The sequence below is a fragment of the Paenibacillus sp. SJS-P3 genome, from assembly GCF_056711585.1.
Genome location: NZ_CM160043.1, coordinates 1260538 through 1318208 on the forward strand (window position 1 = coordinate 1260538; position 57671 = coordinate 1318208).

The following is a 57671-nucleotide window of genomic DNA, read 5'->3' on the forward strand; positions in this document are numbered from 1 at the left end:
GGAGAATCGGCCCGCAAGGCGATGCCTTTCGTCCGCCAGGTGTTCATCGCGCGCAGCGCGGAGCTCTCGGAAGAGCTGGCATTCGAGCGCAAGCTCTATGTGATCCGCAAGCGCGCCGAGCTGGCGATCCGTTATGCCGGCGAAGAAGGCGGAGACATGTTCTATTTCCCGTCCCTCTCCAGCAAGAAGATCGTGTACAAAGGCATGCTGACGACGGAGCAGGTCCGCTCCTTCTATGTGGAGCTCAATGACGAAGCGATGGAGACGGCGCTTGCGCTCGTCCATTCCCGTTTCAGCACGAACACGTTCCCGAGCTGGGAGCGCGCCCACCCGTACCGCTATCTGATCCACAACGGCGAGATCAACACGCTGCGCGGCAACGTCAACTGGATGCATGCCCGCCAGTCGCTGTTCGCCTCCGAGCTGTTCGGAGAGGATCTGGACAAGATCAAGCCGATCATCAATCCGGACGGCTCCGATACGGCCATGTTCGACAATACGCTGGAGTTCCTGTACCTGGCCGGCAGATCCCTGCCGCATGCGGCGATGATGATGGTGCCGGAGCCTTGGTCCAACCACGAGGACATGAGCGACGACAAAAAAGCGTTCTACGAATACCACAGCTGCCTGATGGAGCCGTGGGACGGCCCTGCCGCGATGGGGTTCACGGACGGCACGCAGATCGGAGCGATCCTCGACCGCAACGGCCTTCGCCCGGCACGCTACTATGTGACCAAGGACGATGTCATCATCCTCGGCTCCGAAGCGGGCACCGTGCACGTCGAGCCGGAGAATATCCTTTACAAGGACCGCCTTCGTCCAGGCCGCATGCTGCTCGTCGACACCAAGGAAGGCCGGATCATATCCGACGAAGAGGTCAAGGCGGGCATTATTGCGGAGAACCCGTACCGCGAATGGCTCGACGAGAATCTCATCAGCCTCGCCGATCTGCCGGATGCCCCGGAGCTGCCGGAGCTCGAGCATGCGACGGTGCAGCAGCGCCAGCAATCGTTCGGCTATACGTTCGAGGATCTGCGCAAGGTTCTGGAGCCGATGGCTTCGAGCGGCGTGGAGCCGATCGGCTCGATGGGCTACGACGCACCGCTGGCCGTCCTGTCCGAACGTCCGCAGCGTCTCTACAATTACTTCAAGCAATTGTTCGCCCAGGTCACCAATCCGCCGATCGACGCCATCCGCGAGGAGATCATCACCGCGACCGGCACCTCGCTCGGTCCGGAGCGCAACCTGCTGAAGCCGGAGCCGGAGAGCGCTCGCCAGATTCGTCTGGATTCGCCTATCCTCTCCAACGAGGACTTCGCCAAGCTGCGCCATGTGCGCCGCCCGGGCTTCAAGTCGATCACGCTGCCGATCTTCTTCCCTGCCGACGGCGGAGAGGAAGGGCTGCGCAAGGCGCTGGACACGATGTGCGAGGCGGCTGACCGCGTCATCGCCAAGGGCCACAACGTCCTCATTTTGTCCGACTTCGGCTCGGATCAGGGCAACTGCCCGATTCCGGCGCTGCTCGCGGTGTCTTGCCTGCATCACCATCTCATCCGCAACGAAACGCGGACCCGCGTCAGCCTCCTGCTGGAATCCGGCGAGCCGCGCGAGGTGCATCACTTCGCGCTGCTGCTCGGCTACGGCGTGAGCGCGATCAATCCGTACCTGGCGTTCGAGACGCTCGACGACATGATCCGCCAGGGCATGCTGCGCGGCGTCACGCATGAGAAGGCCGTGAAGAACTTCATCAAGGCCGCCACCAAGGGCGTTCTGAAGATTTTGTCCAAGATGGGCATTTCCACGATCCAATCCTACCGCGGAGCCCAGATCTTCGAGGCGGTCGGCCTGAAGGAAGACCTCGTCGACAAGTACTTCACCTGGACGCCGTCGCGCATCGGCGGCATCGGCCTGGACATCATCGCCGAGGAGACGCTGAAGCACCACAACCGCGCCTACGCCGAGCAGGAAGGCGCCGAGAAGGAGCTCGATTCCGGCGGCGAGTACCAGTGGCGCAAGGACGGGGAGGACCATCTGTTCAGCCCGCAGACGATCCATACGCTGCAGATGGCTTCCCGCTCGAACGACTACAAGCTGTACAAGAAGTTCTCGGAGCTCGTGCAGGGCGAGGACCGCAAGTTCCTGACGCTGCGCTCGCTGCTCGACTTCAAGAAGGACCGCACCCCGGTGCCGATCGAGGAAGTCGATTCCGTGGAGAAGATCATGAGCCGCTTCAAATCCGGCGCGATGTCCTTCGGCTCCATCAGCAAGGAAGCGCATGAGAGCCTGGCCATCGCGATGAACCGCATCGGCGGCAAGTCCAATACGGGCGAGGGCGGCGAGGATCCGGCGCGCTTCATTCCGGATGCCAACGGCGATTCCCGGCGGAGCGCGATCAAGCAGGTCGCTTCGGGCCGCTTCGGCGTCACGAGCAACTACCTGGTCAACGCCGACGAGATCCAGATCAAGATGGCGCAGGGCGCCAAGCCGGGCGAGGGCGGACAGCTTCCGGGACGCAAGGTCTATCCTTGGGTCGCCGAAGTTCGCGGCTCCACTCCAGGCGTCGGCCTCATCTCGCCGCCGCCGCATCATGACATCTACTCCATCGAGGATCTTGCGGAGCTGATCCATGACCTGAAGAACGCCAACCCGCGCGCCCGCATCAACGTCAAGCTCGTATCCGAGGTCGGCGTCGGCACGATCGCGGCCGGCGTCGCCAAGGGCCGCGCGGACGTCATTCTCGTCAGCGGTTATGACGGAGGCACGGGAGCTTCTCCGATGAACTCCATGCGCCACGCGGGCCTGCCATGGGAGCTCGGACTTGCCGAGACGCATCAGACGCTCATGCTCAACAACCTGCGCGACCGCGTCGTCGTGGAGACCGACGGCAAGATCATGAACGGTCGCGACCTCGCGATCGCCGCTCTGCTGGGCGCCGAGGAGTTCGGCTTCTCGACCGCTCCGCTCGTCGTGCTCGGCTGCGTCATGATGCGCGTCTGCCAGCTGGATACATGTCCGGTCGGCGTCGCGACGCAGAATCCGGAGCTGCGCAGCAAGTTCATGGGCGATCCGTCCCATGTCGTGAACTACATGACGTTCGTCGCCCAGGAAATGCGCGAGTACATGGCGGAGCTCGGCTTCCGGACGGTCAATGAAATGGTTGGCCGCGTGGATCTGCTGGAATCCAAGGAGCTGATCCATCATTACAAGCTGCGCGGCATCGATCTGACGCCGCTCCTGCATATCCCGGAAGTGCCTCATGGCGCATCCCGCCACAACGTTCAGCAGCAGAACCACGGGCTCGAAGAGACGCTCGACATGCAGAGCCTGCTGCCGGCTGCGGCGCCGGCGCTTGAGCGCGGCGAGCGGGTGCAAGCCTCGTTCCAGGTCGGCAACACGAACCGCGTCATCGGCACGATACTGGGCAGCGAGGTCACCCGCCGCTACGGAGCCAAGGGGCTGCCGGATGACACGATCAGCCTTCGCTTCACCGGCTCTGCCGGCCAGAGCTTCGGCGCGTTCGTGCCCAAGGGCATTACGCTTACGCTCGAAGGGGATTCCAACGACTACGTCGGCAAAGGCCTCTCGGGCGGCAAGATCATCGTCGCTCCATCGCCGAAGGCGACCTTCAAGGCGGAGGACAACGTCATCATCGGCAACACCGCCTTCTACGGCGCTACCGGAGGCGAGGCTTATATCCGCGGCATCGCCGGAGAGCGCTTCGCGGTACGGAACAGCGGCGTGAAGGTCGTTGTCGAGGGTACAGGCGACCACGGATGCGAATACATGACAGGCGGACGCGTCGTCGTGCTGGGGGGCACGGGACGGAACTTCGCGGCCGGCATGTCAGGCGGCGTGGCGTATGTGCTCGATGAGCAGCGCACCTTCTACAAGCAAGTGAACCTGGAGATGGTCCTGCTGGAGAGAGTCGAGGCCGAGGAAGACATCGCGGAGCTCCGCTCCCTGATCGAAGCCCATGTCTCGTACACCGGCAGCGCCGTAGGCGAGCGCCTGCTCGCGGATTGGGAGCAGTCTCTGAACAGCTTCGTCCGCGTTATTCCTAAGGACTACAAGCGCATGCTGGAGCAGATCCGCATAGCGGAAGAGGAAGGCGGCCTGGAGGGCGAGCATGCTCTTCTGGCAGCTTTTGAAGCCAATATGCGCGAGCTTGCGCGTGTAGGCGGCAACTGACCGAGCGAAGCTTGGATACAAAATGAAAACACCGGCATCTTCCCGAAAGGGGAGATGCCGGTGTTTTTGCTTTACCCGATACTCATTGTATCTATACAGAGTGTAACGAAATTATGTATTCGGCGTTTTCATCAAGCGATGAGAGGCTTCGGCAGGCGAAATCCACTATTGAACTGAAAGCGCATCCGCAGCCGCCGGGAAGGAGGGGGAATTACTTGTTATGTTCCGTAGAGGTCAGGGTAGATCCGCTTTCCAGGATCTGCTGAAGAGCGGTCTTGCTGTCCAGACCCAGCTGATTCAGCACATGACGGATATCCAGTTCAATGACAGGCGGTTTCTCATGGCTTTCCTGATTCTTTACCATATCCAACTTCCACTCCCATTTCTCTTATGATTTTACTTGGGAACATAGGAATAGTATAAAGGGCTCAAAGCGCAAAGACTGTCGGAATGTAAGACCGATTCGGATAGAATTTTAGGGGAATTCATGTCGAATCGGAGCCGGATGTTGGAAAACATGTCACATGCGCAAGGAGATGCGGTTGATAATCCCTTGCATAAAAAAGAAAAAACCTGCCTCGGAAGGCAGGTCGGCATAAGGCCATGGCCTCAATAAATCTACTGCATCGATCTCTCCGCCCGAATGAAGGCGATGAAGCGCTTCGCTTCCTCTGCAGTCAGCTTGCGTCCGTCAATGGAAAAGGCGAATTTCTCCAGCATTTCCTGATCGGACAGCTCCAGGCTGGAGACGAATTCTCCTACCCCTGCATCGAGAACCGCTGCGGGATTGTCGGTTCTTCCGACCAGATAGTCGATGGACACATGGTATAAATCGGCAAATTTCGCCAGCGTATCGCTATCCGGCTCCCGCCGGTTTTTTTCATAATGAGACAAGGCCGCGCGGGAAATTCCGAGCGTTACAGAGGTCTGTTCCTGAGTCCAGCCTCGTTCTTCTCTTAGTCTCGCGATCCGAGTTCCAATGTCCATTAAGTACCTCCTAGATCTCTATATAACCCAGTTTAATACGGAAACGAGTGTTATGGATGATTTGCTACGAATAGTCGCATTTTTGAAATTCGGGATGTAAAACCGCTTGACATGTTACGTATTGTATCGTAAAGTTGGAGATGTTGAAGATACAATTTGTATCATATATATGTTATGATTCCCGATTCATGACTCCTTTATTCTTGCTGGCCAGCAGCATTTTGTCGGAGGTGAAGAATGGTCGTCCGTCGTAATTTGGAGCCCGGATCTGACATAATAGGCCAAACCAAGCAAGAACAAAAGTTACTGGGCGATGTTCGGATCTCAGAAGTGCAAGGGAAACCGGTCGCATCGCGTTCCCGCAAAGTCCTTCTACATACGATGAATACAGACGAGCTGAATTTTTCGACGACGCTCCGCTTCCCCGTGGTTGATGGATACCGGCTCGCCATAACCCTTTATCTCAACCGCAAGGCATTCTGCCTGATCGGGACCATTGGATCACGAACCGTCTCCGGCAATCTTTACAAGTACGGTTTTATCGTCAAGGAACTCTCCGTCAGCCGCAGCGAATGGATCAAGGAATTGAACGACTGGCTGCTGCGGCATGCCCCGGCCAGCTCGCGATACAAAGCCCACTATTTATACCGGAGTTGAACGATCTCCACAGACCGCGGAAGCAGCAAATTCAACGGAAGAAGCATGAAAAGGAATTGTGTTTTCCATGAAAACGCATTTCGTTTTTTTGGAATTCTTCATACCAGCTTATCAGTCCCAGATAGAGAAAACAAAAAGGATAGGTGAAAGAGCATGGAAAAAGTCCGAAAGGCCATTATTCCTGCCGCGGGGCTTGGAACGAGGTTCCTCCCTGCGACCAAGGCAATGCCAAAGGAAATGCTGCCCATCGTTGATAAACCGACCATTCAGTATATCGTCGAGGAAGCCGTTCAGTCTGGAATTGAAGACATTATCATTGTTACAGGCAAAGGCAAACGCGCCATCGAAGATCATTTCGATATCGCGTTCGAGCTGGAGCACAGCTTGATGGAGAAAGGGAAGCTCGGCTTGCTGAGCGAAGTGCAGAAATCCTCCAACGTGGAAATTCACTACATACGCCAGAAGGAAGCCAAGGGACTCGGGCATGCGGTCTGGTGCGCAAGGAAATTTATTGGCGACGAGCCTTTCGCCGTATTGCTTGGAGACGATATTGTACAAGGCGAAGTGCCTTGCACACGTCAGTTGATGGAGCAGTATCAAAAGACTGGCCGTTCCGTTATCGGGGTTCAGGCTGTCGGGATCGAGCAGACGGACCGTTATGGGATCGTGGACCCGCTTGAAACAGAGGGACGTCTGGTTAAGGTGAGCCGATTCGTGGAAAAACCGCCTAAAGGGCAAGCACCATCGAACCTTGCCATTATGGGGAGATATATTTTCACACCTGAGATATTCAATTTTCTGGAGGAGCATACCATTGGCGCCGGCGGAGAGATCCAACTGACCGATGCCATCCAGCGATTGAACGAAACGCAGGGCGTTTTTGCCTACAATTTCGAGGGCAAACGTTACGATGTAGGAGAAAAACTCGGCTTTATTTTGACTACCCTGGATTTTGCCCTTCGCAACGATGAGTTGAAGCATCCTCTGCTTGCCGCCCTTGAAGAACTGGTCGCGGAATATTCGAATAAGGTCCATTCTATCAAGCTGGGGTGATAAGCCATGAGCCTGAACTCGAACCATGACGAAGCCAATGTTGTTTTTGAATCGAATCCTTATTATTCCACGCTGTCCCTGGATTCGACCAGGAACATCAAAACCTATCTAAAGCTCAAGCGGGCCGTCGATATCATCCTGGCAGGGAGCGGGCTTATCATGATTTCTCCCATCTTGCTGCTGCTGGCAGTCATGATCAAGCTGGAGGATCCCAAAGGGCCTGTATTCTTTTCCCAGATCAGACTCGGCAAAGGGGAAAAGCCGTTTCGGATGTTTAAATTCCGCTCGATGGTTTCCAATGCCGAGGATCTGCTGTCCGGCTTGCTGGAACAGAACGATATTCAAGGTGCCATGTTCAAGATGAAGGAAGACCCGAGGATAACGAAGGTCGGCAAGTGGATCCGCCGAACCAGCCTCGACGAGCTCCCTCAGCTGTGGAACGTGCTCCGAGGTGAGATGTCCCTTGTAGGACCTCGCCCTCCGCTGCCCAGAGAGTTGGAGGACTACAGCTCCTACGACAAGCAGCGGCTGCGCGTCACTCCTGGCTGCACGGGACTGTGGCAGATCAGCGGCCGCAACGACCTCGACTTCGACCAGATGGTGGAGCTTGATCTGAGATACATTCAGGAGCGTTCTATATCCATGGATATAGGCATTATCATGAAAACCATCAAGATGTTGACAGGTTCAAAAGGAGCTTATTGAACGCGGAGGAGAGATAGAGAGATGAAAACCGTTCTGTTGTCGGGTGGCTCCGGGAAACGTCTGTGGCCGCTATCGAACGACCTGCGCTCCAAGCAGTTTTTGCCGCTTCTCAAAAGTCCGGAAGGCGATGCGGAATCCATGGTCCAGAGGGTATGGAGGCAGTTGCAAAAGGCCGGGCTGAGCTCGGGCAGCTATATTGCTACCGGAAGAGCCCAGGTCGAAGTGCTGCAGAGCCAGCTTGGATTGGATGTGCCGATTATCGTCGAGCCGGAGAGAAGGGATACGTTCCCGGCGATCGCGCTTGCTGCTGCTTATCTGTATTCAGTTGAGGGCGTATCCCTCAACGAAGTGATTGCGATCATGCCGGTAGATCCCTATGTGGATGACTCGTTCTATGAATCCATTCATAGACTGGAGCAAGCTCTTGACCATTCCGATGCTGAGCTGGCGCTGATCGGGGTCGTCCCGGATCATCCTTCCGAAAACTACGGCTACATCGTTCCTCAGGATTGGAGTGGCTTGGAACCGGTCCGCCAAGTAAGCTGCTTCAAGGAAAAGCCCCGCAGGGAAGAAGGCGCCTCTTTGATCCAGCAGGGAGCCCTCTGGAATTGCGGGGTGTTCGCATTCAGGCTGGGACGGATGATCGATATGCTGATCTCCCTCAATCTTCCTATCCAATACGACGAAATGGTCAAGCAGTACGGCAAGCTTCCCAAAAAGAGCTTCGATTATGAAGTGGTGGAAAAATGGAGCCGTCTCGTCGTAACCCCATACTTGGGATCGTGGAAGGACCTCGGCACTTGGAATACCCTATCGGATGAAATGGAGGAGAACATCCTCGGTAGAGGCATAATTGACCAGGATTGCCGCAATACGCATTTGGTCAATGAGCTTGATATTCCTATTACGGTACTGGGACTGTCGGATGTCATCGTCGCGGCAAGCCCGGATGGAATTCTGGTGTCGTCCAAGTCGGCCAGCTCGAAAATCAAGGACATCAACGCCAATCAAGAGCAGCGGCCGATGTTCGAGGAGCGGCGCTGGGGCACCTATAAAGTGATCGATTACGTCCGCTATGATACGGGTCGTGAAGTCCTGACGAAACGGATTCGGATCACAGCAGGAAAAAACCTCAGCTATCAATACCACAACCACCGCAATGAGGTTTGGACCGTGATCTCCGGAACCGGCGAACTGATCCTCGATGGGGGGCGGCGCGAGCTGCTGAGCGGGGATGTCGTCCTGGTTCCGGCAGGCGTCCGGCACAGCGTACGGGCTGCGACGGACTTGGAAATCATCGAGGTGCAGAGCGGAGAGCATCTGGTTGAGGAGGACATCGTGCGATTGTCGATGTCGTGGGATGAAATTTTGATGCTTGTTGAACAGACGGGATAAGGGGCGTTGAGAGATGAAGCTGGCTGTTATCGGGACGGGTTACGTCGGTCTTGTTTCGGGAGTGTGTTTTTCTGATCTTGGCAACGATGTGGTGTGCGTAGACAAGGTAGAGGACAAGATTGAACGCCTTCAGCGAGGCGAGGTTCCGATCTACGAGCCGGGTCTTAAGGAATTGATCGAGCGAAGCAGCGGGGCAGGAAGACTTTCCTTCACTACGGATCTGGAAGCAGCCGTACGGACTGCCGAGATCATCATTCTTGCAGTTGGAACGCCCTCCATGCCAGACGGGCAAGCGAATCTTAGTTATATCAATCAGGCGGCCAAAGAAATAGGGATCGCGATGAATGGTTACAAGATCGTCATGACCAAGAGCACGGTGCCGGTAGGAACGAACGAAAAGATCCGCCAACTTATCGCCGAGCATGCCGCCCATCCGTTCGATATCGTATCGGTACCGGAATTTCTGAGAGAAGGATCCGCCATTCGGGACACTTTGAATCCTGACCGGATTGTAATCGGTGCAGACAGTCCCGAGGCAGGAGAAACTGTCAAGGCACTGCATCGAGAGCTGACGGACTGCATTCTCCTTACCGACATCCGGAGCGCGGAAATGATCAAATATGCCTCCAATGCTTTTTTGGCGACGAAAATTTCGTTCATCAACGAAATCGCCAACATCTGCGAGAAAGTCGGTGCGGATGTCACCCTCGTGGCGGAAGGCATGGGATATGACAAGCGGATCGGCTCTTCCTTTCTCAAGGCCGGGATCGGCTATGGGGGATCATGCTTCCCCAAGGACACAGAAGCACTGATCCAAATAGCTGGTCATGTAAATTATGAGTTCAAACTGCTGAAATCGGTTGTTGAAGTGAACAGGGATCAACGGTTCAATGTCATTCGTAAGCTGGAGTCCCATCTCGGGCCGCTCTCAGGAAAAACAATCGCGGTATGGGGACTCGCCTTCAAGCCGGAGACGGATGATGTAAGGGACGCGCCGGCTTTTGAAATCATTCAAGCGCTTTTGGAAAAAGGAGCTGCAGTCAAAGCTTATGATCCTGTCGCTCAGAAAAATTTCAGCGGACTGCTGCAGCATCCGTCCGTCCATTACTGCGCAAGCGCCGAGGAAGCGGCGATCCATTCGGATGCGCTGTGTCTGCTGACGGAGTGGAGGGAGTTCCGGGAATATCCGTTGTCCAAGCTTGAAACCCTGCTCAAGCGACCCGTTCTGATCGACGGCCGCAATCAATTCACGGAAGAGCAGCTGGCAGATACATCGTTCATCTACTACTCCGTCGGACGGCCGAATCTGAACAAGGGCGTGAAGGAAAAAAGCCCGGCGATATTGTTCTAGCGAAGAGGAGCTTCAGCCATGAACAGAACGCAGAAGCGTGTATTGATAATCCTGTAATCCTGTCCTCCTTCCTCGTGTTGGCATTTGCAGCGGTTCTGACCTTCGGATTCTACCTGTACAGTTCCCTTAAGGGTACCGCTCACAAGGTTTACGAGCCCGTTGCAAGGCCTAAGTATCGTAGAGTGTCTGTCCTGGATTATGCGACGATATGAAGGAAATCGGCTACAGGAATCAACCGGTCAAGCGTTGGGTGGTATGGGCTGCTCTTATGGCTGGGATCTGGAAGCAAGCTTGACGATAATTACTATCAGATTAAAAGGGTAACTGAGGAAACCTTGAAGGTCTACTATGAAGTGGTAGGTCGATAATATATAGGGCGATCAAACGGAGCTGGAAATCGAGGGATGATCACATGGACAACGAATTGAATTGGCTGCTCTCCAAGCTCAAGGAACGCGGAACTTCGAACGGAATCGATAGCGAAGGAAACGACCTGGATTGGGAGCGGGTACTGGAGCTTAGTCTGCATCACCGTGTATACCCTTTGCTGTATGAGAGGCTAAAAACGGAACCGGGTGCCGGCATTCCGGAATTTGTGATGAGTAGGCTTAAAGTTCTTTACCGTACCAACGCCCTTGATATGCTTCAACTCGCGGGTGAATCGGTGCGTATTTCCAGGGAGCTGTCGAATCGCGGAGTAAGGGCTTTATTCCTGAAAGGACCGACTTTGTCTTATGAACTCTATGGGAATTTGAACCAGAGAACATCGCGGGATTTGGATATACGCATCGATCTGGAATCCCTTCAAGGGAACTTGGCATCGATCGACCGCCTTATGGAGGAAATCGGTTATGTACCCCATGATGCGATTCCAACTGTGCTCAATGAGTGGAGATGGCGGCAGCATCATAAAGCTTATCGGCATCCTGTGCTCAAAATATTCGTTGAAATCCACTGGCGCTTAAACCCAGGTCCTTTGAAAGAACCTGATTTTGAGGAGCTATGGAAGGAAAGTCGAGTCAGCGGCCTTGCAACCTGTCCTGTACGGTATTTAGGCAGCACTCATCTGTTTTATTATCTGTGCATGCATGGATCCAGGCATGGCTGGTTTCGACTTCGCTGGCTGATGGATATAGATGTGCTTCTTCGCAGATCGGATAACTGGACAGCTATCGGGAAGAAGCTCCGACAATATGAAGCCGAAAGCATAGCGGGTCAGGCCGTGTTGCTGGCATCACGAATTTTGGGTACGTCGATACCAGAAGGAATGGAGATGCCACATGATGCAAGGGTTGAGAGGTTGTTCGAACTAGCGGAAGAGTACATTCTTCAAACGATAGATTTCCAGAATTCGAATGAGAAGAAGTATTTGAGAAAGCATGCATGGCATTTGTTTGCGCTCAAGTCCAGTCGCCATCAGCTCTTGTATCTGTTAAGCCTGCTGCATCCGTATCCGGTTGATAGAGCAACGCTGCCTCTGCCTCAAGCCATGCATGTTCTCTACTTTCCTTTACGGCCTTTCTTATGGGCTTGGAGGAAGACGACAGGCAGAGCCGTATTATAAGGGAGGAACGGTGAATGGGAACTTGGACGAGACGAGCAGCTCGATTCCGCAGGCTGACTTGGAAGATGAAGCTATGTTTTTTTGCTTCATACTTTTTAACGGGAATGGTCCGATTCGGCATTTTGGTGCTCCCATTCAAATATATCGCCCCGCTGTTAGGTGTGAAAAATAGAAGCACCTCTGAAGAAGTAGATCCTAGCATCCTCATGAGAGCAGCGAAAGTCGGTGTTGCTGTGGAAACGATGAGCCGATTTACGCTTTGGGAAAGCAAGTGCCTAGTAAGGGCCATAACCGCGCAGCTTATGCTAAGTATGTGGAGGACGCCTAGCACGTTGTATCTAGGTATGTCGAAGGATGAATCGGGCAAATTGATCGCTCACGCCTGGTTGAAATGCGGACCCCTAATTTTAACCGGGGAGAGAGAGAGCAAGCACTTTACGAGCGTTGCGCATTTTGGCAGTTTAGTTGGAAAGTGAACCGAAATAATTTACGGCAACTTATAGGGCGGGGGGATTGAAGCGATAAAATGGGAGCTATATGCGGCATTATCGTACCAGGGAATCCTGAAAAAGCAGCCAAGCTTGGTCCTCGCATATTCGAAAGGCTTCAAGTTTATGACTATGATTGTATAGGGAGTGCGGTAAGCGAGGAAGTCTATCTGGCTGGAGGATTAATCTATAACACGCCAGAGTCCCGCTTGGAAAAGCTGCCGAGAGAGGATGTTAATAACCGGTTTCTTCTTGTTGCAGACGCCATTATCGATAACAGAAACGAGTTGTTGGAAGCGCTTGGTATGAATTTGAATAAGGATGAAATATCCCGTATTACCGACAGTGACTTCATTATAATGGCATACGAAAAGTGGGGTTATGATTGTCCCAAATACTTAATCGGCGATTATGCCTTCGCCATATGGGATAAGGAACGCAGAGAGCTATACCTTGCCCGTGACCCGATGGGTCCCAGATCGCTTTACTTTACAACCGTACCGGGGATGTTCGCCTTCTGCACAATCGAGAAGCCTCTGCTTGGAATCGCAGGCACGAAGCCAACATTAAATGAAAGGTGGATTGCTGATTTTCTGGCCATTGATGGGATCCAGCATGAGATGGACTGCAGAGATACGGTATATAGCGGTATTCAACAGCTGCCTCCGGCCAACTACGCAATCGTGAGCGCTGAAGGAATGAAGCAGGTGCAATATTGGAGCGTATTGAAGGATGTCGCACCGATCCGTTATAAAACGGACGAGGAGTACATAAAGGCGTTTAACCAAATCTTCTCGGAAGCTGTAGAGTGCAGACTTCGAAGCGTGGGTGAGACAGCCATTATGCTAAGCGGCGGGTTGGATTCGGGATCAATCGCTTGTGTTGCAGCCAGGAAGCTTGAAAGGACCGGAGAGGTCCTGCATGCCTTTTCTTCGATTCCAGTAAGAGATTTTGACGAGGTGCCAGACAAGAAGACTGTCTATAACGAATCCAATGAGATTGAGCTTATCACCCAATTGCATTCCAATATTCATGTCACCTATTGCAGCTTTGAGGAGTCTAGTTCGTTGGATGATATCGATGAGTTAATTGCAATTTTGGAACAGCCTTATAAAATTTTCCAGAACATGACATGGTATCGTCCAATGCTTGAACAAGCGGCAGCAAATAACTGCACAATCATGCTCAATGGCCAAACCGGCAACGGTACTATATCCTATGGGAATTTTGTTGTCCATTTGTTGACTCTGTATAGATCTGGAAAGCTCATTGCAATGGCAAAGGAAATTCACGGACTGAGCGAATTATTGAATGTCCCGTTGAAAAAAGTTTATAAACTTGCTGCGCATGTTATTGTTCCATATAGAATTCGAAAATGGCTAGACCGCTATCGCTTTGGTAAATATGACCGATTTAAAAATGTTGTCGTAAATCGCTCTTTGATTAAAAAGTGGAATGTTGAAAAAAGATTGGACCAGATAGGAGCCAACGTACTGACGGTAAAACACCGGGACTATGATCAAGAAATGAAGCTGCGTACCAATCAGTTGGCGCTATCCCATATCGCAGCAGTGGAAACCAAGCTGTCTTTGGCTAATCGCATTACGATCCGTGATCCATCCAGAGATAGAAGAGTGGTAGAGTTCTGTTTGTCGATACCCTCGGCTCAGTTCGTCAAAAACGGCCAGGAGCGCAACTTGCTGCGCAGGGCGATGGAAGGGGTACTGCCGGAATCGATACGCACCAATCTAAAGACACGGGGCTTGCAAAGCGCTGATTGGCTGCACCGACTTAAGCCGGTCTGGCACAAGGCTGCAAATGAAATGGACAAGCTGCTCACGAATGAGGATATTAAACCTTATATAGACAGCGAGAAGCTTCAGGAACTTAGAGCACAAATGGATAATTGCCTTGAAAACAAAAATGAGGAAATCGCCTGGCAAACGCTGATCGTTCTTATTTTCGCAAGATTTATAAGGGACTTCAAGAGAGTTGCCGCAAGGAGGTATTCTTATGACCAATAAGAAGAAATATACATACAGGGCATTTGGATTAGATATGGAGTCGGATTTTGTTCTGGATGGTCTGCTTCACTCTGATGGTCCGACCCAAGTGCGCATAATACGGGGCGTGGTAGCAGTCGATTTTCCTGGACCGGATGGAGAAAATTCTTACTGGCATGAAGGAAGGGAAAAGTTCGCGTTTCGTATGCAAGATGTCGGTATTTTTTTTATTGCTTATGGGACAGAGATAATCGTTCAGAAGGATGAGAAAGCATCTGATGCTGTCGTTTCATTATTTATTTTGGGCACTTGCATGGGTGCTTTGCTTATTCAAAGGGGGCTTGTTCCCATGCACGGAAGCTCCATATCGATTCATGGTAAGCAGATTATCATATCGGGGATGTCGGGTGCGGGGAAATCAACCTTGACGGCTTCATTGAACCAGCTTGGCCATGCCTACCTCGCGGACGATATCTCCGCATTGCAAGTCGAGGAGGAAGGCAACGCCTGGATTATGCCCGCCTTTCCCAAGCAAAAATTGTGCCGAGATACGGCTGTTCAAATACTAGGAGGAATAGAGGGCTTGGAACGGATTCCCGGAATACGGGATAAATATCATGCTCCCAGGCTTGGGCCGTTCCTGGCGGAAAGCCGAAGACTCGATGCGCTATTTGAAATCTCTGTTCATTCAGGGATGCAAGTTGAAATAGAAGCGGTTAAGGGTGCAGAGAAGCTAGCGGTTCTTCTAAGAAATACGTTTCGATTCGAGCTTGTAGAATTGAAGGGGATTGGAGCGGAGCATTTCCGGCAATGTTCCAGACTCGCTTCAAAAATCGGGATTTACAAGATCAAACGTCCTCAGAACGGCTTTACGGTGGATGAGCAAATTGCCAAGATAATAGCAGTCTTGGGCTCAAATGTAATACTTTTACCCAATTAAAATGAGGGACTGTGCACAGTGGCACGGTCCCTCTTCATTATACGAGTTGTTTCATCTTCATTTCGACCAACTTACCTTCTTTAAGCTCATAAATCCGATCGCAGATATCTACAACGGACAATCGATGCGTTATGGCTATACAAATCTTATGAGGAGACAATCGTTTCATGCTCTCAATGACGCTGCGTTCCGTATTCAGGTCCAACGCGGATGTTGCCTCATCGAGCAAGAGGATAGGAGCCGGTCGCAAGAGTGCACGGGCAATCGCAATTCGCTGAGACTGCCCCTCCGATAGTCCGTGTCCGCCTTCGCCGACATAGGTGTGCAGCCCGTTAGGCAGCATCTGAATGAACTCCCACGCGCAAGCTTGCTTGGCTGCGGAGATAACTTCGTCTTCAGTAGCCGACATTTGTCCGACGCGAATGTTGTCCATGATGGTGCCGGAGAATAAGGTATTCCCCTGTGGTACATAGGAGAAGTACGGTCTTGTCGCTGAAGACAGCTCGTGCTTCTGCTTGGTGCCATCTTGGATGTAGAGCTCCCCTTCCTGAGGACGGAGCAGCGAGAGAAGAATTCGCATTAGAGTGGTTTTGCCTTCGCCCGACGTGCCTACAATGGCAATGATTTCACCTGGCTGAACTGATAAGGATACCTGATTGAGAATAAGCCTGCTCTCATCATATGCGAAGCTAATCCGGTCTATCTTCAGTGCCTGGACAACTAGGTCGCCTTGGCTACTGGAGAGCTTTTCTGTCTCTAATTCCAATGTTTCAAATTCCTTTAGGCGTTCTGCTGATGCGATGGCCGCTGCTACTTGGGGCAAGGAGCGTGTCAAGCCTTCCATCGGCCCTTGGATCTGTCCTACTAGCTGCAAAAAGGCTGTGAACGTCCCGAAGCTCGTCGTACCAGCTGATAGTTTATATGCTCCAAGACCGAAAGCGAGGAAGAACCCTATTCGGTAACCGATTCCCATAGTGACTCCGGTTGTGACCGTAAAAAACTGACGTTTCAGCACCCAAAAATACTTGTTCTGCTGAAGTTGCTCGACTCTCTTCATGCTTTCGGCTTCATGTTCGAAAGTTTTTACGATGAGGGTGTGATGAACGCTTTCCATAAGGTAGGATCGATATTGGCTTTCTGCGGCTTGTATTTGATGTTGCATTTTCTTCAGCTTTCGTCCGATAAACCAGCTAATTACGATAGAGACAGGTGCAAGCAAGAAAGCAAATAAAGCTATGATTCTATCGAAATGCCAAAGCGTGACAAAAGCCGTCACTAGTTGAACGAAAAGCGAGATCATATTCGGAATGGTATTGGAAGAGAGATCGACAACGCTTGTCACATCGCTAATCAATCGGGTTTGAATATCCCCGTTATGGTATTTATTGAGGGTACCCCACTCTGTCCTGTATAAGCGTTCCAGAAAACGATTTTGCAGGCTGTAAGTTAACGGCTCCCTGAATTTGGTTACCCGTATCGTCAGATAGGCACTCAGAAATGTCTGCATGAGTAGGATGAGGGCAAATAAAGCGATATAAAGTGCGGCTTCGCCAAATCCTTTTGCGATGGATTTATCAATCATCTTCATGGCGACAACAGCGGTAGCGACCGAACTAAGTGAAATCATGATGTTAAGGGCTATAATTACAGTGAATGACCACCAATGGCCGCTGACTTGACAGATCAGCCAACGATAAGTGTTCCAATCGGTTAATTTCTTGAATTGGTTAATTTCGTTTCTCTCCCCTGATGGTTATAGGAGGTATGTATATTTGTTGTTGTCTCTACCAGATGAACTAAGTTCAAGTCTCGAAGGCTGCTCAAAAACGCTAGGGTCTGTTCCGAGCATATGGATTCATCTACCTCGTACTCTTCCATTAGCTTGTATATGATGTCTTTCACACTAATAGGAGATTCCAAAAAACTCCAAATTCTAGAGCTGGCTTGTTCAAAAAAATAGTATTTTCCGGTTTCAATATGGATCAAGCCGATCTCCCCATCAAGATCTGTGGTGAGAACATTAACATCTCGAACGAAAAGGTCATTTAAATGAATGTGAATTTTCATGACTGCAACTCCCTTTCATATCTGCATAAGAAAAAACCGCTAACAGATGGTTTGAGTCGGTTAGCGGTTTTTGGATGCTTAGGAGAAGGAATAGAAAGTGTGTGTTCCATCGGTATAAGTTGCATCGACTTTCGTCTTGATTTCGGTTCCGTACTCCGTCTCTTTGACGCTCAACTCTTTGATTTCGGGTTGCGACCACGTTTTTTTGCTCATTTCAATCACCTCCTTTATATGATTCAGCTGCTCAGATCATTGCTTTCTTGCAGGCCGGGAATGCCAGCAATTGAATGAACCGAACGGAGCACGAATCGGTATAAACATCGAATAGTTACATTATGTATCATAAACTAAAAATAAATAAGACGCAATATGTATTGAAATTATATTGATATGGATCAAGCCGATCTCCCCATCAAGATCTGTGGTGAGAACATTAACATCTCGAACGAAAAGGTCATTTAAATGAATGAATGAAACTCCCTTTCATATCTGCATAAGAAAACCGCCAACAGATGGTTTGAGTCAGTTAGCGGTTTTTGGATGCTTAGGAGAAGGAATAAAAAGTGTGTGTTCCATCGGAATAAGTTGCATCGACTTTCGTCTTGATTTCGGTTCCGTACTCCCGTCTCTTTGACGCTTTCTTGCCGTCCGGGAATGCTAGTAATTGAATCGATTTTGCATTGACAGGTTACAATATGTATCATAAACTAAAATAAATGATGATACAGTATGTATCAAAATTTTAATTTTGATCGGGAGTGATTGAGTATGAATTAGAAATAAAAAAATATGGTTCGGCACTGAAGAGGCGGCTTTGGATCATCGTTCTTGTCGTTTTCGCGGCTTCCGTTTCAGCCTATTTCTATTCCAAGGAAATGAACCCCAGCTATTACTTCGCTAGCTCGAAGGTCATTGTCAACAATACGATTTAAGGTTCTGGAGGGGAAACAATCGACTCAGCCGTCATGGACAAAGTCGTCGACCAGTTCCCGAACCTGCGGCTGACCGCTCCCCAGCTGATCAGCATGATCATGGTGAGCTCCCTCAACGACACGCAGGTAATGACGCTGACAGTGAAGGATACGAACCATATGCGCGCGGTGCAGGTCGTCAATGCCGTCGCCCAGGTATTTCAGTCCGAAATCCCCAAAATGATGAAGGTCAATGGTGAACAGGGATCAACGGTTCAACGTCATATGCAAGCTGGAAGCCCATCTCGGAACGCTTTCGGGAAAAACGATTGCGGTATGGGGGCTCGCCTTTAAGCCGGAGACGGATGATGGACGGGATGCGCCGGCTTTCGAGATCATTCAGGCTCTATTGGACAGAGGGGCCGGAGTAAAAGCTTCTGTAGCTCAGGAAAATTTCAGCCGGCTGCTGCAGCATCCTTCTGTCCATTACTGCTCTAGTGCGGAGGAAGCGGCGATCCATTCGGATGCGCTGTGTCTGCTGACGGAGTGGAGGGAGTTCCGGGAATATCCGTTGTCCAAGCTTGAAACCCTACTCAAGAAGGCCCGTTCTGATCGACGGCCGCAATCAATTCACGGAAGAGCAGCTGGCAGATACATCGTTCATCTACTACTCCGTCGGACGGCCGAATATGAACAAGGGCGTGAAGGAAAAAAGTTCGGCGATATTGTTCTAGCGTAGAGGAGCTGCAGCCATGAGCAGAACGCAGAAGCGTGTATTGATAATCCTGTCCTCCTTCCTCGTGTTGGCATTTGCAGCGGTTCTGGCCTTCGGCTTCTACCTGTACAATTCCGTTAAGGGTACCGCTCATAAGATTTACGAGCCCGTTGCAAGGCCCAAATATGTCAGTAAGGAAAGTAAGACTGCTCAGGCTGATTTGGCGGTATCGAATGAACTGCCATTTACTGTACTCGTCATGGGCGTTGACCAAAGACCGGGCGATGCAGGCAGATCGGATACGTTGCTACTGTTAGGCGTCAATCCTCTAAAGAATGATGTGCTTATGCTCAGCATTCCGCGGGATACCCGTACGACCATTGCCGGGCTTGATAAGGAGGACAAGATCAACCACGCTTATGCTTTTGGCGGTGTGGACATGGCGATGAGAACCGTAGAGGATTTATTGGATTACCCCGTGGATTATTACGTGAAAGCCGACATGGAGGGCTTCGTCAAAATCATTGATTTACTTGGAGGGGTAGAGGTCGACAATCCGTTTGCTTTTACATACGGTGAGCATTTGTTTCCCAAAGGACAGCAAAAGCTGAATGGGGATCAGGCGCTTCTCTATTCCCGGATGCGATACGACGATCCGCGCGGAGACTTTGGACGGAGCACGAGGCAAAGGCAGATCCTTCGTGAAATCATGAAGAATACGCTAACGGTAAACAGTCTGACCAAAGTGAACAGCATGCTTGAGGAAGTCGGAGACAATGTCAAGACGAATCTTTCCTTTAACGATATGAAGGAAATTCTAATTAGCTACAAACCGAAAATCGAAGGAATCAATCAGAATGAAATTGCCGGACAAGGCAAAACGATTGACGGTATCTGGTATTATCTGGTCAGTGAAGAAGAGAAAAGCCGCATTCATGAGCTTCTGAAAAACCATCAGCAGACGAAAACGGAATCGCCTTGACGACAAGCGTTGACACAGGCAATAAGGTTATTGACGACACATATTGTTCGAAACAATATGTATTTTTTCTGCCATGACATTAGTTTATTGCTCTCCTGTTCTTTTGTTAGGGATATTAACTTATTAGTAGCAGGAGGAAGAACATGAGAATTCTACATATCGCAAATCATATTGGAGAAAAGGGTAACGGCATCGTCAATGTCCTGATTGATTTGGCCTGCAAGCAATCCGAAATGGGCCATGAAGTCCATGTTGCCTCCAAGGGAGGCGAATACGAGAGTTTACTAAATCGATTCAACGTGAGGCATCATCTGCTTGATCAATCCAGAAAGCCTAAAAATCTAATTCTCGGATTATTCACTTTTCAAAGACTGATGAAAGAAATCAAGCCGGATATTGTTCATGCCCATATGATGACAGGCGCATTACTCGCGAAGTTCTGCAGAGCGCTGAATGATTATAAAATCGTTACTCACGTCCATAATGAATTTCAAAAAAGCGCAAATATCATGGGGGTCGGGGATCGGGTCATCGCTGTCAGCAAGGCTGTGGCTGAATCCATGGAAGGAAGAGGCATAAAAAAAGAAAAACTTCGCGTCGTATTAAATGGGACAATTGGCAGTCCACGAACGTACTCGGCTCAAGATGTAAATCTAGAGGGAAATCCTAAGATCGTAACTGTTGCCGGACTGTACGAAAGAAAGGGTATCCATGATGTTATAGACGCCTTTGAAGTTGTTGTAAGAAACTTTCCCAATGCTATGCTTTATATTGTGGGCGACGGTCCTGACCGGCAAAAATTTGAGGAGAAAGCTCGGAATAAAGCATACCGTGATCTAATTCAGTTTAAAGGATTTCAATCCAACTCATCTACATATATGAGAAAGGCAGACATTTTTGTGTTGGCATCGCATAAAGATCCATGTCCTTTAGTTCTTATCGAAGCTAAAGAAGCGGGATGTGCAATTGTCGCTACAAATGTAGATGGAATCCCAGAAACATTGAATTATGGAACTACTGGTATATTAGTCCCTCCAAGGGATCCAAAAGCTTTGGGGAATGCCATAGTGGATCTTCTCTTAGACGAAGGAAAAAGGAATGATCTTAAATATAGATCAACTCAAGGGCTTGAATATTATCAAACTCAACGGGTTACGGAGGAAACGATGAAAATTTATCAAGAGATTTTCGCTCATTAATAGCCCTTTTTAAACGACCTTGCTTACTTGATTCATGACCCATATTGGAGGCTGCTAAGCGGTGAACTAATGCTTATATTGTAAAACTTTTTCATTAGTAGAATACATTAATTTCAAATTGAAGTTTATTAGCTTCCTTCAATATGTTGAGTTTTTTATCGACGCTACAAAATAATTCTGTTTTCATTTCCATATGTAAATTGAGTCTATGAATGCATTAATTATTTTTAAATTCTTTAAAACATGGAGGTGTATTAAAAATGAAAATTGTATTTACAGGTGATTCTATAGCTTTCGGCTTAGGAGTTAGGGGATCAAGTTATTGTGATATTCTTGCCTCGAACCTCTCAATGGAAAAAAAAAATTTTGCCCAAAGTGCAATGAAAATAGATGAAACTGCCAAAATAATTAATGAAATCATTGAAATTTCTCCTAAATATATTATTATTTCAACAGGAATAACAGAGGCAATAATACGCCCGAAAGAGTCTAGCTTGAAGTATTTACCAAGAAGATGGAGGAAGAGTGGATGGATGGATCCTCGTCCATATTATTCAAGCCGTTGGTACAAAAGAATTCTGGAAAGGATTGAATCTGGGCTTAGATGGCGCGTTAAAAACAGGTTGATAACTTTGTTTGGAGGAATAACACAACGTTCAGAGAGCGAATATGAATCATCTTTAACTTTTGTTTTAAATAAACTAGTAGCATCTACGGATGCCGTTATAATAGTTTCCTCACATTTTGGAATTGACGATAGATATTTTCCCGGATCAAATAAAATGCTCGGGATATTTGCGGATATAGCTCAACGTACTGTAGAGAATGTTAACAATAGTCGTGTTTTATGGATTGATATGACAAACCTGCTGAATAAATGGGATGATTTCTTTTTGGATCGCTTTCACCCTAATCATGCAGGTCATTTAAAAATTGCGAATAGATTATTAGGGGAAATAAACAACATAGAGAAACACAATAAAATAACCTATTCTCAAGGAATTGCAAAATGAAAATTTAATCCTATTATTCCGAGCCAACACGATGGCCATGCAGGAATGCTCTAATGCCCATGCCTATGCGAGGAACAATCAGGCAGCCTGGCAGCAGGTCAAGAAAAAGACGGGAATCAAGCTGGGTCGTTTTGGCAGCGCTGATGGAGGCTGTGAGAAAGTAAACATTGAGTCGCAGGAAGGAGGAGGACAATGAGATTATGTATAGTGACTCATAAGGTTGTAAAAACAGACGGACAAGGCCGGGTAAATTATGAGGTGGTGAGAGAAGCTCTTAGGCATGAAGCCGATGTCATTGTATTATCAACAGAACTGGATGCGGGACTGAAGGAAGCAGCCAATCTGACATGGCACGAGATTGCAACTCCGAGCGGATTGCCGGCAATAATCCGATATCAATTTTTTGCATGGAAGAGCTATGTCATTTTGAAAAAGTTGAAAAAGGAAGATCAGAAGCTGATTGTTGTCGTGAATGGATTCATTACGTGGGCAAAAAGTGATATTAATGCGGTTCATTTTGTCCATAACAGCTGGTTGCGATCAAAGGTACATAGCTTTCATACCTCAAGAGGACGAAAGCGTTGGTTTGCTCTTATTTACACGTTAGTAAACTCTTTGCTCGAGAAAGTAGCATTTAGTCGTACAGATACATTAATCGCTGTTTCCTCGAACATCGAGAACGAGATCAAGCAACTAGGAATTACAGCTGAAAAGATTGTTAAAATCAACAACGGCGTTGACAATTCTGAGTTCCGACCTGCTGCGACAAAAGTCCGCATGTTTGAATTTGCCGAGCCCGTTTTGACCGGATTGTTTGTCGGAGATATTCAATCTACTCGCAAGAACCTTGATCTTGTCCTGGATTCAATGCTGCACACAAATTACAATCTGGTCGTAGTAGGAGGCGTAGGGAATAGTATCTACCCAGATAAAGTCAAGGAGATGAAGCTTGAGGATCGCGTTATTTTTGCCGGATATCGAACCGATGTCGCTGAAATCATGAAATCAGTAGACTTCTTCGTCTTTCCATCCTTATATGAACCTTTTGGGCTTGTCATTTTGGAGGCACTTTCTGCAGGTTTACCAGTGATTACGACCCGGGTGTCTGGAGCTTCGGACATCTTATTAAACAGTGTGGAGCTTAGAGCAGGATACGTTATGGATGAAACGGATGACTTGAGAGGAATCGTTGAAGCAATAAATGAGTTGGCATCTAAGCCGGATTTACGCGAGCTAATGAGCAAAAATGCTAGGATTCTGGCAATAGAAAACAATTGGGAGAAAAGCGCTTCAAAGTATGTTGCTCTCTTTAAGCAATTTCATGCCGGAATTTTAGTGCGAAAATAAAGAGGCTGTCGTGAGCAGATAGTTTCCTGCTAAGACAACCTCTCTAGAGATAGTAGTTATTGGATCAGGTTTTTGTTATTTCCACCATACCCCTTTCACATCGTAATCCCACTGAGGAAACCGAGTAATAAGAGACTGATCTTCAGATTTGAGGGTCACTTTTACACCGTCATTGGGAAGAAACCCGGGAAGTTCAATCACATTTGCGGCTCCAGCTCGAACATCGATGGTTTTCTTGTTTTTTCCCTTCGAGTCGGCGGCAACAAGTGTTTTTGGCATATGATCGCTGGACCAGTACAGGACGATGCCAGGAGAGGTATTGCCGCTTTCCACCATGAGCTCCAGATCATAACTGTGTCCGGCTATAAGCTCCATATCGGCCATTTTCCGAAGTGTTTGACAACCATCGATTAAAGTATTTCCATCAATTTTCAACCCGGTCTTGCAGGTGCCGTCAATGAGAAATGTGTACTTTTCGCTGTATTCGGGCGTTATCGTTCCTTTCCATTTCCAGATTCCTTCCGTCATATTGGGCATCCGATCCGAATCTATCACGGGAGAAGTCAAGGTTTCGACAGGAACGGTATCGGTTTTGGAGCGGTACTTTTCGCCTGTGAACGTTCCTCCCGAGCGGATTGGATAAGGCCCCCAGGAAAGATCAGCTTTGCCTGCGGAGTTGGACTTAAAGGAAAAATACGTCGTTCCATTTTTTTGCTCCAGCTTCGTGTCGGTTAACAGAATATTCTTGGAAGGCGACTTTTCCGCAACGATCAAATACCGGGGGTAGTCGACGCTTTCAACTTCAACAGTGAGGGTCGAAGCGGTGCTCGCTACTTTTTTTGTGCTCACTTTCTTTTGGGTAATCGGGTCGTAAGCATAGACCTCGGAGACGTCGCTCCCCTTAATATTCGATAAAGTCACCATGAACTTTTGCGGTTCCATGTTGTAACGGACAGGATCCAACAAGCTTTTGGAAGCATTCTGTGTCTTCGTGAGGTCCCTAGTCACCACATAGTAGGCAATCGCAAATTTATTGTCGCTGAGTTGATAAGGGAGGATCGCAAAATCGTCCCGATTGTAAAGATCATAGGTGGTGTTGGTCCCGTTGCCCTTCCAGATCAGTCTTTCCTGAGGCTCTACAACCTCTTCGACCCTAATTGGCCTTGGGTTGTTGATTTTTATGCCGGATCGCATCAATTTGGCCACAAACCCGAGTGCCTCGAGCTGAGGCCCTGCTGCGGCGCGAGCTTTGTTCGTCAGTTGATAATTCTCTAATGCCAAAGTCTTGAAGAAGGCATCAGGAATGACTCCGTAGTTTAGATCGCCGCCCTTGGCAGAGAAAATATCGACGGTGTGAACGCCCTTATGGCTCGCGAAGTTGAGGAGTCGAAGCGATGCTTTTGTCCCGATTTGGTGCATGAGCGATATCAATTTTGCATTGCCTTCGTTCACGTTAGCTTTTTGCATAAGCTCCTTGGCAAAAAAACCTCTCCACCAGTTAGTCTCGGTCATCCATACTTGAGCCGGTTGTCCATTGCCATTATTAGCATAACGAGAATGGAGTTTCCATGGTCCGGGAATAGGTTGCAAATCCCTCACGATATATTCGGTTTGATATCCGTAAAACCAATATTCAGGGAAAGCTACAATATGATCTGGCAATTGTGTATCCTTGCCATCGTATATTGCCCCGGCATAATTCATATATTTATTTTTTTTCGCAAGATCGCTTTGAGCTACGCGAGATGTGTCGGTGTATCCGGTGTAATAATGCCGACTGAAACCGTTTTGACCCGTAATCAGCTCAGTTCCATTTTCCCAAGGTCTCTGATTGGAGAAACCATCGATAATAGTAACTCCGGGAAGTTTATTAGCCGGATTCCGGACATATTGTATAGTGAGAGGAAGTAAAGATTTGATACCCTCAAATTTACGATTATCGATTGTGACAGAGGGATAGCTTTCAAAAGACCGCTTTTCCTCAAAATAGTTGTTGATGTCCAAAAATTGGCTTCCAAAGCTTAGCTCGTTCCATACTTCGAGGTCGAAGCCTGCATCAGCGGCACTTTGGGTTCCCAGTATTCTTTTAACCTCGGTCGTCACTGTTTTTACGTAGGATTGCCAACCATTATAAGTCGCTTGTGCGTCGGGGTTGGCCTTTCCACCTTCATATACGCTGCCGGAGAAGGGACGATATTTCAGGATTGTAAGATCGATCGGTCCGCTTTTCAGATCCTTCGTTAACGGAGCCGATAAGGTCAGACGCCCCGTAGCGGCATCGACATTGGTAATGACGGGATACATGGTTTGGTAAGCCTGTCCGCTTAAGCCGGTGTAATTTGGGATAATCCCTGTTGCTTCAGTGACGTATATCTCACGACTGCCTTTCTTCGCGTCGTCCTTGAGCCGGATTTGGATTTTCTTGTTCGGCACAGGAAGACCCGCATTGGCATTCAGGAGAATAATAGGGCGCAGTCCGTGTTTGCGCATCGCTTGGAGAATCTTTTGGATTCGCGTTTTAGATGTTTCCGTGAATTTGCTTTCATCCTCATATGAAATGTTGTTCCAGCTTATTTCATACCGAGCCGAGCGGAAACCGGCCTCAGCCAGCAGTTGAGCTGTTGCGTCCGCTTCCTGTGCATTGACGTTGAATCCAATGCCGGCCGTTTCGAGATAGCGGCTGGTGTCCCACGTATCCATGTATGACCGCCAGGGGGCCAGGTCCAGCGAAGACGTCCCGAAGGGAATCTCCTGTTGCCTCCAGTCCTCGTAAGGACGATTCAAGGAGTTGTTGCTTTCGGCCGCAGAGGCTGTTGGCAGTAAGGATGAGGTGTTGTTGGCAGATCGATCCGAGGCCATAAAAATTCCCGCGACAGCAATGATTGTCGTCAATATTACGATGATCTCTGTAAAACGTTTTTTTCCTCGACTAGGCACGTACGGATCCTCCTTCTCAAATTAATCTCCAAATTGTATCAGAAACAATATAGATTTACCAACATAAGGATAAAAGGTGTTGGATTGGAAGGTTGCGAGCAATTAAATTAATCGCACGCTGTAATGTTATCTCGACCGGAGGCCACTCAACCGAGTGGCCTATTTCCACTAACCTCAATCAAATAAGCCCGAAGGGTTCGTTTTTGAAGCAAGTACAGCAAGCCATCCGTTCATGCTTTTCATTTGACAAGTTACAGATTGTATCATAAACTAAACCTAAAATAGATACGTATTGTATCAATATAAATATGATCTTAGGAGTGATAGAGCATGGAAATCGAACTGAGCAAGTATACCTCTGCCCTGAAAAAAAGACTATGGATCATTCTTCTTCTAGTCGGGGTGGCATCTGTCTCAGCTTATATGTATACGAAGCAGATGATGCCCAACTATTATGCAGCCAGCAACAAGATCATCATCAACACGACGGTAGAGGGCAATACAGGGGAAACAATGGACTTCTCGTCGATCGGCTCCAATATAAAGTTGATCGATACCTACAAGGAAATCTTGAAAACCCCTGTCATCATGGATAAAGTTGCCCAACTGAATCCCGAGCTCAATCTCACTCCAAAACAGCTTGCCTCTATGATCCAAGCAAGTTCATCGAATGAATCCCAGGTCATGACACTTACCGCTACGGACACCAACTATACCCGCGCAGTTAAAGCGGTCAATGCCGTTTCTAAGGTTTTCAAGGACGAAATCCCCAAAATCATGAAAACAAACAATGTCACCGTGCTGACTACCGCGAATGAAAACGACCCCGCCAGGCCATTCGGTCAAAATACCCGTTCCAATGTCATGATCGCTTTTTTCGCAGCTCTGCTGCTCTCATCGGGCATCATCATCCTATTTGAATACCTGGATCAGTCAATTAAGTCTGAAGATGACATCCTGCTGACGATAGGGGCAGAGACGCTGGCCATCGTACCTAAGTTCAAGAAAAAGGATTTGAATCTTTCGCTAGAAAAAGCATCACATGGTCAAGCAGCAATAAATGCAAGGGGGCAAGCTTTATGAAGGCATCATTGATCACAGGCCAAGAAACGGGAGAGATGATAACCTCGCCAGGTTCCGCCATATCCGACTATTATCATTCTCTCCGAGCTAATTTGGAGTTCGCCGTAGCCAGAAACGAAGCCCGGATAATAACTTTAGTCTCCGGCTCTCCCAACGAAGGCAAGACGACGACTGCCTTTAATCTCTCTCTGTCCTACGCAAGATCTGGCAAGAAAATCCTGTTAATTGATGGCAATCTCAGGAGCCCAACTCTTTATGAGAAGCTGGGACTGTCTCGACGAGACGGTCTCAGCGAGTATTTGCAGCGTACGTTGGATTCCAGCGAAATCCTTAAGAAAACAGCTTACTCCAATTTGGACTTTATCTCTTCAGGGATCATTCCCTCTAATCCAGCGGATTTGCTGTCATCGAAGCGGCTTTCAGAGCTGTTCTCGCAATTGAGAGAAAGTTATGAGCGAATCATCGTGGATACGCCTTCCCTATTCACTACGGCAGATGCGCAAATTATTACGGCGCAGGCTGATGGAGTCATCATGGTCGTAGAGCATGCTCGCACCAAGCGACCTGTAATTCAGAAGGCAGCAAAACTATTCAAACAGCTTAATAAGCCCTTGCTGGGAACCGTTCTTAACAAATATTGACAGAGCGTCCGTCTTAAAACAGGTAATGCCTACTGCACCTTTACAACTGTAGGCACTCGGCCATGCTGTGGGTTTTAGGACCTTAGACGATTTCGTCGATGGTATGGCGTGAGGCGGGGTTGGATGCCCTAGTTTAACTTGTTTTGGCTTTCTTAAGGAGGAGGACAATTATCTTTACTCTGAGCCGCTTTAATTTACCCTCGTGGTTTCGCCGTTCTTTAATAGGTTCAGTTGCACTATTAGCAGCATATTTTTTAGGTGTATATGCAAGTGAACGTCCTGAACTTGTCATTCAGATCATCATTATTTTTTCTATTTTGGTTCCTGGCTTTGTTCTTGCTATTAGTAACTCGATTCGATTGGTGCCATACATTGTCTTTATTTGGTTAGTCGGACCTGAGATTCGCCGCATTAATGATTGGATACTTGGGTATTATTCCTCGATTACTTTGCTGAGTCTGACCCCGCTTATTACAACCATTATATTGCTTATTCCATTAAGCCAGCGACGTTTTAGAATTTCGAAGACCAATACAAGGGTTATCACAGCTTATTTACTTCCCTTTATCTACGCGGCAGTTATTGGAGCATTGCTAAATAAAGTTGCGGGTATTTATAGCCTCGGAAACTATCTTATACCCTTTCTCATTCTAATATATATGATCGCTATCCCTCCAACAGAGAAAGTCAAGGTAATTTGGATACGATCCTATGTCACAATGGCAGTCTTAATATCCATCTATGCTTGGATCCAATATCTTATTTTGCCACCATGGGACCTCTTATGGATGGAAGGTGCTCAGATGGTTTCTTTAGGAATACCTGAACCAATGGAATTCAGAGCTTTTTCTACACTCAATGCAACAGGAACATTGGCCGTATTCCTTGTAACATCCATTACACCTGCAATTGTTTCAAAGTGTTATCGTGGATTTTTCGGATGGTTTGGAGTGCTGTTGATGACTTCAGCGCTTGCCATAACACTAGTTCGCGCTTCATGGGTAACTCTGTTTTTCTGTCTAATCACATTTGTGATTCTTTCATCTGGTGTCAATAGATTCAAGTCACTTCTAACATTGGGATCTATAGGTCTTCTAGTTTACTTTATGCTTCCATATTTGCCTGGAGCAGAGTCAGTTACTACAAGGATGAATACCTTCAGTAGTATAGGGGAAGATCATTCTGCCAACGCAAGATTATCTATATTCCAAAATACATTGCCTGACATACTAAGACATCCATTTGGTGCTGGGTTTGGTGGAGTAGGAAGGAGTACAAATCTTAATGGAGGGGAATCGTCCTTCAGTGCTCTTAGTTCTGGAGATAACGGTTATCTGACGGTATTTGCTACTTTTGGCATTGCAGGTGGAATATTGATTTTTCGTGCATTGTTTACGCAATGGAAAACTATTTACAGTGTCACTTCTGATTCAATGATTAAAATCCTCGGTCTTATAATGATCATTAATTTGTTAATATCATTCTTTTTTGGAAATGAGCTTACCGGTATACCAGCCATAGCTTTCTGGCTCTTTTCAGGAATAGCTATGTCTTCTACAAAAGATGAGGCATTGGAAGAATCAAGTTAATCGATACTTACGCATAAAAATTTACAAATTCAATCTCTCCCTTAGTCATGGCGAAAAGGAACAAAACTCATCATATCCTTATGGTGACTTATATATGATGAGAGGGAGAGGAAGGCTGCCTGCATATGAAAAGACTATTTATGTCTAGTTTCATGTTGAATATCTTAGTCATGATTATTAATCTAGTAACGGGTATCATGATGGCAAGATGGCTTGGTACATACGGACGCGGAGAGCTTGCAGTTGCTACACGTTGGTCAGCGCTAGTTATTGGTCTTTCTACTATTGGACTTCCTGGAGCTGTCGTTTACCTCGGGAAACTGAACAAAGGCAAGCAAAGAGAATTGCTTGGTACTTACCTTGTAATTGGACTATTTTTCGGTTTCATCGGTATGGCACTGGGTCTACTATTAATTCCTATGCTCATGAAGGGGGATTCGGAAGGGTTAACTAGAAACGCTGCTCTTGCAATGTTGAGTGTTCCTTTTTCGGTACTTGTAGACGGATTCATAGGAACGCTGCAGAGCCTTAACCGATTCCGTAAAATCATGATTCTTCGTATTATGAGTCCCATAGGAGCTCTATTAATAATAGCTGGACTTCATTTTTCAGGAATGCTAACGGTAACTACCTATTTATGGACTTTTGTTTTTTCATGGGGATTTATTATTGTACTGGTTTCCTTATATTGGGTAATAAAGGAATTGAAGCCCCAATTCACATCTTTTGTTGAGAATACTCGTCAACTTTTGGGTAACGGCATCAAAATTTACGGAGGTTCTCTTGTAGGCATTTTCGGAGGCAACTTCGACCAAGTTATTCTTTCACTTGCCTTGGGCCCTTATGCCCTTGGCCTCTACACGGTAGCCAGTAGTGTTGGAGGCGTTCTGCCTTCCGTAATCTTTGGTACTTTGAATGTCTTTCTCTGGCCGAAGCTGATGGATCTTTCAGGCGAAAGCCGCAGACGAATGGTGGAGCAGCTCCATGTTCTTGTGCTGTATGGGACGGCTGTCATAGCGCTGGCAGGCATGGCCACGCTTCCCTTCCTGCTTCCTATGCTTTACGGCCAGGACTTTGCACCCGCTGTTTGGATGGCTATCTTCCTGCTGGCAGCCGCCCCAATCCGAATATGTTCCCAGCTTCTGATGTATTACCTAAACACAGAAGGTAAGTTCAACCTTGTCAGCGTATCTGAACTAATCAGCATCGTGGCCGGGATTGGCAGCATGCTGTTATTAATGCCTGTATTCGGCGTTGAAGCAGCAGCACTTGGGATCGTTTGCGGCTCATTGGTTAAATGGTTCTTCTATATGTTTGTCGCTAATCGTCTTGGAATAAGCCCATTGAAATTAGTGTTGTTTAAACGTAAAGAGATCAAGCAGGTCTACAGACTGGCTGCCCGTCTTCCCCATTTGATCGCAAGAAGGCAAGGGCGCCTGGCAGCCAAGAGATAAGGAAAGGAGAATGATCATGGTGAAGGTATCGGTCATCGTACCGAGCTACCGCCGCACGGCAGATCTGCTTAAATGCCTTGAAGGTCTGGATAAGCAAATTGTTTCTCCTGCGGAAATTATCGTCGTTTACAGAGAAGGGGATCTAATAACGTCTTCTGCCATTTGCAGCTGGCAAAAGTCCTCCCGAACTGCAGTCAGGAATAGTGCAGTCGTAACCATACCCGGTGTCTGGGCAGCCATGCAGGCGGGATTTATGAAGGCGACTGGGGATGTTGTTGCCTTCACGGACGATGATGCGGTCCCGTATCCCGATTGGATCCAAAAATTAATCGCACATTACAACGATGTCTCCGTTGGCGGGGTAGGAGGACGGGATATTCAGCCGGGTGTTGTCCAATCTCCTGAGGATATCGAGGTTGGAATGGTCACCTGGTATGGCAAGTTGATCGGGAATCATCATATCGGAACCGGCAAGTTCAGGGATGTCGATGTACTGAAGGGAGTTAACATGTCCTTCCGCAGGAATTTATTCCAGCTCCCCCAGGGGCTTAGCGGCAGCGGTGCACAAGTTCATATTGAAGTTCATATATGCTTGCGGATTAGGAGAATGGGCTACCGACTCATCTACGATCCTTCGATCGTTGTCGATCATTACCCTGCCCCCCGGTTCGATGCGGATCAGCGCAATAAAATTGTTCCCGAGGCCATCCATAACGCAGCTCACAATCTCCAGCTGGGCATTTTGGGTCGAGGAGGCGGATTGATTCGAATTCCCGCTAGAATTGCCTATGCCGCTCTGATAGGAGATCGTAGCATTCCAGGCGTTCTTCGCTTAATTGTCGCTATGGTGCGCCGGGAATGGGGAGTAGTGAAATCGTTCCTTCCCGCTCAAACAGGCCTCTTGCAAGGACTTCTGCATTATTTGATCATGCCTAAGCTGCGAGGGAGAAAAGGAATATGAGTGCTGCAGCTTGTTGACCATTTCGTATGAATTGAAAGTGAAGGAGGAAGATAAGGGATGAATATTCTGTTAACGATTCATCATCAGCTGGATCGGAATGCCGGAGCGCCAGGAGTGACTTTACAATTGGCTGATGCGTATCGGAGATTAGGCCACGAAGTCGAATTATTCGGATACGACCATCTTCCCAAGAGAATGCCTAATAAGATAAAAAAGATGCTATTTCCTTTTTTTGTAAGTCGATTTATAAATCGATCCTCCTGCGTTTTCGACATCGTCGACGCCTCCAGTAGTGACGGATGGGTTTGGGCGATGATAACTAAGGGGAGAAAACGAAAGGCGACAACTCTTATCTCGCGCAGCCATGGGTTGGAGCTTTTAGTTCATGAAGTTCTGTTACAAAGGGCGCGTGCCGGTCTTCATCGGCTATCCTGGAAATATCCGTTGTATAATGGAGGATTCCATCTATGGGAAGTAGCCCAATCCTTCCGCAAAGCAGACGGTGCCGTTTTCCTGAATCAGGCTGAACAAGAATACGGCAAGAATAAATTAGGCATGTCTTCATTAACCGTAATCGGCAACGGCATACCGGATTATTTGTTAGGTTGTACGATCTCACCTACACCGGTAATTAATGCGGATCCGGTCGGTGTGGCGATTATTGGCCGGTATGATCCCCTTAAAGGGGTAGGTGATGCAGCAGAAGTGTTGCAGCCGCTCATGCGGGTACACCCGAGCTTGCGGGTGACGTTTCTCGGAACATCTTGTCCGATAGAACGGGTACTGTCCGATTACGAGGCCGATTTACATGCACGCATTGCCGTTGTTCCGCGTTACGAGCATCGGGAATTGCCGGTATTACTAAAGGATCATCATATTAAATTGTTTCCTACGGTAAAAGAAGGGTCGCCATTGGTGCTGGTAGAGGCGATGGCCTGCGGGCTGGCCCCGGTGACGACTACGATTCCAGGACCTTCCGACATGGTGAGCGATGGAAAGGACGGTCTGCTTGTCCCGCCTGCGAATGCGGAAGAGCTGTATCGTGCGTTGGATCGGATATTAACAGACCGGCAACTACTCGATCGACTCCGACAGGAAGCCTACAAAACTGCTCAGCGGTATAGTTGGGACGACATCGCCCATCGAACGATTGCCTATTATGAATCATGCAGGGAACGCAAAGGAATCGGGGGCTTCGGAAAGTCAGAGCGAAAAAGATTTCGTTTTCAGCCGTAAACAGGAGGAGGCAGCGACTTGAAAATTCTAACGACCGGAATGGGTTGGATTGACCATACGCCTGGCGGGCTAAACAGGTACTTCGCGGATTACATTACAGCCATGAAAAGTCGGGGGCATGAGATCAGAGCTCTTGTAACAGCAGAAGGTGCTACGACAGCACCGCAATATGTAGAGGAGGTGCTGCCTCACCAAGGCCGAGCAGGAACATGGAGTCGAATGCGTGCCTTTCGCCAAGCGGCCGGTTCGGGTAGCAAGCAATGGCAGCCGGACATTTATAATCCCCACTTTGCCCTATATGCTTCTCTTATCAACAAGGGGCAGCTGCCGCAAGGCATCCCGATCGTCACTCACTTTCACGGGCCATGGGCTCAGGAATCGCTCGTCGAAGACAGGAGCGGGCTGTCCGCACAGAGAATCAAGTACCAGCTGAAAAAACAGGTAGAATCCCTGGCTTATAAGCGTTCAGACCGATTCATCGTCCTGAGCGAATACTTTGCTTCCGTGCTCCAGAAGGATTACGGCATCCCATCGAATCGCATTCATATTGTGCCTGGTGCGGTGGATACAGGGAGGTTCAAGCCAGCTGCGGACAGGGAGCAAATACGCAAAGAACTCGGATTCGCTCCAGGCGATCGGGTTCTTTTTTGCGTTCGGCGATTGGTGCGGCGGATGGGAATCGACCGCTTGATTCGAGCGATGGCCGATGTTGTTGATGTGGTGCCAGATGCCGTTCTTGTCATCGCTGGAGATGGCGCCATGAGGGAGGAGCTGCACGCACTGTCTCGAGAGCTGGGAATGGAGAAGAAAGTTCGGTTCACGGGACGCGTATCCAACGAGGATCTGGTGTGCTGGTATCAAGCCGCCGATGCCGCGATCGTGCCGACCGTGACTTTGGAGGGATTCGGACTGGTCACCGTGGAGGCGCTCGCTTGCGGAACACCGGTGCTGGGTACCCCTAACGGCGGAACGAAAGAAATCCTGGGGCGGTTCGAGCCGGATCTCTTGTTCGCGGACGATTCCCCGGAGGCCATGTCAGCCCTGCTCGTCCGCATGCTCAAGGGTGAGTCGCTGTTGCCGGATCGTACCCTATGCCGCGCCCACGTGATGGAAAACTATACCTGGGAGCAAGTATCCAAGGGAGTGACCGATGTGTTCGAGCTCGCATCCCAGGAGTCGGGAAGGAGGGTACACTCATGAGGATCGGGTACTACAATCACACCTCCGTCATCAGCGGAGCGGAGATCAGCCTGGTCACTATGGCTTCTCACCTGCAGGAAGCGGTTCCTGTTCTGCTCGCCCCGGAAGGAGAGCTGGCTGATCGGGTGCGAGAGCTCGGCCTGGAGTACTATGAGGTTCCCGGCTACCGAGCCCGGATGACTAAGAATCCGTTTGCGCTTCTCAAGCATGCAGCCGGAATGTTACGAGAAGGGTGGAGAGTGTCCCGTCTGATTGAGGAACGAAGCATCGATATTGTTCATGCCAACTCGATTCGGGCGGGATTGATGGTGTCCCTGTTCCGCTGGAAGCATCGCCGCCCAATTATCTGGCATATCCGTGACAACCCTCCGGGTGGTCTGATCGGCAGGATGATCCGGCGATTCGGCGCCAGAAGTGCGGACGCATGGATCTGCATTTCGGAGGCTGTCCGCGAAGGGACGGGGGATTCGAACGGCAAGCTGGCAAGAGTCATCCATAATGGAGTCAAGGCGGATTTTGCCGATTCAGAGGAGAAGCAGAGCCACCGCACTCGGATCCGCCAGGAGTTGGGAACGTCTGCTGAGGTCAAGGTGCTTGCGGTGATCGGGCAGATCGCTCCTTGGAAGCGTCAGGAGGATGCTCTTCTCGCCGCTGCAAGGCTGCTCGAAAAAGGCCATGATCTGGAAGTGTGGATCGTTGGAGAGCCCAAGTTTCGGGAAGAAAATACCCTCTACGAAAAACGGCTAAGAGAGCTTGCAAGCTCTCCCAAGCTGAAAGGAAAGATACGGTTTACCGGATTCCGTAACGATATCAAGGAGATCTGCTGTTCAGCAGATCTCCTTGTTTTGTGCTCGGACAACGAGCCCTTTGGCCGTGTTCTGATCGAGGCCATGGCTCAAGGAATTCCGGTCGTAGCGACGAGGGCAGGTGGGGTCCCTGAAGTTGTGGACGATGAAAAATGCGGACTTCTGTATGAGGTCGGGGATACAGAAGGGTTGATGGCGTGTGCGGATCGTCTGTTGTCAGACGATTCCCTTATGGAGGAATACGGCCGCAACGCAAGAGAACATGTCCGGAAGAACTTTGTCATCGACAGGACGGTCGAGAAGGTGGAGCGCATCTATCGCTCTCTCTTGAAACCAGGAATTCGAACCGCCATCGTCCATGATTACCTGAATCAGCGAGGCGGCGCGGAGAGGGTCGTGGGAACGTTCCATAAGATGTTTCCTGACGCCCCTATTTTTACAACGATCGCTGATCGTTCCGAGCTGCTGCCGGAGCTTGAAGACGCGGACATAAGGACGACCTGGATGCAGCGGATTCCGGGGATCCTCAAGAAATTCAAGTTGTTCTTCTGGCTCTATCCAGCCGCCATCCGGTCAATCGATCTTAAGGGTTATGACCTGATCATCAGTTCCAGCAGCGCGTACGCCAAAGGAATCCGGAAGGCGAAAGGAGCCGTCCATGTATGCTATTGCCACACCCCCATGAGGTTTGCCTGGAACTTCGACGATTATATCGACGGGATGGGAGTGTCTCCTCTTGTGAAAAAAGCAGCCTTCAGTTTCGTGCCTGCCCTTAAGCATTGGGATCGCCGGAGATCATCGGATATAGACGAGCTTGTAGCGAACTCGAGCGTCGTGCAGGAAAGGATTCTAGACTGCTACGGTCGGTCCTCTTCGGTCATTTATCCACCAGTGGATCTTTCGCGGTTCAAAGCGGAAAAAGTTGCGGAAACAGGAGACTACTATTTGGTCGTCTCGAGGCTGGTATCCTATAAGCGGATCGATATAGCGGTCGAAGCCTGCACGCTGCTCTCCCAAAAGCTCATTGTCGTCGGGCAAGGTCCAGACCGCAACCGGTTGGAGCAGCTCGGAGGACCGACGATAACTTTCACCGGCCGTCTTCAGGATAAAGAGGTGGAACGATTGATGCGGGGCTGTAGAGCACTAATATTTCCCGGAGTAGAAGACTTCGGCATTACTCCGCTGGAGGTGAACGCTTGCGGCAGGCCTGTTATCGCCTATCGTGAGGGTGGCGCGCTGGATACGATCATGCCGGGTGTCAATGGCTTGTTCTTCGAGGAGCAGACCGCAGCTTCACTGGAGGCCGCACTTCTCGATTTCCCGCGTTCCCACTGGAATTCGGAAGCCATCCGGGCCCATGCAGAGAAGTTCGGAGAGGAGCGTTTTGAGAGGGAAATCAGGGAGGCGGTCCGTTCCGCGATGCATGGACGCGGAAAGCAGTCAAGCGCCGTGGATCCGCTGCACATCGAAAGAAGCAAAGCCAGTGCCAAAGGCCTTTCCGTATAAACTGCCCCGAACAAATAAATAATAGGAGCAAAAAAATGGCTATGAATCTGGCACATTGTACTGTTGAGATATCTGAATCATAGCTGTTTAGCTGACCTCGAGGCATTGTTCGTCCTTATCCATTACCTTCTGGCAAACATCATAGATTTCGGTGGGGATCAGACAGCCACAGCGGATAGTTCAAATGCGCTGGCAGCCGCAATGGCAGATTCGTCGCAAAGCGTGTTGATTCCTGAGGGCGTTTACCGGATCGCCAGCAGCATCACCATTCCGAAGACGATCATAGTCACCTTTAAATACAATGCCCGTATCAAGCCGGATGCCGGGACAATCATTACGTATAATGGTTCCATTAACGCTGAAGAAAATGATTGGATTTTCGATATCAGCACAGGGGGAGATGCGGCAGCCTTTCAGGCAGCAGCAATGTTCTGCGGGAAATCCCGACTGCTGTACATCGCTTAAGGAACTTCGCGGATCCGTGCTACCATCAAGAATAATGGCAGAGGAGCACTTGCTGTGCTGATTGAAATGATACAATTCGTATCACAAAGTACTGAGTAACAATATTTAGCTTGATCAGGGACAGGAATAAATGGCAGCTGCGATTAGCAGGAAGCGCGCGGAAAGGCCGGCTGTACTCATGAAAGGAATAGGCAATTTCAAGAAGGTAGACCGGGAGGGCGCGGCTGCGGGAGCAGCCTCCGCTCTCAGGCTGAGGCTGGATCAAGCCTGGCTCAAGCTGAGCGGGGACATCAACGAGGCGCGCCAGTTCGAATCCTACAAGGTGCTGTTCACGGACCGCGAGATCGCCATTCTGAACGACAGGGGGCAGCTGCAGCGCAGATACCCCAAAGGAACGATCGATGACATCGAATTCCGCCAGGCCTTGTCGGGCGGAGCCTTGATCCTGATGACGAGGGACGGCATGCGGGAAGCGGGCCGGTTCTCCGCCGCCCATGCGGAGGCATGCGCCAAGGCGATGCCGGCCATCAGAGCCTGGCTCGACGAGCCGGTGCCTGTCCCGGGCTTCGCTGCGGGGCAGGAGCCGTCCGCGCCCGCGTCATGCAGCGGACAGGACGACGGTGGCGGAGCGGGGCATGAACCGGCCGCGGACGCCCTCCAGCGGACGGGCAGAGCCTGCGCCGTCTGCGGCAGGCGCCTGCTGCACCGGCGGACCAAGTGCCTGCGCTGCAGCAACAAGGCCCTGATGTTCCGGCGCATACTCGCTTATGCCTCGCCTCACCGCAAGCTGATGAAGGCCAGCGGCATCCTGCTGCTGCTGAGCATTCTCCTCGAACTGCTCCCTACTTATCTCATGAAGCTCCTGATCGACAACTTCACAGCAGGCGGAGACGCTTCCGTGCTTCTGCTGCTCATCGGAGCGATGGCCGGCGCCCATCTGGCGGGAACGGGCTTGTCCATGGCCAGAAGCTACATCGGCCTGCGCTTTGGCGGCAAGCTGATGGGCGATATCCGCAAGGATGCGTTCGCCTCGCTGATGCGGCTGTCGCTCGGATATTTCGACCGGAGGCAGGTATCCCAGTTCATCGGGCGCGTCCAGAACGATACGGAGGAGCTCAAGCAGTTCCTGACGGAAGGCTTCATCCAGATTCTGTCCCAGGTATTGATGGCGGTCGGGGTGCTGGGCCTGCTGTTCTACCTGAGCGCCCCTCTGACCTGGATGATTCTGATTCCGCTCCCTTTCCTCGGTCTCGGGATGATCTGGCTGTGGCCGCGCGTGCAGGTCATGTGGTACTCGCAGTGGATGGGCACGATGGGGGTCAACAACGTCATCGGCGAAACGCTTCAAGGCATCCGGGTCATCAAGGCATTCGCCCAGGAGAAGCGGGAGAAGGAGCGCTTCGGCAAAGCCAATGACCTGCTCGTCAAAAAGATGATCTCCATGGGCAATATGTGGATCGGCATCTCGCCCGTCTTCTCTCTCGTCATTGCCGCCTTCGGCCTGCTCGTCTGGTATATGGGGGGCAGGCATGTCCTCGACGGCAGCATGTCGCTGGGATCGCTGACGGCTTATGCTTCCTACCTGGTCATGTTCTTCGGCCCGCTGCAGTTCATGGGCGCTTCGCTCGGGATGATCAACCGCGTCATGGGATCGGCGGAGCGGATCTTCGAGATCATGGACGCGCCGAGCGATACGCCGGATCGGGAGGACGCGGCGGCGCTGCCGGCCGTCCAGGGCGAGATTCGGTTCGAGGGCGTGAGGTACGGCTACGACAAGCAGCGCACGGTTCTCAAAGGAATCGACCTCGCCATCCGGCCCGGCGAGATGGTCGGCCTGGTGGGTCATTCCGGAGCGGGCAAGACGACGCTGATCAACATGGTCTGCCGCTTCTACGATCCCGATGACGGCCGCATCAGCCTGGACGGGGTCGATCTGCGGGATATCCGCCAGGAAAGCCTGCGCTCCCATATCGGGGTCGTGCTCCAGGAGACGTTCCTGTTCGACGGCACGATCGCCCAGAATATCGCCTACGGCATGAAGGACGCGACTCCCGAGCGGATCATCGAGGCGGCGCGGATCGCCAACGCCCATACGTTCATCTGCGGCTTTCCCGAAGGCTACGAGACGAGGGTCGGGGAGCGCGGGCACCGGCTGTCGGGCGGGGAGAAGCAGCGGATCGCGATTGCGCGGGCGGTGCTGCTCGATCCGGCGATCCTCATCCTCGACGAGGCGACGGCTTCGGTCGATACCGAGACGGAGCGTGAAATTCAGGAAGCCCTTGCCCGCTTGATCCGCGGCCGGACGACGATCGCGATCGCGCACAGGCTGTCTACGCTCCGCGGGGCGGACCGGCTCATCGTGCTGGACAATGGCCGCATAGCCGAGACAGGCACGCATGACGAGCTGTACAAGAGCAAAGGGACGTATTACAGGCTGGTCGAGTCGCAGAAGCAGATGACCGAGCCGCCTTCGGAGGTGGGATAGGAATGATGAACAATCTCGTCTATATGAACCGCTCCAAGCCGGATGATGTGCTGCTGTACCACAACCGCGAAGGATACTTGAAGGCGGTGCGCGGCGGCGAGCAGATGGGGAGGGTGAAGCTGGTCCGCTGCTTCCCGTATTCCTTGCCGGATCGGCTCATCTCCATTCGATCCTATGAAGACAATGTGGAGATCGCCTTGCTGGCCGAGCTGGATCAGCTGGAGGAGGAAAGCCGCCAGGCCGCCGTCCTGGAGCTGGAGCGCAGCTATATCATTCCCCGGATCGAACGGATCGCGGCCATCCGCAAAAAAGGCTCGGAGTGGATCTGGTCGGTCGAGACGGATTATGGACCGAGCACGCTGCGCATGAGCATCCTCCACGAAGGCATCCATGAGCTGTCCGACGGCAGGTGGATCGTGACGGACGATGACGAACGGCGGTACGAGCTGTCCGGGCTGGAGCGGATGGATCGGAACAGCCGGGAGCAGTGGGGCAAGATCAGTTGAGGACGAGCCTGAGCCTGTTGGATGGATAATCCGAACCCCGGATGCAATGCCTAACGGTATTGCATCCGGGGCTATTTGATAATATAACGAGAAGGAATTCAGCTATATTCGTCAAATATGTAAGCGTATTCATATTGAGAACGCTTTCGACAAAAAAATGAGTTTTAGCCCTTGACGGGAATCGAGATTTGTCATAAATTATAGAAGGAGTTTATGATACATTTTGTAACAATGCATCGGCTGCTTGCGAGCAGGATGCAAGCTCCCCGTATTACGCAAAAACCTTTGCCGTTGAAGTCGTCAGATCGGATTTAAGTTCTGGCAAGGTTACAGCCGACAAGAAGCAATCGCCCGCGATCCTGAGCTTTCGGCCAGGAATCAGATACAGTTCGTAACCTAAGCCGTCCCATTTTTTCATCTAAGGAGAGATGCAGCTTGACCGAGCAATTCCACTGCGTGTGCTGCGAGAAGTTGATATCCCGCCAGGAAGCGGAGATCCTGTTCAAAACCGGTTTCTATCGCCGTTCCTACCGTCTCGGCTACTGCCGTTCCTGCGCTATGAGCCTGGATGCGGAAGATTCGGGAAGCGGTGGTTCCCACTTCGAGATCGTGGCCTTGCCTGCGGAGCGCAGGACGAGAGAGGGAAGCGGATTTATCGGGCGCGGCAAGATTCTTACTGCCTGACTTTTCCAGAGAGGCTGATCCTGCCTGGGCAAGGCAGGTTTTTTTTTGCCCGGATCTGTTCTTGCCTTGCGTGCGGCAGCCTTCAAATTGCTTTCCCGACCAAGGTCCAGGTTCCACTTTCCCTGCTTGATGGTCTATAATACTACAGGATATGTAAAGAGCTGGAAGGCCATATGGGAGGTGCGGGTTTGGAGACGAGCGCAATCGTTCAATTCAGGAACGTGACCAAGAAAATAGGAGGCAAGACCATTATCGACGGCCTCACTCTGGATTTGCCGCGGGGTGAAGTATTCGGCTTTCTCGGTCCGAACGGATCGGGCAAGACGACGACGATCCGGATGATGGTAGGCCTGATGAGAATGACGGAAGGCGAAATCCGCATCGGCGGAGCCAGCATCGCCACGGATTACGAGAAGGCGATCCGCCATGTAGGGGCTATCGTCGAAAATCCGGAGATGTACAAATACTTGACGGGATACCAGAACCTGCTTCACTTCGCTCGCATGATTCCGGGAGTCGGGAGGAACCGCATCGACGAAGTCATCCGTCTTGCGGGGCTGGACAAGCGGATCCACGACAAGGTGAAGACCTACTCGCTGGGCATGAGGCAGAGGCTGGGCGTCGCCCAGGCGCTGCTGCACAAGCCGTCGCTGCTGATCCTGGACGAGCCGACCAACGGCCTTGATCCTGCCGGCATCCGGGAGCTGAGGGATTACCTGCGCAGGCTCGCCGAAGAGGAAGGGATTACGGTATTCGTCTCGAGCCATCTGCTCTCCGAGATGGAGCTGATGTGCGATCAGGTCGCCATCATCCAGGCCGGCAAGCTGATCGATATCCGCTCGCTGCGCAGCGGCGAGGGATCGCAGGAAGCGATGCCCGTACCGGTCCAGTTCGAGCTCGACCGTCCGGACGATGCGCTGGCGATCATCCGCCAGTCGATCCGTCCTGCCGGAGACGACGGGGGCAGGGAGATCCGCGCATCGGTAAAGGACGGATTGCTGGTCATCGACGCGCTGCGCGAGGATATAGCGGAGCTCAACGCTCTCCTGGTGAAGGAAGGCATCCGGGTATACGGAATCCGGTCCAAGGCCAAGTCGCTCGAGGATCAATTCCTGGAAGTGACGGGAGGTGAGTCGGTTGTTTGATTTCGGGAATCTCGTGCTCAACGAGAACATGAAGATCTACCGGCGCGCCCGGGTATGGATCATGTGGGGACTCATGGTCCTTGCGATTGCCGCGGTATCGGGAATCGCCTATTCATCCAGTGTGAACACGCCTTCCATGTGGCAGATGGTCGGCATCGAGACGATCGTGATGATGCCGCTGGTCAGCATTTTCGCCGTCATTGTCGCCGCTGACATCGTCGCGGGAGAATTCACGGCGGGAACGATCAAGCTGCTGCTGATCCGCCCTTGGTCCCGCTCGAAAATCCTGCTGTCCAAGTACGCGGCGACGCTTCTGTTCGGATTTTTCAGCATGGCGCTGCTGTATGCCGCACTGCTGCTGGTCAACATCATCTTCTTCGGCTACGAGAAAGGCATCAAGGCGGCCCAGGTGTTCGGAGCCGCGGACCCGACGATGTCGGCCTGGTCGTATTTCAACCAGTCCTTCATCATGCAGTTCATCTCTCTGATCGTGACCGTCACGCTGGCTTTCATGATTTCATCGGTGTTCCGCAGCGGCGCCCTGGCGATCGGACTTTCCTTGTTCGTCGTGCTGATGGGCAAGACGCTCGGCCAGCTGTTCGGGCTGATCGACCGCCAATGGGTCGATTACGTGCTGTTCCAGCATCTCGATCTGACCCGATACATCGGCATGGGCTCCAGCGGGGCGAGCGACGGCATGACGCTGGGCTTCTCTCTCGCCGTCCTTGCCGGCTATTATGTCATCTTCATGGCGTTGTCATGGTTCGTGTTTACGAGACGCGATGTTGCGGCTTGACCGGCACTCCTGCATGTAGCAAAACGATAAAAAGCCCCGTTTCCGGGGCTTTTTTGACGCTTTTCAGCGGAACCGTCCCTGCGTCTCAGCCCGCTTGCCGGCGCTCCTTCAGCGTTCCGTCGCGCGAGGTCTCGCGGACGCCGTCTGCCGCCGCCATCGGGCGCGATTGCGGCTGTGCCGTCTGCTGCACGGGCTGCGCCTGCTCCGGCGCCTTCTGCTGAGCCTGCTCGGGAGCACGCTGCTCCATGCGGCAGCTGCCGCTCAGAATGCCGCCGTCCTGAACGATGAGCGAGGCGACGGCCGCGCTGCCGTGCAGCTGGCCGCTCGACATGATCGTCAGGCGCCCTGTCGTGGTGACATCCCCGTAGACTTTGCCGGAGATCGTGATGTCTTTGGCCGAGATATTGGAGCGAACCACTCCGCTCTCTCCGACAATGACATCCTCCTTGCAATCGATGTCGCCCCTGTACTCCCCTTCGATTCTCAGGCTTGCCTGACAGGATAGGGTTCCTTCCGCCCGGGTGCCCTGGCCGATCAGGGTGTCCGAAGCCGACCAGCGCTTGTTTTCCTTGAACATGGATATTCGCCTCCCTGGAATGGATTCGGATACGTGCTATGTTGTATATATTCGTACAGAACCGGCTTCATTCCTGAAGAAGCCGACAGGATGCCCGCGACCGAACAGACGGTCTGCCAGCGAAGAGGCGCTGATCAAGCCGAGCGGAAGGCAGCGGACTGATATCAAGCCGCATGACAATGCGCAGCGCGCATGTTCACGGCGGCTACCGCAACTTTGCTGAAAGGTTCTGCTTTAAAAGATGGTTGTCCGTTGATACTTATATCTATGGAGAGCAATAATATTCCGCCAATCCGCAAAAGAGGTGCCCCATGTTCTGGCTCGTGCTTGCCCTGTTCATCTTTCTCTTTCAAATCATGACGATCCTCATTCTCGAGTACCGCCAGCCGGGCAAAACCGTCGCATGGCTGCTCATCCTGTTCGTGCTGCCGATCATCGGCTTTGTCATGTACTATTTCGTCGCGCGCGAGTACCAGACGAGGCGGACGGTCCGGCGAAGGGGAGTCATCGCCCAGGAGGTCCAGCTCAAGGCGCTGCGGCAGAGCGCTCTCATCCATCGGCCCGGAGACATGGAAAATCCGGACTTCAAGCATGAGGTGCGGCTGTTCAACCTGCTCGGCAGCTTCTCGATGCTGCCGGTCACCGGCCGCAACCGGACGAAGATCCTCACCAACGCGGAGCCGACCTATGCCTCGATCCTGCAGGCGCTGGATTCCGCCCGCCATCACATTCATCTCGATTATTATACGATCCGCCATGACGAGATCGGCTGCAAGTTCAAGGCGATGCTGCTCCGCAAAGCCGCCGAAGGCGTCGAGGTGAGGGTCATTTACGACGGGATCGGCAGTCTGGAGCTCAAAAACGCCTATGTGCAGGAGCTTCTGGACGGCGGCGTGAAGATGCAGTGCTTCCTTGCCCCGCGCTTCGCCTTCTTCGACAAGCGCGTCAACTTCCGGAACCATAGGAAGATTGTCGTCGTCGACGGGAAGATCGGCTTCGTCGGAGGAATCAACATCGGGGACGAATATCTCGGCAAAAATCCGAAGCTGGGCTTCTGGCGCGACACGCATGTGCGGATTGAAGGGGATGCGGTCTATTATCTGCAGCTGGTGTTCATGCGGGACTGGTGGTTCACGGCGCGGGAGAGGCTGGATCATCCCGCCTATCTTCCCGAGCATGGCTGCAGCGGCAGCGAGCAGGTACAGATCGTCGCCAGCGGACCGAATACGAGCGCGGACTCCATTCTGGAGAGCGTATTTTCCGCAATCAGCGCCGCCAAGGAGAAGCTCTACATCGCTACGCCTTACTTCATTCCCGACCCGAGCGTCCTGATGGGGCTGCGGACGGCGGCGCTGAGCGGCGTGGATGTCCGGATCATCCTCCCTCACAAGTCGGATTCCAGGCTGGTGCTCTATTCTTCGCTCTCTTATGTCCAGGACTTGCTGGAGGCGGGCGTCCGCATCTATCGCTACCGCAAAGGCTTCATCCATGCGAAGGTCATGATCGTGGACAGGCTCATGGCGTCGGTCGGAACGGCGAATATGGATATGAGAAGCTTCTTCAGCAATTTCGAGATCAATGCGAATCTGTTCGGGAGCAAGGCGATCGGAAGGCTGGAGGAGGACTTCATGCTTGACTTGAAGGATTGCTACGAGCTGAAGCTCGGCGAATTCGAGGCGCGTCCGTGGACGCAGAAGGCGGCGGAAGTGGCGGCGCATATGCTGTCGCCGCTATTGTAGAATGCTGGCCTGAGAACCGGCATGAGCCGGCCCGGGAGGAGCCGGGCCGAAGAGATGATGCGGCCGGCAAGCCAGCGATTCGAAGATTCAAAGCGCAGGCGGCCGAGGAACAAGATCGGCTTCTATGATTCTAAACAGCGTACAGCAGTGGCTGCAGGTGTGGAACAAGGCTTTCCGTTCCAAGCCTGCGGCTATTTGCTCTCTCGAAGCCGGGTCGGATAAGCCTAGCTTGTCTTTAAGGGAAGGGAATGAATCCGCATTCCCGCAGCTATAGCAAATCACTTTGACGACAGCCAGACTCAACCCGTTCACCCCATATGTTTCAATTAAATGATACATAATGTAGCATATTATAACATATCTTGGTTATAGTGTCCTGCTTTTCAAAAAATCCAAAATCGGACGAAGCGCCTGCTTGGGGGCATGCGCAAGAAGATCCCCGCACTGCTGGAGACGATCATGGATATTGAGCAGGTGAAAGTCGCGCGGCTGCGCCCCTTGCCTGATTTCGTCCCATTCCAGCGGGGTGGAGACGGTCGCTCCGGCTCTGGCCCTCGGCGTGTAGGGAGCGGCAATCGTCTTGCCTTGATAATGCTGCAGGTAATCGAAATAGATCAGATCACCGCGGTTCTTCTTGAGCCGCTCCACCGTGAACAGCTTGGGATGCTTCTGGGTCATAAAGCCTCCGACGAACATCCCGATGGAGCGCAGCTCGTCGAAGCTCAGCCGATCCGCCAGCGGCACGATGAGCTGTACGCCGGTAGCGCCGCTCGTCTTGGCGATCGACTCGATGCCAAGGCCTCTCAGCTGCTCGCCGACAAGCCACGCCGCCTCCATGATTCTCGGCTCCTCTTCGACGGAAGGATCGAGATCGATGACCCATTCGGTCGGATGCTGGGGATCGTCGGCCAGGTCGAAGGAGGCATGGAATTCGAGGCAAGCCAGATTCCCGAGCCAGATCAGGGTCGGCAGCGAGTCGAGAACGACATAGTCGATGCTGCCGTCGGACCGGGTCCGGACGAACTCGGGCCGCGGCTCGGGGCAATTTTTCTGGTAAAAGGACTTGTCATGGATGCCGTGCGGATAACGGATCGTCGTCAAATGGCGGTCGCGGCAATGCCGAATCAGGAATGGGGAGAGCTGGACAAGCTTCTCCAGATACATGAGCTTGGTGATGCCCATCTCCGGCCACAGCGGCTTGGACGGGTTCGTAATCGTCAGCTGATGGCCGTCCAGCGTAATGCTTCCCTTTTCGCTGCGATAGCCTTTGGATGCTGGCATGGACGCTAATCTCCTCTCCGGCGGCCGAATCCGGCGATCTTGGGATGGCGAAGCTGGCCGGCCTCGGTGATCTCCAGCCCGGTTACTGTGCAAGGAAAAGGATTTTGAAGCCAGACGACCCGTTCCTTTCTCAGGTCATCCGGGAGTGCGGCGAAAGGAAGGGCCGCCCCCGCTTGCAGAGAGCCGCCGGCGAATGCGCCTTCCGGCACAAGCTGGCTTGTCAGGAGCGCGCGCATCTCGCCGGTCAGTCCAAGCGATACGCTGCCGAAATATTGCCCCTCGGCGCTCATGACGAGGCTTGCCGCCATTCCATCCCGAATCTTGAGGCCGACGATGTCCACATCCAGCAGCAGGGCTGTTTTTTTCTTGAACCAATCCTTGTGCTGCTTGCCTTCCTTATAAAGAGAGTTCAGGCGCTTGCTGACGACGCCTTCCCAGCCGGCTTCCGCGACCCAATGCCACAGAGCATCTCCATCGCGGTAAAGCTCCGTCACCAGCATGCCGTCCGGCAGCCTCGGAGAGAGGCTCAGGAGGGCTTCATGCCTTTGCAGATAAGGCAGGCCTCTGAGATCCTGGCCTCCCGCCGCCAGCATATCGAACAGCACGTAGGCGAGTCCGGCGGGAGGCTGCGAAGGCAGCGGCCGATCGGCAGCATCGGCATGGTTGTCGATGTCGGGATGCTGTTGCGAAGGCTGCGGCCGCAGCAACCTGTCGTCCGATCCGGAAAGGTCGTGGGCGGAATTCTTGCTGCCCGCGCCGCCGGCCATCGCCTCCGCCGCTACCTCCGGATTCCGCAGCGGCGTCAGCCTGGTTCCGCCCTGCTTGCCGCGCATGCGCTCGCGCTGCAGAACCTTTTGAAAGCTGGGCCTGCTGCCCGTCCAGGCGATCAGCTCTCCGTCCAGAATGCAGCGGCCGAGAGCAGCCTTCTCTATTACGACGACAACTTCGGGGTAAATGTTGTTCTTGATCAATCCTTGGCGCGAATACAGCAGCGCCTTGCCGTCGGAGCCGATGTCGGCAAGCAGCCTGACGCCGTCCCATTTGATCTGGTAGCCCCAGTCTTCTCCTTGCGGAAGATCGGCTCTCGTTATGGGCGCCATCGGCGCCGTCAGGCCGAGCGGAAGGCTGCCTTTCGCGGCGCGCATCAGGAAACGCCGGATTCCTTGGTTTTCTTGGCGCGCGGCTTGGCGGCTTTCTTCGCGGGCTTATCGGCTTCTCCGGAGTCCGCCAGACCGGCTGCCGGCGCTTTCGCGCTTTTCTTCTTGGGCTTGTCCGCTGCACCGGTATCGAGCACGGGCGCTGCGGCAGGTCCTTTGACCGATTCCAGGCTTGCCTGCAGGGCGGCCATCAGATCCAGCACATGTGCGGGCTCCTGCTGCGGCGCGATGCGGACATCTTCGCCGGCAATCTTGCCTTGGATGAGATCATGCATGGCGCTCCGGTAATCGTCGGTGTATTTTTCGGGCTCGAACGGCGTCGTCAGCTGATCGATGAGGAGCTTGGCCATCGACAGCTCCTTGTCATTCAGAACGACCGCTCCGGGCAGGTTCGGCACCTGCTGGATCGGACGGATTTCGTCGGGATAGAAGATCGTCTCGATCGCGAGGCAGCCGTCGAGGACGCGGATCGCGGCGAGGCTTGATTTGGAGCGGATGGAAATTTTGGCGATGCCGATCTTGCCGGATTCCTTCATCGCTTCCATCAGCAGCGAATAAGCTCCTCCACCCGCCTGATCGGGGGAGAGGTAATAGGTTTTCTGGAAATAGATCGGATCGATCTCCTCCAAGGCGACAAAATCGATGATCTGAATCGTTTTGGACTTCTCTCCGCCGAGCTGGTCCAGCTCTTCCTTTTCGAAGGTGACGAAGCGGCCTTTCTCGTATTCATAGCCTTTGACGATTTCATTCGTTTCGATTCGCCTGTCGCATACGGGGCATTCCTTCACATAGGCGATCGGACTGCCGCAGACAGAATGCAGCATGCGCAGCGAGATGTCCTTGTCCTCCGTGGCGGAGAACATCTTGACGGGCACATGCACCAGTCCGAAGCTGATCGCGCCTTTCCATACGGTATGCATAGCTATCGCGCCTCCTTGCAGCCGGAGTTCCGGCATTATTTCCTACCAGTGTGCCCATCCGGAGGGGGTTCCCATGCATGAAGCCCGGCTGCTGCGGGCATATTTCTCATTAAGGCTGACGACAGCCCCGGAAAGGAGGCGTGAGGCGAATGGACGAGCAGGAAATACGCCGCCATCTTGAGCGCAGGCTGGACAGCCGCCATATGCTGGCCAGCAGCCGCGACGAGAAGAGCCTTCCGGATCTGGCTGCCGAAATGAGCACGGAGCTGGACGGCTCGCTGGAGGAAGGCGGAGCGCGTACGATGACGAATGCCGGCGTCGGCCGGACGGCCGACCATGGCGGCAGGGTCGATTACGAGATGGATATCGACCGGATGGTGGGCGAAGGTCTCGGAGGCGGCCAGGTCACGATCCACAACGGCCATATCGGAGAGTCGACGACGGATACGATGATGCTGAAGGAAGAAGCAGAGGACGGAGAATAGGAGGGAATTCGCGGTGGATGTAAAAAGAGCGATGGAAATCTACGGCTCCAAGGATATGGTGACCGTCCACTTGGGCGGGCACTCCGTCTGGATCGAGAATGTGGACGAGGCGAACGGCATGGCGACCGTGCAGGTCGGCACGACCCCTCAGAACACGCAGACCGTATCGGTCGAACAGCTTCATGAAGGCCAGCCGCACCGAGAAAACTAAAGGCCGCGCTGAATTCGTGAAAACAAAAAAACAGCGTCGTTCCCGTTGCCTTTGCGGCACCAAGAGCGGCGCTGTTCTTTTTTGCGGTTCGGCTGCACTTGCGTAGCCGGCTTGCGGGACCAGGTTCCCCTCGCGAGGTCGACCTCGTGCTGGGCGCGAGCCGATGGCGGTGATGACGGCCTGTGACGGCCTGCTGACATGGCTGTTTCCCCTTCCGCCGGAAATGTCCGGCATCCCCAACGATACCAAATGATCGGAATAACGGGAAGGGGCGAAAATACATATAGATAGATGGGGATACAAACCTTAGACGGTCATGTCAGGGTTAAAATCAAGATAAAGAAAGATAACCATCGATAACCGGAGATAACGAGTCTTTTTGTGGAGAAATACGTTAAAAATTAGCTAAATCCACCCTTTTCCTTTAATTTAGAGCGAAAATACTTTATAATTAGCATAAAGGTCATAAGCAAGACAGATTGAAAGGGTGTGGGGGCATGGTAACAGCGCAGGGGCAGCATCTCAAGCTGCCATTCTTTGAAGTGTTCAAGCGGGTCTTGTTCATCACCGTCGGAGCCGTCCTGATGGGGGTAGGCCTGGAGATTTTCCTGGTGCCGAACAACATCATCGACGGAGGCATCACCGGCATTTCCATCATGCTTTCTTATTTGACTGACGTTCCTCTCGGACTTTTCCTCTTCCTCCTCAACCTTCCGTTCCTCTTCCTGGGGTATAAGCAGATCGGCAAGACCTTCGCGCTGTCGACTCTGTACGGAGTAGCCGTCATGTCGCTGACGACTTACCTGCTGCATGAAGTCGATCCGCTCACGATCGACGAGTTCCTCGCCTCGATCTTCGGAGGCATGGTGCTCGGAGTCGGGGTCGGCCTCGTCATCCGCTTCGGCGGCTCGCTCGACGGCACGGAGATCGTCGCGATCCTCCTCTCCAAGAAGCTGCCTTTCTCGGTCGGCGAGATCGTCATGTTCGCGAATCTGTTCATCCTGTCGAGCGCGGGCTTCGTGTTCTCTTGGGACCGTGCGATGTACTCGCTCATCGCCTACTATATCGCCTACAAGATGATCGACATCGTCATCGAGGGCTTCGACGAATCCAAGGCCGTCTGGATCATCAGCGACGAGTACCGCGACATCGGGGAAGCCATCATGAGCCGTCTTGGCCGCGGCGTCACTTATCTCAACGGCGAGGGCGGATTCACCGGCGGCGACAAGAAAGTGCTGTTCGTCGTCGTGACGCGCCTCGAGGAAGCCAAGCTCAAATCGATCGTGACCGACATGGACCCCGGCGCCTTCCTGGCCGTCGGCAATATCCATGACGTCAAGGGCGGCCGCTTCAAGAAGCGCGATATTCACTAGCGCGATCGGCGGCAGGACGCATGCTCCGCAAGGCAGACATCTGCCTGCGGAGTTTTTTTCTGTCCGCTGCCGTCAGGCAAGCGCAGGCGTCGACGGCTCGCCGCGAAGGACGGTCGGCTGCTGTCCGCCATGGCGTTCGGATGTCCGTGCGGAGCCCGCCCGGCGGCGGTTGCGGCAGAGGAAGGGGGCCGATATAATGAGAACAAGATTCCGGAAGCGGATGAAAGCGGAACATAGCAAGGTGGGATACACAGATGACAGAGGCCGCAGCAACAGCCAGTTGGCGCGCGCGGGAGGAGTCGGACACGGTCCGGCTCGCGGAAATGCTGGCCGCATGGGCCGCTCCCGGAACGGTGATCGCGCTGGATGGCGATCTTGGCGCGGGCAAAACCCGGTTCTCGCAGGCGTTCGCCGCCGCGATCGGGGTGAAGGGAGTGGTTAACAGCCCGACCTTTACGATTATAAAAGAGTATGCCAGCGGAACGATGCCGCTGTACCATATGGATGTCTATCGGCTGTCGCAGGAAGAGGCCGACGAGCTCGGATTGGACGAATATTTCTACGGAAGCGGCGTCTCCCTCGTGGAATGGGCGAGCCTGATTCCGGAACTGATTCCGGAATCCAGGCTGGAGCTGTACATCGAGCATCTGGGAGGCAGCGAGAGGCGGATACGGCTGGAAGGCCGCGGTCTCCCTTATGCGGAATGGTGCAGGCTTATCGCCGAGAGGGAGGAGCAGTGTGATGACGGAGCATGATCCGGCCGCAGGAGCCGGAGCGGAGAGCTCTCCGCGAGTTGATGGCGCAACGGACACGAGCTTGAGGCAGGCCAAGCCAAGGGAAGAGCTGCTCGTCCTGGCGCTGGACACGGCGACGGCGGTGCTTGCCGCCGCCTTGACGCGGGGCGACGAAGTGCTCGCCAGCGTCCAGTCGCCGGCCGAGCGCAACCATTCGGCGCATGTCGTGCCGGCCGTACAGAAGCTGCTCGCCGATGCCGGCATCTCCCCCGGGCAGCTGGATGGCATCGCTGCGGGCATCGGCCCGGGCTCCTATACGGGCGTCCGCATAGCGGCATCCGTCGCGAAGACGCTGGCCTGGGCCTGGAAGCTGCCGATCGTCGGCGTGTCTACGCTTGAGGCGCTGGCCGTCGGCGCATGGCGCGAGCATGCAGGGCAAAGCTCCGAGGCTGTAGCCAGCCATGGCGAAGCGGCGGATGCCGCGACGTCCGCTGATGCGGTCGGAGCGTCTTGGGCCGTTCCCCTGATCGACGCCCGGAGAGGACAAGCCTATACGGCTCTCTTTGCCGCTTCCGATAGGGAAGGCTGGCGGCGCCTCGAAACGGACGCCATCCGGCTCGCTTCGGATTGGGCGCGCAGGCTTTATGAACGGCTGGAGATTACGGATGCCGCTGGGAGGCCGGAACGGATTGTCTTTACGGGAGACCTGGAAAAGCATGAGGAATCCATCTCGATGCTGGAATCCCTCCTTGCGGGCTTGCCCGGAGGAGCTCCTGCTGTCGCAAGGCAGCCTCATGTCATGGAAGGGCGCAGCGCAGCCTGGCTTGGAAGCAGGCGGCTAGCCGGAGGTGAAGCGGATGACGCGCACGCATTTGTTCCAAACTACACGCAATTGGCTGAAGCGGAAGCTAAATTATTGGAGAAACCCGGGGAGGCGTAAAACGATGGCGGATTACGACGTCATGCAGCTTCATGCTGCATCCGGCGAGGATGACCTGGTGTTCCGTTCGATGAAGCTCGACGACATCCCGTCCATCATCGCGATCGAGCATGAGGCGTTCACTTCTCCGTGGACCTCCGATGCTTTCGTGAACGAGCTTACACATAACCATTTCGCGCGGTACATGGTCATGACACTGCACGGTGAAATCATCGGCTACGGCGGCATGTGGCTGATCATGGACGAGGCTCATGTGACCAACATCGCGGTGAGCCGGGAGTTCCGCGGACGCAAGCTGGGAGCGCGGCTGCTGTCCGAGCTGAAGAAGCTCGCGGTCTTTTTCGGAGCCGTCCGGATGACGCTGGAGGTTCGGGTAACCAATGAAGTGGCGCAGTCGCTGTACCGCAAATTCGGCTTCGAGCCGTCCGGCATCCGTCCGGGCTACTATTCCGACAACAACGAGGACGCCTTGATCATGTGGGCGGAGCTTGGGCAGCCGCAAGCGGAGGGACAAGCCCAATGAACGCACAGTCGTACAGGGAAGAAGAACTTATTCTAGCCATTGAGACCAGCTGCGACGAGACGTCCGCGGCAGTCATTCGCGGCGGACGCGAGATTCTCTCCAATATCGTCTCCAGCCAGATCGAGACGCATCGCCAGTTCGGCGGCGTCGTGCCGGAGGTTGCCTCCCGCAAGCATGTCGAAGTCATCACGCTCATTATCGAGCAGGCGATCTCCGAAGCCGGCATCGAGGCGAAGGATCTGTCCGCCATTGCCGTCACCCAGGGGCCGGGACTTGTCGGCGCGCTGCTCGTCGGCATCGTCTCCGGGATGAGCCTGGCGATGGCGCTTGACGTGCCGCTGATCGGCACCCATCATATCGCAGGGCATATCTACGCCAATGCGCTCGTGCACGAGATTCAATATCCATGCTTGGCGCTTGTCGTATCCGGCGGCCATACCGAGCTCGTGATGCTGGAGGAGGAGGGCGTCTTCCGCATTGTCGGCCGCACGCGGGACGACGCGGTCGGCGAGGCCTACGACAAGGTCGCCCGGGCGTTGAAGTTCCCTTATCCCGGCGGTCCTCACATCGACCGGCAGGCAGCGGCGGCGGAGCATGCAGCCGAGCTTCCGCGCTCCTGGCTGGAGCCGGGCTCCTACGATTTCAGCTTCAGCGGCTTGAAATCCGCCGTGCTCGCAGCCATCAACCAGTCCAGGATGAAAGGGCTGGAGCTTGATGTGCCTGCGCTTGCGCGCGGCTTCCAGGAATCCGTCATCGAAGTGCTGACGGTGAAGGCGATCCGTGCCGCCAAGGAGTTCGGAGCGCGGCAGCTGCTCTTGTGCGGCGGCGTCGCCGCCAACCGCGGCCTGCGCAGCCGGCTGGAAGAGCTGTGCGCCGCGGAGCGGCTGCCGCTGCTCATTCCTCCGCATTCGCTGTGCACGGACAATGCCGCGATGATCGGCGCCGCCGCCCATCTGAAGTGGACGCGGAGCCAGTTCACCGGCTTCGATCTGAAGGCCGATCCCGGCCTGTCGCTCGAGGAGTGGTCCGTCCGCGAGGCCAGGCCTGCGATGCCGGCCGAATAACTTTCTTTCAAGCAAAGAGGCTGGCGCCATGAAGGCGCCAGCCTCTTTGCACTCCTGATAAAAGGGGCAGCAACCCAAGCCGGTGGAATGACTTGGCCGACTGCCCCTTTGCTGTTCAAGAAAAGAAAAGGAAATTCGTCGCAAGCGGACGGAGCTTCTTGTCCGACGGATGGTTGACGATGCGGCCGTTGAATACGAGCGTCGAGGAGCCGCCGCCGTCCAGATTGTAGCCGTCCACGGCCTTGAAGCGGGAGAGCAGGATCTGCATCTCGCCGAGCGTCGCCCCGGAGCTGCCGGCTTCATTGTAGCCGTCCACGACGATGAACAGCAGCTGGTCGTCCTTGTAGTTGGCGACGACGGTACGGGGCGCCCGCAGCGGGCTCAGCTGCCACTTCAGCGGAATCGGCTGGGCGACGCCGCCTTTCATCAGGACAGGGACGAACGAGACGCCGAATTCGGGGTTTTCCCGGTCCAGCTGGTGGCGGCTCGAATACTTTCCGCCGATCAGCTTGCGCTCCTTGCTCAGGCCGACGAAGAACAGATCCTTGTAGGACGGCTCGAATCCGCCGATGTATTTCCCTTCCATGACGGTCGTGCTCAGCGGGTACCGGCGGCCGGAGCCGTCGTCGGCGAATCCGCCGGCATTGATGCCGGCGACGGCATTGTAGCGCTTGACGGCTGCGAGCGTCGTCTCCGCCCGGCCCGGCTTGTCTCCGCCGATCGCCAGCTTCATCGCTCCCTCTTGCTTGAGCTTCACTTTGAGCGCGTAGCCGTTGAAGTTCTGGGCTTTGATGAAATACAGCTGTGCGGTAAGCTTGTCCGTTTGGATCGTCTCCGACGGGCTTCCGAGCGGAATGCTGATGCGGCGGTCGTAAACGGCGAGCGGACGGCCGCTCTGGGAGCGCGCCATGCCAGCAATGACGTTCATCCGCTGGCTGGTCTGATTGTACAGCGCAGCGGCTTTCTGGATGGAGCCGGCCGTATGGACGGCGCTGGTCTTGGCCTGCTCGAATCCGGTCCCGATGGCCTGGACTTGTCCGGACGTGTCCTTGGGCGCTGGGGGAGCAGCAGCCGTCGAGCCGGGAAGCCTCACCTCAGGCTGATGCAGCAGCAGGAACAGAAGCGCGCCGAGGAATGGGGCGGTCATGAGCAGCATGCGCCGATTGATGACGCGCACGTCGATGCCCCGCATTATTTCAGCACATCCAGGTTTTTCTTCAGCTCGTCGAGCTGTTTTTGGACTTCGCTCAGCTGGGTGAACAGCTTGTTGCTGTTGTCGGTCTTGCCGCTGGCGTTGTCGCGGGTGAAAGCGAGCAGCTCATTGAGGCTCTGCACCTTGCTGTTCAAGGCGGCGAGCTCGGTCTGGTAACCCGATTCCAGCTTGTCCAGTTTCTCGTCGTACCTGGCTTGGAGCTCGGCGATCTGCATGTCGGTCTGCTGCTGGATCTGCAAGGACATCTGCTGCTGCAAGTGCTGCGTATAGAACCAGGCTCCGGCTATGCCTGCAGCCGTGATGAGGAGCCAGGCGATCAGGAACGGTACGGGGGACCTGCGGGCGGTGCGTCGGGGAACGGCCGCTTCCATTCGCGAATAGACGGCCGGCGTGTCTTGGTTCATGCTGGAATCACCTCTTGATCATTGCGGTATTGCTTGACTGATTCTATGACGGCAAAAGACTGGAACATGTTGCATCCATTTCCTGTGTGGGTCCTATTCTACCATAGCCTTCCTGCCCGGTCACCCCGGACAGCCTTCCCGGCTGCTGAACGATATTGCCCACAACACCGGCCTTATCTGTGGACAGCTGGGCTGCAGCCGCTTCCTTGCTGGAAAAACGCTGTGCAGAAAATGGGGATATTTTTTTCAATACAGCCCTGTGGACAATGTGGATAGTGAGGATAATTTTGTCGGAGCTCCGTTCTTCGATCGATGCCGATCTGGGGATCCAAGTGCAATGCGGCGTCTGAATTGAATTTCAAAACAGAATTGCCTGACAACTTATTCAGGGTTGTGGATAACGCTGTGCATAACTGAAAGCGGCAGCATGAAATGGACGAAGGCCCTCTTCCCGGCCCCTTGCGGGCTCAGGCGGAGGGCCTTCTATTTAAATTGCGTGCGCCTCATGCGGCTATACCGGCATGCCGGTTCCTGATGTACGGAGCTTGCTGCGTCCGTGTCTATGATTGACCCATTCAACCGGGTGATCGGCGCTTGGCCCGGAAGAACGACTGCATTCCTGCTTCTTTTCCATCTGCAACTGCTTGTCTGGTCCTGCTCTCTACGTACTGCGCATTCCAAAACAACGGAAGCCCTACCTCTCTTCCGTCCTTGCGGCTCCAATGACCGCGCCAGCGTGAATCAGAATTTCTTTAAGGCCAGTCTCATCAAAAGGGAAACAAGAAACGGCGGAATCGGGGGTTATGATCGATTCCTAAAGAAGGGGAATAGGCGGGTTAATCAATAGGACTTATTATACGCCTGAAAAGAGTGAATTGCAAGTGTTGGACTGAAACTAATTTTCGCGCATGCTGCAAATGCCAGCGCAAAAGAACCCTTCGGCTCCAAGGCCGAAAGGTTCTTTTGCTGATCAGAATGGAAGGAACCGGCCTATAGCCGCCCGGCTTTCGCTCAGGCAAGAAGTCCTTCCCACTCCTCGTACGCTGCCTGCAGGCGGACCCGGACGGCGTCCAGGCTGGATTGCACTTCCTGAAGGCGGATGTAGTCCTGGTAAACTTCAGGATCCGCCAGCTGCTCCTCGTGGCGTTCGGATTCGGCCTCAAGCGAGGCGATGTCGGCTTCAAGCTGCTCGATCCGGCGCTGCTTCGCCCGCTCGTCGCGGCGAGCTTGCTTGTCGGCCTCGTAAGATGAAGCGCTGCCGGCCGGAACCGCAGAGCCGCCTTCCGCAGAGGTGCCGGCCGCGGGGCGCGAAGCCTCGCGGGCTTCAAGCAGAAGCTCTGCGATCTCCTTCTTTTTCTCGATCATGTCGTCGTAGTTGCCGAGGAATTCGACTATGCCGGACGGACTCATCTCCATCATGCGTTCCGCGATCTTGTTCAGGAAATACCGGTCATGGGAGATGAACAGGAGCGTGCCCTCAAAGTCGAGCAGCGCAGATTCGAGCACTTCCTTGCTGAACAGATCCAAATGGTTGGTCGGCTCGTCCAATATAAGGACGTTCGCTTGCTGAAGCATCAGCTTGGCGAGGGCCACGCGGGCTTTCTCTCCGCCGCTGAGGGAGCCGACCCGCTTCTTGACATCGTCTCCGCTGAACAGGAAGTTGCCGAGGATCGTCCGGATCCGGGCTTCCTCCACGCCGGGAAATGCTTTCCATACCTCTTCAAGGACGGTATTGGTCCCGCTAAGCTCCGTCTGCTCCTGGTCGTAGTAGCCGAGCTTCACATGGGTGCCCCACCGGACCGTGCCGGCGAGCAGCTCCTGCTTGCCCATCAGCGCCTTGAGCAAGGTCGACTTGCCGATGCCGTTCGGGCCGACGAGGGCGACGGTCTCCCCGCGCTCGAGGCGCAGCGTGACGTCCCGGAAGACCGGCTCGACGCTGTCGCCGAAGCCGACGGACAGATCCAGCGCCTCCAGCACGTCGCGCCCCGTCG

At 52.8% G+C, this 57671-nt stretch carries 50 protein-coding genes (2 of these 50 only partly in view); 37 read left to right on the top strand and 13 right to left on the bottom strand.

Annotation, left to right across the window (positions count from 1 at the left end; translation table 11 throughout):
- Window positions 1–4188, top strand: the 3' portion of a protein-coding gene (gene gltB, locus AC06G8_RS05665) for a glutamate synthase large subunit (protein WP_480284675.1). 420 nt of this gene lie to the left of the window's left edge; only the last 4188 of its 4608 coding nucleotides appear in the window; the start codon falls outside the window, past its left edge; it ends in the stop codon at window positions 4186–4188.
- Window positions 4189–4399: 211 nt separating this feature from the next.
- Here gltB and AC06G8_RS05670 read toward each other — a convergent pair whose 3' ends face one another.
- Window positions 4400–4552, bottom strand: a complete 153-nt coding sequence (locus AC06G8_RS05670) for a hypothetical protein (RefSeq protein ID WP_480284676.1) — start codon at window positions 4550–4552, stop codon at window positions 4400–4402.
- Window positions 4553–4806: 254 nt separating this feature from the next.
- On the bottom strand, window positions 4807–5175 hold the full coding sequence (locus AC06G8_RS05675; protein WP_480284677.1) for a helix-turn-helix domain-containing protein: 369 nt from the start codon (window positions 5173–5175) through the stop codon (window positions 4807–4809).
- A gap of 237 nt (window positions 5176–5412) precedes the next feature.
- Between AC06G8_RS05675 and AC06G8_RS05680 the strand changes: the two genes are divergently transcribed.
- From AC06G8_RS05680 to AC06G8_RS05720, 9 genes are all read left to right on the top strand, one after another.
- A complete protein-coding gene (locus AC06G8_RS05680; RefSeq protein WP_480284678.1) occupies window positions 5413–5832 on the top strand; it encodes a hypothetical protein in 420 nt (139 codons plus the stop codon).
- Window positions 5833–5985: 153 nt separating this feature from the next.
- Window positions 5986–6885, top strand: coding sequence for a UTP--glucose-1-phosphate uridylyltransferase GalU (galU, locus tag AC06G8_RS05685; RefSeq protein ID WP_480284679.1), 900 nt, complete (start codon window positions 5986–5988; stop codon window positions 6883–6885).
- 6 nt (window positions 6886–6891) lie between these two features.
- Complete coding sequence (locus AC06G8_RS05690) at window positions 6892–7590, top strand: sugar transferase (RefSeq protein ID WP_480284680.1); 699 nt, start codon at window positions 6892–6894, stop codon at window positions 7588–7590.
- A 21-nt stretch (window positions 7591–7611) separates the two neighbouring features.
- A complete protein-coding gene (locus AC06G8_RS05695) occupies window positions 7612–8985 on the top strand; it encodes a sugar phosphate nucleotidyltransferase (RefSeq protein WP_480284681.1) in 1374 nt (457 codons plus the stop codon).
- A gap of 13 nt (window positions 8986–8998) precedes the next feature.
- Window positions 8999–10336 carry a UDP-glucose dehydrogenase family protein gene (locus AC06G8_RS05700; RefSeq protein WP_480284682.1) on the top strand — a complete coding sequence of 446 codons (1338 nt, stop codon included), beginning with the start codon at window positions 8999–9001 and terminating at the stop codon, window positions 10334–10336.
- A gap of 412 nt (window positions 10337–10748) precedes the next feature.
- On the top strand, window positions 10749–11900 hold the full coding sequence (locus tag AC06G8_RS05705; protein WP_480284683.1) for a nucleotidyltransferase domain-containing protein: 1152 nt from the start codon (window positions 10749–10751) through the stop codon (window positions 11898–11900).
- Between the two features lie 65 nt (window positions 11901–11965).
- Window positions 11966–12376 carry a lasso peptide biosynthesis B2 protein gene (locus tag AC06G8_RS05710; protein ID WP_480285392.1) on the top strand — a complete coding sequence of 137 codons (411 nt, stop codon included), beginning with the start codon at window positions 11966–11968 and terminating at the stop codon, window positions 12374–12376.
- A gap of 50 nt (window positions 12377–12426) precedes the next feature.
- Complete coding sequence (locus AC06G8_RS05715; protein ID WP_480284684.1) at window positions 12427–14412, top strand: asparagine synthase-related protein; 1986 nt, start codon at window positions 12427–12429, stop codon at window positions 14410–14412.
- Window positions 14402–15331 carry a hypothetical protein gene (locus AC06G8_RS05720; RefSeq protein WP_480284685.1) on the top strand — a complete coding sequence of 310 codons (930 nt, stop codon included), beginning with the start codon at window positions 14402–14404 and terminating at the stop codon, window positions 15329–15331. Before AC06G8_RS05715 ends, AC06G8_RS05720 begins: the two co-directional genes overlap by 11 nt.
- 37 nt (window positions 15332–15368) lie before the next feature.
- Here AC06G8_RS05720 and AC06G8_RS05725 read toward each other — a convergent pair whose 3' ends face one another.
- The 3 genes from AC06G8_RS05725 to AC06G8_RS05735 form a co-directional block, all read right to left on the bottom strand.
- Window positions 15369–17063 carry an ABC transporter ATP-binding protein gene (locus AC06G8_RS05725; protein ID WP_480285393.1) on the bottom strand — a complete coding sequence of 565 codons (1695 nt, stop codon included), beginning with the start codon at window positions 17061–17063 and terminating at the stop codon, window positions 15369–15371.
- Entirely contained in the window at window positions 17042–17398 is a 357-nt protein-coding gene (locus AC06G8_RS05730; protein WP_480284686.1) for a PqqD family peptide modification chaperone, read from the bottom strand. Before AC06G8_RS05730 ends, AC06G8_RS05725 begins: the two co-directional genes overlap by 22 nt.
- 78 nt (window positions 17399–17476) lie before the next feature.
- A complete protein-coding gene (locus AC06G8_RS05735) occupies window positions 17477–17611 on the bottom strand; it encodes a hypothetical protein (RefSeq protein ID WP_480284687.1) in 135 nt (44 codons plus the stop codon).
- Window positions 17612–18562: 951 nt separating this feature from the next.
- On the opposite strand from AC06G8_RS05735, the gene AC06G8_RS05740 reads away from it, so the two are divergent.
- From AC06G8_RS05740 to AC06G8_RS05760, 5 genes are all read left to right on the top strand, one after another.
- Window positions 18563–19048 carry a UDP binding domain-containing protein gene (locus tag AC06G8_RS05740; protein ID WP_480284688.1) on the top strand — a complete coding sequence of 162 codons (486 nt, stop codon included), beginning with the start codon at window positions 18563–18565 and terminating at the stop codon, window positions 19046–19048.
- A 13-nt stretch (window positions 19049–19061) separates the two neighbouring features.
- A complete protein-coding gene (locus tag AC06G8_RS05745) occupies window positions 19062–20006 on the top strand; it encodes an LCP family glycopolymer transferase (protein ID WP_480284689.1) in 945 nt (314 codons plus the stop codon).
- Window positions 20007–20149: 143 nt separating this feature from the next.
- Window positions 20150–21205, top strand: a complete 1056-nt coding sequence (locus AC06G8_RS05750) for a glycosyltransferase family 4 protein (protein WP_480284690.1) — start codon at window positions 20150–20152, stop codon at window positions 21203–21205.
- A 260-nt stretch (window positions 21206–21465) separates the two neighbouring features.
- Window positions 21466–22218: an SGNH/GDSL hydrolase family protein gene (locus tag AC06G8_RS05755; RefSeq protein WP_480284691.1), complete on the top strand. Its 753-nt coding sequence runs from the start codon at window positions 21466–21468 to the stop codon at window positions 22216–22218.
- 192 nt (window positions 22219–22410) lie between these two features.
- On the top strand, window positions 22411–23565 hold the full coding sequence (locus AC06G8_RS05760) for a glycosyltransferase family 4 protein (RefSeq protein ID WP_480284692.1): 1155 nt from the start codon (window positions 22411–22413) through the stop codon (window positions 23563–23565).
- Between the two features lie 75 nt (window positions 23566–23640).
- Here AC06G8_RS05760 and AC06G8_RS05765 read toward each other — a convergent pair whose 3' ends face one another.
- Window positions 23641–26502, bottom strand: coding sequence for a PA14 domain-containing protein (locus AC06G8_RS05765; protein ID WP_480284693.1), 2862 nt, complete (start codon window positions 26500–26502; stop codon window positions 23641–23643).
- A 330-nt stretch (window positions 26503–26832) separates the two neighbouring features.
- Between AC06G8_RS05765 and AC06G8_RS05770 the strand changes: the two genes are divergently transcribed.
- The 14 genes from AC06G8_RS05770 (at window position 26833) to AC06G8_RS05835 (ending at window position 43059) form a co-directional block, all read left to right on the top strand.
- Window positions 26833–27585, top strand: a complete 753-nt coding sequence (locus tag AC06G8_RS05770; protein ID WP_480284694.1) for a YveK family protein — start codon at window positions 26833–26835, stop codon at window positions 27583–27585.
- Window positions 27582–28226, top strand: coding sequence for a CpsD/CapB family tyrosine-protein kinase (locus AC06G8_RS05775; protein WP_480284695.1), 645 nt, complete (start codon window positions 27582–27584; stop codon window positions 28224–28226). Before AC06G8_RS05770 ends, AC06G8_RS05775 begins: the two co-directional genes overlap by 4 nt.
- 143 nt (window positions 28227–28369) lie before the next feature.
- Window positions 28370–29815, top strand: a complete 1446-nt coding sequence (locus AC06G8_RS05780; RefSeq protein WP_480284696.1) for an O-antigen ligase family protein — start codon at window positions 28370–28372, stop codon at window positions 29813–29815.
- A gap of 125 nt (window positions 29816–29940) precedes the next feature.
- Window positions 29941–31269 carry an oligosaccharide flippase family protein gene (locus AC06G8_RS05785; RefSeq protein WP_480284697.1) on the top strand — a complete coding sequence of 443 codons (1329 nt, stop codon included), beginning with the start codon at window positions 29941–29943 and terminating at the stop codon, window positions 31267–31269.
- 16 nt (window positions 31270–31285) lie between these two features.
- Window positions 31286–32230: a glycosyltransferase family 2 protein gene (locus tag AC06G8_RS05790; RefSeq protein WP_480284698.1), complete on the top strand. Its 945-nt coding sequence runs from the start codon at window positions 31286–31288 to the stop codon at window positions 32228–32230.
- A gap of 57 nt (window positions 32231–32287) precedes the next feature.
- Window positions 32288–33466 (top strand): glycosyltransferase family 4 protein, encoded by a 1179-nt coding sequence (locus AC06G8_RS05795; protein ID WP_480284699.1) that lies wholly within the window; start codon window positions 32288–32290, stop codon window positions 33464–33466.
- 18 nt (window positions 33467–33484) lie between these two features.
- A complete protein-coding gene (locus AC06G8_RS05800; protein WP_480284700.1) occupies window positions 33485–34666 on the top strand; it encodes a glycosyltransferase family 4 protein in 1182 nt (393 codons plus the stop codon).
- Window positions 34663–36978 (top strand): glycosyltransferase family 4 protein, encoded by a 2316-nt coding sequence (locus AC06G8_RS05805; RefSeq protein WP_480284701.1) that lies wholly within the window; start codon window positions 34663–34665, stop codon window positions 36976–36978. Before AC06G8_RS05800 ends, AC06G8_RS05805 begins: the two co-directional genes overlap by 4 nt.
- 105 nt (window positions 36979–37083) lie before the next feature.
- Window positions 37084–37443, top strand: a complete 360-nt coding sequence (locus tag AC06G8_RS05810) for a hypothetical protein (RefSeq protein WP_480284702.1) — start codon at window positions 37084–37086, stop codon at window positions 37441–37443.
- 130 nt (window positions 37444–37573) lie between these two features.
- A complete protein-coding gene (locus AC06G8_RS05815) occupies window positions 37574–39928 on the top strand; it encodes an ABC transporter ATP-binding protein (RefSeq protein ID WP_480284703.1) in 2355 nt (784 codons plus the stop codon).
- Window positions 39929–39930: 2 nt separating this feature from the next.
- A complete protein-coding gene (locus AC06G8_RS05820; protein ID WP_447664828.1) occupies window positions 39931–40434 on the top strand; it encodes a DUF1854 domain-containing protein in 504 nt (167 codons plus the stop codon).
- Between the two features lie 435 nt (window positions 40435–40869).
- Window positions 40870–41118, top strand: a complete 249-nt coding sequence (locus AC06G8_RS05825) for a hypothetical protein (protein ID WP_480284704.1) — start codon at window positions 40870–40872, stop codon at window positions 41116–41118.
- A 188-nt stretch (window positions 41119–41306) separates the two neighbouring features.
- Complete coding sequence (locus AC06G8_RS05830) at window positions 41307–42263, top strand: ABC transporter ATP-binding protein (RefSeq protein WP_447664826.1); 957 nt, start codon at window positions 41307–41309, stop codon at window positions 42261–42263.
- Entirely contained in the window at window positions 42247–43059 is an 813-nt protein-coding gene (locus AC06G8_RS05835; protein ID WP_480284705.1) for an ABC transporter permease, read from the top strand. Before AC06G8_RS05830 ends, AC06G8_RS05835 begins: the two co-directional genes overlap by 17 nt.
- Before the next feature lie 85 nt (window positions 43060–43144).
- Here the strand turns inward: AC06G8_RS05835 and AC06G8_RS05840 are convergent, their stop codons facing one another.
- Window positions 43145–43636: a bactofilin family protein gene (locus AC06G8_RS05840; RefSeq protein WP_480284706.1), complete on the bottom strand. Its 492-nt coding sequence runs from the start codon at window positions 43634–43636 to the stop codon at window positions 43145–43147.
- A 311-nt stretch (window positions 43637–43947) separates the two neighbouring features.
- Between AC06G8_RS05840 and cls the strand changes: the two genes are divergently transcribed.
- On the top strand, window positions 43948–45375 hold the full coding sequence (gene cls / locus AC06G8_RS05845) for a cardiolipin synthase (protein WP_480284707.1): 1428 nt from the start codon (window positions 43948–43950) through the stop codon (window positions 45373–45375).
- 366 nt (window positions 45376–45741) lie between these two features.
- Here cls and ligD read toward each other — a convergent pair whose 3' ends face one another.
- The 3 genes from ligD to ku are packed head-to-tail and all read right to left on the bottom strand — an operon-like array spanning window position 45742 to window position 48733.
- The gene (gene ligD, locus AC06G8_RS05850) at window positions 45742–46656 is read right to left on the bottom strand and encodes a non-homologous end-joining DNA ligase (protein WP_480284708.1); all 915 of its coding nucleotides are present in this window, start codon (window positions 46654–46656) and stop codon (window positions 45742–45744) included.
- Between the two features lie 5 nt (window positions 46657–46661).
- Window positions 46662–47801, bottom strand: a complete 1140-nt coding sequence (locus AC06G8_RS05855; RefSeq protein ID WP_480284709.1) for an ATP-dependent DNA ligase — start codon at window positions 47799–47801, stop codon at window positions 46662–46664.
- A complete protein-coding gene (gene ku, locus AC06G8_RS05860) occupies window positions 47801–48733 on the bottom strand; it encodes a non-homologous end joining protein Ku (RefSeq protein ID WP_480284710.1) in 933 nt (310 codons plus the stop codon). Before ku ends, AC06G8_RS05855 begins: the two co-directional genes overlap by 1 nt.
- Before the next feature lie 149 nt (window positions 48734–48882).
- Between ku and AC06G8_RS05865 the strand changes: the two genes are divergently transcribed.
- The 7 genes from AC06G8_RS05865 to tsaD all read left to right on the top strand — a co-directional run bounded on the left by AC06G8_RS05865 (window position 48883) and on the right by tsaD (window position 54063).
- Window positions 48883–49218: a hypothetical protein gene (locus tag AC06G8_RS05865; protein WP_480284711.1), complete on the top strand. Its 336-nt coding sequence runs from the start codon at window positions 48883–48885 to the stop codon at window positions 49216–49218.
- 13 nt (window positions 49219–49231) lie between these two features.
- A complete protein-coding gene (locus AC06G8_RS05870; protein WP_447664815.1) occupies window positions 49232–49429 on the top strand; it encodes an H-type small acid-soluble spore protein in 198 nt (65 codons plus the stop codon).
- Window positions 49430–49926: 497 nt separating this feature from the next.
- Window positions 49927–50802 (top strand): YitT family protein, encoded by an 876-nt coding sequence (locus tag AC06G8_RS05875; protein ID WP_447664813.1) that lies wholly within the window; start codon window positions 49927–49929, stop codon window positions 50800–50802.
- A 254-nt stretch (window positions 50803–51056) separates the two neighbouring features.
- Entirely contained in the window at window positions 51057–51557 is a 501-nt protein-coding gene (gene tsaE, locus AC06G8_RS05880; RefSeq protein ID WP_480284712.1) for a tRNA (adenosine(37)-N6)-threonylcarbamoyltransferase complex ATPase subunit type 1 TsaE, read from the top strand.
- Window positions 51544–52476: a tRNA (adenosine(37)-N6)-threonylcarbamoyltransferase complex dimerization subunit type 1 TsaB gene (tsaB, locus tag AC06G8_RS05885; protein ID WP_480284713.1), complete on the top strand. Its 933-nt coding sequence runs from the start codon at window positions 51544–51546 to the stop codon at window positions 52474–52476. Before tsaE ends, tsaB begins: the two co-directional genes overlap by 14 nt.
- A 4-nt stretch (window positions 52477–52480) precedes the next feature.
- A complete protein-coding gene (gene rimI, locus AC06G8_RS05890; RefSeq protein ID WP_234993094.1) occupies window positions 52481–52999 on the top strand; it encodes a ribosomal protein S18-alanine N-acetyltransferase in 519 nt (172 codons plus the stop codon).
- Window positions 52996–54063, top strand: coding sequence for a tRNA (adenosine(37)-N6)-threonylcarbamoyltransferase complex transferase subunit TsaD (gene tsaD, locus AC06G8_RS05895; protein WP_480284714.1), 1068 nt, complete (start codon window positions 52996–52998; stop codon window positions 54061–54063). Before rimI ends, tsaD begins: the two co-directional genes overlap by 4 nt.
- 115 nt (window positions 54064–54178) lie before the next feature.
- Here the strand turns inward: tsaD and AC06G8_RS05900 are convergent, their stop codons facing one another.
- The 3 genes from AC06G8_RS05900 to AC06G8_RS05910 all read right to left on the bottom strand — a co-directional run.
- Window positions 54179–55255 (bottom strand): phosphodiester glycosidase family protein, encoded by a 1077-nt coding sequence (locus AC06G8_RS05900; RefSeq protein WP_480284715.1) that lies wholly within the window; start codon window positions 55253–55255, stop codon window positions 54179–54181.
- Window positions 55255–55680, bottom strand: coding sequence for a hypothetical protein (locus tag AC06G8_RS05905; RefSeq protein ID WP_480284716.1), 426 nt, complete (start codon window positions 55678–55680; stop codon window positions 55255–55257). The genes AC06G8_RS05900 and AC06G8_RS05905 overlap by 1 nt, the downstream gene beginning before the upstream one ends.
- Before the next feature lie 1011 nt (window positions 55681–56691).
- Window positions 56692–57671: the 3' portion of an ABC-F family ATP-binding cassette domain-containing protein gene (locus AC06G8_RS05910; RefSeq protein ID WP_480284717.1), read on the bottom strand. The gene runs 970 nt beyond the window's last position; 980 of the gene's 1950 nt are visible here — the last part of the coding sequence; its start codon lies off the right edge, out of view; the stop codon is at window positions 56692–56694.

Excerpts from the sequence above, each read along its gene's own strand:
- AC06G8_RS05670 (WP_480284676.1), bottom strand. The coding sequence starts at position 4,552 with ATGGTAAAGAATCAGGAAAGCCATGAGAAACCGCCTGTCATTGAACTG.
- AC06G8_RS05675 (WP_480284677.1), bottom strand. The coding sequence starts at position 5,175 with ATGGACATTGGAACTCGGATCGCGAGACTAAGAGAAGAACGAGGCTGG.
- AC06G8_RS05680 (WP_480284678.1), top strand. The coding sequence starts at position 5,413 with ATGGTCGTCCGTCGTAATTTGGAGCCCGGATCTGACATAATAGGCCAA.
- galU (WP_480284679.1), top strand. The coding sequence starts at position 5,986 with ATGGAAAAAGTCCGAAAGGCCATTATTCCTGCCGCGGGGCTTGGAACG.
- AC06G8_RS05690 (WP_480284680.1), top strand. The coding sequence starts at position 6,892 with ATGAGCCTGAACTCGAACCATGACGAAGCCAATGTTGTTTTTGAATCG.
- AC06G8_RS05695 (WP_480284681.1), top strand. The coding sequence starts at position 7,612 with ATGAAAACCGTTCTGTTGTCGGGTGGCTCCGGGAAACGTCTGTGGCCG.
- AC06G8_RS05700 (WP_480284682.1), top strand. The coding sequence starts at position 8,999 with ATGAAGCTGGCTGTTATCGGGACGGGTTACGTCGGTCTTGTTTCGGGA.
- AC06G8_RS05705 (WP_480284683.1), top strand. The coding sequence starts at position 10,749 with ATGGACAACGAATTGAATTGGCTGCTCTCCAAGCTCAAGGAACGCGGA.
- AC06G8_RS05710 (WP_480285392.1), top strand. The coding sequence starts at position 11,966 with ATGAAGCTATGTTTTTTTGCTTCATACTTTTTAACGGGAATGGTCCGA.
- AC06G8_RS05715 (WP_480284684.1), top strand. The coding sequence starts at position 12,427 with ATGGGAGCTATATGCGGCATTATCGTACCAGGGAATCCTGAAAAAGCA.
- AC06G8_RS05720 (WP_480284685.1), top strand. The coding sequence starts at position 14,402 with ATGACCAATAAGAAGAAATATACATACAGGGCATTTGGATTAGATATG.
- AC06G8_RS05730 (WP_480284686.1), bottom strand. The coding sequence starts at position 17,398 with ATGAAAATTCACATTCATTTAAATGACCTTTTCGTTCGAGATGTTAAT.
- AC06G8_RS05735 (WP_480284687.1), bottom strand. The coding sequence starts at position 17,611 with ATGAGCAAAAAAACGTGGTCGCAACCCGAAATCAAAGAGTTGAGCGTC.
- AC06G8_RS05740 (WP_480284688.1), top strand. The coding sequence starts at position 18,563 with ATGGTGAACAGGGATCAACGGTTCAACGTCATATGCAAGCTGGAAGCC.
- AC06G8_RS05745 (WP_480284689.1), top strand. The coding sequence starts at position 19,062 with ATGAGCAGAACGCAGAAGCGTGTATTGATAATCCTGTCCTCCTTCCTC.
- AC06G8_RS05750 (WP_480284690.1), top strand. The coding sequence starts at position 20,150 with ATGAGAATTCTACATATCGCAAATCATATTGGAGAAAAGGGTAACGGC.
- AC06G8_RS05755 (WP_480284691.1), top strand. The coding sequence starts at position 21,466 with ATGAAAATTGTATTTACAGGTGATTCTATAGCTTTCGGCTTAGGAGTT.
- AC06G8_RS05760 (WP_480284692.1), top strand. The coding sequence starts at position 22,411 with ATGAGATTATGTATAGTGACTCATAAGGTTGTAAAAACAGACGGACAA.
- AC06G8_RS05770 (WP_480284694.1), top strand. The coding sequence starts at position 26,833 with ATGGAAATCGAACTGAGCAAGTATACCTCTGCCCTGAAAAAAAGACTA.
- AC06G8_RS05775 (WP_480284695.1), top strand. The coding sequence starts at position 27,582 with ATGAAGGCATCATTGATCACAGGCCAAGAAACGGGAGAGATGATAACC.
- AC06G8_RS05785 (WP_480284697.1), top strand. The coding sequence starts at position 29,941 with ATGAAAAGACTATTTATGTCTAGTTTCATGTTGAATATCTTAGTCATG.
- AC06G8_RS05790 (WP_480284698.1), top strand. The coding sequence starts at position 31,286 with ATGGTGAAGGTATCGGTCATCGTACCGAGCTACCGCCGCACGGCAGAT.
- AC06G8_RS05795 (WP_480284699.1), top strand. The coding sequence starts at position 32,288 with ATGAATATTCTGTTAACGATTCATCATCAGCTGGATCGGAATGCCGGA.
- AC06G8_RS05805 (WP_480284701.1), top strand. The coding sequence starts at position 34,663 with ATGAGGATCGGGTACTACAATCACACCTCCGTCATCAGCGGAGCGGAG.
- AC06G8_RS05815 (WP_480284703.1), top strand. The coding sequence starts at position 37,574 with ATGGCAGCTGCGATTAGCAGGAAGCGCGCGGAAAGGCCGGCTGTACTC.
- AC06G8_RS05820 (WP_447664828.1), top strand. The coding sequence starts at position 39,931 with ATGATGAACAATCTCGTCTATATGAACCGCTCCAAGCCGGATGATGTG.
- AC06G8_RS05840 (WP_480284706.1), bottom strand. The coding sequence starts at position 43,636 with ATGTTCAAGGAAAACAAGCGCTGGTCGGCTTCGGACACCCTGATCGGC.
- cls (WP_480284707.1), top strand. The coding sequence starts at position 43,948 with ATGTTCTGGCTCGTGCTTGCCCTGTTCATCTTTCTCTTTCAAATCATG.
- ligD (WP_480284708.1), bottom strand. The coding sequence starts at position 46,656 with ATGCCAGCATCCAAAGGCTATCGCAGCGAAAAGGGAAGCATTACGCTG.
- AC06G8_RS05855 (WP_480284709.1), bottom strand. The coding sequence starts at position 47,801 with ATGCGCGCCGCGAAAGGCAGCCTTCCGCTCGGCCTGACGGCGCCGATG.
- ku (WP_480284710.1), bottom strand. The coding sequence starts at position 48,733 with ATGCATACCGTATGGAAAGGCGCGATCAGCTTCGGACTGGTGCATGTG.
- AC06G8_RS05865 (WP_480284711.1), top strand. The coding sequence starts at position 48,883 with ATGGACGAGCAGGAAATACGCCGCCATCTTGAGCGCAGGCTGGACAGC.
- AC06G8_RS05875 (WP_447664813.1), top strand. The coding sequence starts at position 49,927 with ATGGTAACAGCGCAGGGGCAGCATCTCAAGCTGCCATTCTTTGAAGTG.
- tsaE (WP_480284712.1), top strand. The coding sequence starts at position 51,057 with ATGACAGAGGCCGCAGCAACAGCCAGTTGGCGCGCGCGGGAGGAGTCG.
- tsaB (WP_480284713.1), top strand. The coding sequence starts at position 51,544 with ATGACGGAGCATGATCCGGCCGCAGGAGCCGGAGCGGAGAGCTCTCCG.
- rimI (WP_234993094.1), top strand. The coding sequence starts at position 52,481 with ATGGCGGATTACGACGTCATGCAGCTTCATGCTGCATCCGGCGAGGAT.
- tsaD (WP_480284714.1), top strand. The coding sequence starts at position 52,996 with ATGAACGCACAGTCGTACAGGGAAGAAGAACTTATTCTAGCCATTGAG.
- AC06G8_RS05900 (WP_480284715.1), bottom strand. The coding sequence starts at position 55,255 with ATGCGGGGCATCGACGTGCGCGTCATCAATCGGCGCATGCTGCTCATG.
- AC06G8_RS05905 (WP_480284716.1), bottom strand. The coding sequence starts at position 55,680 with ATGAACCAAGACACGCCGGCCGTCTATTCGCGAATGGAAGCGGCCGTT.